Annotated in this window: 54 protein-coding genes (1 of these 54 cut by a window edge); 27 read left to right on the plus strand and 27 right to left on the minus strand. The window is 69.9% G+C overall.

Going from position 1 to position 56,386, the window contains the following annotated elements; translation table 11 throughout:
• Window positions 1–449, minus strand: a 449-nt coding sequence (locus tag ACFWX1_RS02500) for a PadR family transcriptional regulator (protein WP_378383039.1), incomplete at its 3' end; no start/stop codon positions are given.
• 86 nt (window positions 450–535) lie between these two features.
• Between ACFWX1_RS02500 and ACFWX1_RS02505 the strand changes: the two genes are divergently transcribed.
• The 6 genes from ACFWX1_RS02505 (at window position 536) to ACFWX1_RS02530 (ending at window position 5,605) form a co-directional block, all read left to right on the plus strand.
• A complete protein-coding gene (locus ACFWX1_RS02505) occupies window positions 536–1,102 on the plus strand; it encodes a hypothetical protein (RefSeq protein WP_378383040.1) in 567 nt (188 codons plus the stop codon).
• Between the two features lie 14 nt (window positions 1,103–1,116).
• A complete protein-coding gene (locus ACFWX1_RS02510; RefSeq protein WP_378383041.1) occupies window positions 1,117–2,421 on the plus strand; it encodes a carotenoid oxygenase family protein in 1,305 nt (434 codons plus the stop codon).
• Between the two features lie 73 nt (window positions 2,422–2,494).
• The gene (locus ACFWX1_RS02515; RefSeq protein WP_378383042.1) at window positions 2,495–2,617 is read left to right on the plus strand and encodes a hypothetical protein; all 123 of its coding nucleotides are present in this window, start codon (window positions 2,495–2,497) and stop codon (window positions 2,615–2,617) included.
• 299 nt (window positions 2,618–2,916) lie between these two features.
• Complete coding sequence (locus ACFWX1_RS02520; protein WP_378383043.1) at window positions 2,917–3,621, plus strand: MFS transporter; 705 nt, start codon at window positions 2,917–2,919, stop codon at window positions 3,619–3,621.
• Between the two features lie 279 nt (window positions 3,622–3,900).
• A complete protein-coding gene (locus ACFWX1_RS02525; RefSeq protein ID WP_378383044.1) occupies window positions 3,901–5,001 on the plus strand; it encodes a sensor histidine kinase in 1,101 nt (366 codons plus the stop codon).
• Between the two features lies 1 nt (window position 5,002).
• Window positions 5,003–5,605, plus strand: coding sequence for a response regulator (locus ACFWX1_RS02530; protein ID WP_378383045.1), 603 nt, complete (start codon window positions 5,003–5,005; stop codon window positions 5,603–5,605).
• Window positions 5,606–5,614: 9 nt separating this feature from the next.
• Here ACFWX1_RS02530 and ACFWX1_RS02535 read toward each other — a convergent pair whose 3' ends face one another.
• From ACFWX1_RS02535 to mpaB, 9 genes are read right to left on the minus strand one after another with little or no spacing between them, the layout of a single operon-like run.
• On the minus strand, window positions 5,615–6,238 hold the full coding sequence (locus tag ACFWX1_RS02535; RefSeq protein WP_378383046.1) for a hypothetical protein: 624 nt from the start codon (window positions 6,236–6,238) through the stop codon (window positions 5,615–5,617).
• Window positions 6,235–6,906 (minus strand): hypothetical protein, encoded by a 672-nt coding sequence (locus tag ACFWX1_RS02540; protein ID WP_378383047.1) that lies wholly within the window; start codon window positions 6,904–6,906, stop codon window positions 6,235–6,237. Before ACFWX1_RS02540 ends, ACFWX1_RS02535 begins: the two co-directional genes overlap by 4 nt.
• A complete protein-coding gene (locus ACFWX1_RS02545; protein WP_378383048.1) occupies window positions 6,899–7,600 on the minus strand; it encodes an ABC transporter ATP-binding protein in 702 nt (233 codons plus the stop codon). Before ACFWX1_RS02545 ends, ACFWX1_RS02540 begins: the two co-directional genes overlap by 8 nt.
• Window positions 7,597–9,210: a daptide biosynthesis intramembrane metalloprotease gene (gene mpaP / locus ACFWX1_RS02550; RefSeq protein WP_378383049.1), complete on the minus strand. Its 1,614-nt coding sequence runs from the start codon at window positions 9,208–9,210 to the stop codon at window positions 7,597–7,599. The genes ACFWX1_RS02545 and mpaP overlap by 4 nt, the downstream gene beginning before the upstream one ends.
• Before the next feature lies 1 nt (window position 9,211).
• Complete coding sequence (locus tag ACFWX1_RS02555) at window positions 9,212–10,411, minus strand: YcaO-like family protein (protein WP_378383050.1); 1,200 nt, start codon at window positions 10,409–10,411, stop codon at window positions 9,212–9,214.
• The gene (gene mpaC, locus ACFWX1_RS02560; RefSeq protein WP_378383051.1) at window positions 10,408–11,520 is read right to left on the minus strand and encodes a daptide-type RiPP biosynthesis dehydogenase; all 1,113 of its coding nucleotides are present in this window, start codon (window positions 11,518–11,520) and stop codon (window positions 10,408–10,410) included. The genes ACFWX1_RS02555 and mpaC overlap by 4 nt, the downstream gene beginning before the upstream one ends.
• The gene (mpaD, locus tag ACFWX1_RS02565) at window positions 11,517–12,737 is read right to left on the minus strand and encodes a daptide-type RiPP biosynthesis aminotransferase (protein ID WP_378383052.1); all 1,221 of its coding nucleotides are present in this window, start codon (window positions 12,735–12,737) and stop codon (window positions 11,517–11,519) included. The genes mpaC and mpaD overlap by 4 nt, the downstream gene beginning before the upstream one ends.
• Window positions 12,730–13,500 (minus strand): daptide-type RiPP biosynthesis methyltransferase, encoded by a 771-nt coding sequence (mpaM, locus tag ACFWX1_RS02570; RefSeq protein ID WP_378383053.1) that lies wholly within the window; start codon window positions 13,498–13,500, stop codon window positions 12,730–12,732. Before mpaM ends, mpaD begins: the two co-directional genes overlap by 8 nt.
• Window positions 13,497–14,480: a daptide biosynthesis RiPP recognition protein gene (gene mpaB / locus ACFWX1_RS02575; protein WP_378383054.1), complete on the minus strand. Its 984-nt coding sequence runs from the start codon at window positions 14,478–14,480 to the stop codon at window positions 13,497–13,499. Before mpaB ends, mpaM begins: the two co-directional genes overlap by 4 nt.
• A 185-nt stretch (window positions 14,481–14,665) precedes the next feature.
• On the opposite strand from mpaB, the gene ACFWX1_RS02580 reads away from it, so the two are divergent.
• From ACFWX1_RS02580 to ACFWX1_RS02605, 6 genes are all read left to right on the plus strand, one after another.
• Window positions 14,666–14,833, plus strand: coding sequence for a hypothetical protein (locus ACFWX1_RS02580; RefSeq protein WP_378383055.1), 168 nt, complete (start codon window positions 14,666–14,668; stop codon window positions 14,831–14,833).
• A 23-nt stretch (window positions 14,834–14,856) separates the two neighbouring features.
• Window positions 14,857–15,039, plus strand: coding sequence for a hypothetical protein (locus ACFWX1_RS02585; RefSeq protein ID WP_378383056.1), 183 nt, complete (start codon window positions 14,857–14,859; stop codon window positions 15,037–15,039).
• Window positions 15,040–15,115: 76 nt separating this feature from the next.
• Entirely contained in the window at window positions 15,116–15,319 is a 204-nt protein-coding gene (locus tag ACFWX1_RS02590) for a hypothetical protein (RefSeq protein ID WP_378383057.1), read from the plus strand.
• Between the two features lie 18 nt (window positions 15,320–15,337).
• Window positions 15,338–16,408, plus strand: coding sequence for a class V lanthionine synthetase subunit LxmK (gene lxmK / locus ACFWX1_RS02595; protein WP_378383058.1), 1,071 nt, complete (start codon window positions 15,338–15,340; stop codon window positions 16,406–16,408).
• Window positions 16,405–17,313, plus strand: a complete 909-nt coding sequence (locus ACFWX1_RS02600) for a T3SS effector HopA1 family protein (RefSeq protein ID WP_378383059.1) — start codon at window positions 16,405–16,407, stop codon at window positions 17,311–17,313. Before lxmK ends, ACFWX1_RS02600 begins: the two co-directional genes overlap by 4 nt.
• Before the next feature lie 24 nt (window positions 17,314–17,337).
• Window positions 17,338–18,285: an LLM class flavin-dependent oxidoreductase gene (locus tag ACFWX1_RS02605; RefSeq protein WP_378383060.1), complete on the plus strand. Its 948-nt coding sequence runs from the start codon at window positions 17,338–17,340 to the stop codon at window positions 18,283–18,285.
• A 58-nt stretch (window positions 18,286–18,343) separates the two neighbouring features.
• Here the strand turns inward: ACFWX1_RS02605 and ACFWX1_RS02610 are convergent, their stop codons facing one another.
• From ACFWX1_RS02610 to ACFWX1_RS02620, 3 genes are read right to left on the minus strand one after another with little or no spacing between them, the layout of a single operon-like run.
• Entirely contained in the window at window positions 18,344–19,402 is a 1,059-nt protein-coding gene (locus ACFWX1_RS02610; RefSeq protein ID WP_378383061.1) for a polyprenyl synthetase family protein, read from the minus strand.
• Complete coding sequence (locus tag ACFWX1_RS02615; protein WP_378383063.1) at window positions 19,399–20,229, minus strand: oxygenase MpaB family protein; 831 nt, start codon at window positions 20,227–20,229, stop codon at window positions 19,399–19,401. Before ACFWX1_RS02615 ends, ACFWX1_RS02610 begins: the two co-directional genes overlap by 4 nt.
• The gene (locus tag ACFWX1_RS02620) at window positions 20,226–21,584 is read right to left on the minus strand and encodes an NAD(P)/FAD-dependent oxidoreductase (protein WP_378383065.1); all 1,359 of its coding nucleotides are present in this window, start codon (window positions 21,582–21,584) and stop codon (window positions 20,226–20,228) included. Before ACFWX1_RS02620 ends, ACFWX1_RS02615 begins: the two co-directional genes overlap by 4 nt.
• Window positions 21,585–22,082: 498 nt before the next feature.
• Here ACFWX1_RS02620 and ACFWX1_RS02625 point away from each other — a divergent pair, with 498 nt between their 5' ends.
• The gene (locus tag ACFWX1_RS02625) at window positions 22,083–22,343 is read left to right on the plus strand and encodes an ATP F0F1 synthase subunit C (RefSeq protein ID WP_378383067.1); all 261 of its coding nucleotides are present in this window, start codon (window positions 22,083–22,085) and stop codon (window positions 22,341–22,343) included.
• Window positions 22,344–22,419: 76 nt separating this feature from the next.
• On the opposite strand, the gene ACFWX1_RS02630 is transcribed toward ACFWX1_RS02625, so the two are convergent.
• Window positions 22,420–23,040, minus strand: a complete 621-nt coding sequence (locus tag ACFWX1_RS02630; RefSeq protein ID WP_378383069.1) for a TetR/AcrR family transcriptional regulator — start codon at window positions 23,038–23,040, stop codon at window positions 22,420–22,422.
• 125 nt (window positions 23,041–23,165) lie between these two features.
• On the opposite strand from ACFWX1_RS02630, the gene ACFWX1_RS02635 reads away from it, so the two are divergent.
• From ACFWX1_RS02635 to ACFWX1_RS02650, 4 genes are read left to right on the plus strand one after another with little or no spacing between them, the layout of a single operon-like run.
• Window positions 23,166–24,206, plus strand: coding sequence for an agmatine/peptidylarginine deiminase (locus ACFWX1_RS02635; protein ID WP_378383071.1), 1,041 nt, complete (start codon window positions 23,166–23,168; stop codon window positions 24,204–24,206).
• Complete coding sequence (locus ACFWX1_RS02640; protein WP_378383073.1) at window positions 24,203–25,921, plus strand: amidase; 1,719 nt, start codon at window positions 24,203–24,205, stop codon at window positions 25,919–25,921. The genes ACFWX1_RS02635 and ACFWX1_RS02640 overlap by 4 nt, the downstream gene beginning before the upstream one ends.
• Before the next feature lie 37 nt (window positions 25,922–25,958).
• Window positions 25,959–27,422: a purine-cytosine permease family protein gene (locus ACFWX1_RS02645; RefSeq protein WP_378383075.1), complete on the plus strand. Its 1,464-nt coding sequence runs from the start codon at window positions 25,959–25,961 to the stop codon at window positions 27,420–27,422.
• The gene (locus ACFWX1_RS02650; RefSeq protein WP_378383077.1) at window positions 27,422–29,068 is read left to right on the plus strand and encodes an amidohydrolase; all 1,647 of its coding nucleotides are present in this window, start codon (window positions 27,422–27,424) and stop codon (window positions 29,066–29,068) included. Before ACFWX1_RS02645 ends, ACFWX1_RS02650 begins: the two co-directional genes overlap by 1 nt.
• A gap of 24 nt (window positions 29,069–29,092) precedes the next feature.
• Here ACFWX1_RS02650 and ACFWX1_RS02655 read toward each other — a convergent pair whose 3' ends face one another.
• A complete protein-coding gene (locus ACFWX1_RS02655; protein ID WP_378383079.1) occupies window positions 29,093–29,467 on the minus strand; it encodes a hypothetical protein in 375 nt (124 codons plus the stop codon).
• An 89-nt stretch (window positions 29,468–29,556) separates the two neighbouring features.
• Between ACFWX1_RS02655 and ACFWX1_RS02660 the strand changes: the two genes are divergently transcribed.
• Complete coding sequence (locus tag ACFWX1_RS02660) at window positions 29,557–29,844, plus strand: LacI family DNA-binding transcriptional regulator (protein ID WP_378383081.1); 288 nt, start codon at window positions 29,557–29,559, stop codon at window positions 29,842–29,844.
• 621 nt (window positions 29,845–30,465) lie between these two features.
• Here ACFWX1_RS02660 and ACFWX1_RS02665 read toward each other — a convergent pair.
• Window positions 30,466–30,933 (minus strand): DUF4383 domain-containing protein, encoded by a 468-nt coding sequence (locus tag ACFWX1_RS02665; protein WP_378383083.1) that lies wholly within the window; start codon window positions 30,931–30,933, stop codon window positions 30,466–30,468.
• 249 nt (window positions 30,934–31,182) lie between these two features.
• Here ACFWX1_RS02665 and ACFWX1_RS02670 point away from each other — a divergent pair, with 249 nt between their 5' ends.
• Together ACFWX1_RS02670 and katG are read left to right on the plus strand one after the other, a co-directional pair.
• Window positions 31,183–31,635, plus strand: coding sequence for a Fur family transcriptional regulator (locus ACFWX1_RS02670; protein WP_378383085.1), 453 nt, complete (start codon window positions 31,183–31,185; stop codon window positions 31,633–31,635).
• The gene (gene katG / locus ACFWX1_RS02675; protein WP_378383087.1) at window positions 31,632–33,908 is read left to right on the plus strand and encodes a catalase/peroxidase HPI; all 2,277 of its coding nucleotides are present in this window, start codon (window positions 31,632–31,634) and stop codon (window positions 33,906–33,908) included. The genes ACFWX1_RS02670 and katG overlap by 4 nt, the downstream gene beginning before the upstream one ends.
• A 7-nt stretch (window positions 33,909–33,915) precedes the next feature.
• On the opposite strand, the gene ACFWX1_RS02680 is transcribed toward katG, so the two are convergent.
• A complete protein-coding gene (locus ACFWX1_RS02680) occupies window positions 33,916–34,521 on the minus strand; it encodes an HSP18 transcriptional regulator (RefSeq protein WP_378383088.1) in 606 nt (201 codons plus the stop codon).
• A 107-nt stretch (window positions 34,522–34,628) separates the two neighbouring features.
• On the opposite strand from ACFWX1_RS02680, the gene ACFWX1_RS02685 reads away from it, so the two are divergent.
• Both ACFWX1_RS02685 and ACFWX1_RS02690 read left to right on the plus strand, forming a co-directional pair.
• On the plus strand, window positions 34,629–35,069 hold the full coding sequence (locus tag ACFWX1_RS02685; protein WP_378383090.1) for an Hsp20/alpha crystallin family protein: 441 nt from the start codon (window positions 34,629–34,631) through the stop codon (window positions 35,067–35,069).
• Window positions 35,070–35,258: 189 nt separating this feature from the next.
• The gene (locus ACFWX1_RS02690; RefSeq protein WP_378383092.1) at window positions 35,259–35,690 is read left to right on the plus strand and encodes a DUF6292 family protein; all 432 of its coding nucleotides are present in this window, start codon (window positions 35,259–35,261) and stop codon (window positions 35,688–35,690) included.
• 46 nt (window positions 35,691–35,736) lie between these two features.
• On the opposite strand, the gene ACFWX1_RS02695 is transcribed toward ACFWX1_RS02690, so the two are convergent.
• From ACFWX1_RS02695 to ACFWX1_RS02740, 10 genes are all read right to left on the minus strand, one after another.
• Window positions 35,737–36,945: a Gfo/Idh/MocA family protein gene (locus tag ACFWX1_RS02695; protein WP_378383094.1), complete on the minus strand. Its 1,209-nt coding sequence runs from the start codon at window positions 36,943–36,945 to the stop codon at window positions 35,737–35,739.
• Between the two features lie 25 nt (window positions 36,946–36,970).
• Window positions 36,971–38,281, minus strand: coding sequence for an alpha-glucosidase/alpha-galactosidase (locus ACFWX1_RS02700; protein WP_378383096.1), 1,311 nt, complete (start codon window positions 38,279–38,281; stop codon window positions 36,971–36,973).
• Window positions 38,278–39,228 (minus strand): carbohydrate kinase family protein, encoded by a 951-nt coding sequence (locus tag ACFWX1_RS02705; RefSeq protein ID WP_378383098.1) that lies wholly within the window; start codon window positions 39,226–39,228, stop codon window positions 38,278–38,280. Before ACFWX1_RS02705 ends, ACFWX1_RS02700 begins: the two co-directional genes overlap by 4 nt.
• A gap of 30 nt (window positions 39,229–39,258) precedes the next feature.
• Window positions 39,259–40,137, minus strand: coding sequence for a carbohydrate ABC transporter permease (locus ACFWX1_RS02710; protein ID WP_378383100.1), 879 nt, complete (start codon window positions 40,135–40,137; stop codon window positions 39,259–39,261).
• Entirely contained in the window at window positions 40,134–41,081 is a 948-nt protein-coding gene (locus tag ACFWX1_RS02715; RefSeq protein ID WP_378383102.1) for a carbohydrate ABC transporter permease, read from the minus strand. The genes ACFWX1_RS02710 and ACFWX1_RS02715 overlap by 4 nt, the downstream gene beginning before the upstream one ends.
• 10 nt (window positions 41,082–41,091) lie before the next feature.
• A complete protein-coding gene (locus tag ACFWX1_RS02720) occupies window positions 41,092–42,402 on the minus strand; it encodes a substrate-binding domain-containing protein (protein ID WP_378383104.1) in 1,311 nt (436 codons plus the stop codon).
• A 46-nt stretch (window positions 42,403–42,448) separates the two neighbouring features.
• Entirely contained in the window at window positions 42,449–43,279 is an 831-nt protein-coding gene (locus ACFWX1_RS02725) for an endo alpha-1,4 polygalactosaminidase (protein WP_378383106.1), read from the minus strand.
• Between the two features lie 260 nt (window positions 43,280–43,539).
• Window positions 43,540–44,697, minus strand: coding sequence for a 3-deoxy-7-phosphoheptulonate synthase (locus ACFWX1_RS02730; RefSeq protein ID WP_378383108.1), 1,158 nt, complete (start codon window positions 44,695–44,697; stop codon window positions 43,540–43,542).
• A 36-nt stretch (window positions 44,698–44,733) separates the two neighbouring features.
• Entirely contained in the window at window positions 44,734–46,059 is a 1,326-nt protein-coding gene (locus ACFWX1_RS02735; RefSeq protein WP_378383110.1) for a salicylate synthase, read from the minus strand.
• Window positions 46,056–47,672: a (2,3-dihydroxybenzoyl)adenylate synthase gene (locus ACFWX1_RS02740; protein ID WP_378383112.1), complete on the minus strand. Its 1,617-nt coding sequence runs from the start codon at window positions 47,670–47,672 to the stop codon at window positions 46,056–46,058. Before ACFWX1_RS02740 ends, ACFWX1_RS02735 begins: the two co-directional genes overlap by 4 nt.
• Before the next feature lie 363 nt (window positions 47,673–48,035).
• Here ACFWX1_RS02740 and ACFWX1_RS02745 point away from each other — a divergent pair, with 363 nt between their 5' ends.
• The 5 genes in view from ACFWX1_RS02745 to ACFWX1_RS02765 are tightly spaced (at most 45 nt apart) and all read left to right on the plus strand, a layout consistent with a single transcriptional unit that may run on beyond the window.
• Window positions 48,036–52,616 carry an amino acid adenylation domain-containing protein gene (locus ACFWX1_RS02745; protein WP_378383114.1) on the plus strand — a complete coding sequence of 1,527 codons (4,581 nt, stop codon included), beginning with the start codon at window positions 48,036–48,038 and terminating at the stop codon, window positions 52,614–52,616.
• Complete coding sequence (locus ACFWX1_RS02750) at window positions 52,613–53,398, plus strand: thioesterase II family protein (RefSeq protein ID WP_378383116.1); 786 nt, start codon at window positions 52,613–52,615, stop codon at window positions 53,396–53,398. The genes ACFWX1_RS02745 and ACFWX1_RS02750 overlap by 4 nt, the downstream gene beginning before the upstream one ends.
• Window positions 53,399–53,443: 45 nt before the next feature.
• Window positions 53,444–54,802, plus strand: coding sequence for an NDP-hexose 2,3-dehydratase family protein (locus ACFWX1_RS02755; protein ID WP_378383118.1), 1,359 nt, complete (start codon window positions 53,444–53,446; stop codon window positions 54,800–54,802).
• The gene (locus ACFWX1_RS02760; RefSeq protein WP_378383120.1) at window positions 54,799–55,797 is read left to right on the plus strand and encodes a Gfo/Idh/MocA family protein; all 999 of its coding nucleotides are present in this window, start codon (window positions 54,799–54,801) and stop codon (window positions 55,795–55,797) included. Before ACFWX1_RS02755 ends, ACFWX1_RS02760 begins: the two co-directional genes overlap by 4 nt.
• An 18-nt stretch (window positions 55,798–55,815) precedes the next feature.
• Window positions 55,816–56,386 carry the start of a class I SAM-dependent methyltransferase gene (locus ACFWX1_RS02765; RefSeq protein ID WP_378383121.1) on the plus strand. It continues 602 nt past the right edge of the window, so only the first 571 of its 1,173 coding nucleotides appear in the window; the start codon lies at window positions 55,816–55,818; its stop codon lies beyond the right edge, outside the window.

Below are 56,386 nucleotides of genomic sequence, written 5' to 3' on the forward strand. Positions count from 1 at the left end.
AACTCGAGCGAGATCCGGCCGTACTTCGCACCGGGGCCGGGTCCCCATTCGGTCACCCGCTCGATCTCACGCAGCGCTTCGAGCCGCTCCTCGAAGACGGCGAGGTTCTGCTGGAGATAGGTCCGCGCCTCTTCCGGGGACAGGACGCTGAGGAAGAACACCCGCAGCAGGCGGTCATCGCGCTTGGTGCCGTCCGGGACCACGTCGATGAGCCAGTGCCGGAGATCGGCGTGCCCCTCCGGGGTGATCTCGTACTCCTTGCGGCCGCGCGGCCCCTCCGCCGCGACTCGCACGAGGCCCGCCTTCTCCATCTTCCCCAGTTCGCCGTAGAGCTGACTCTGCGTGGCCGGCCACACGTAAACGAACCGCTCCTCGAAGCGTTTCAGCAGGTCATAACCACTTCCCGGCTGCTGCGCGAGCAATCCCAGCACGGCGTGACGAAGGCTCATATCGGACACCTTACCTTCCACTATTGACATGTGCGGAACCGACCTTCTAACTTCGACATGTCAAAATTGGAACGTCAAGGGGTGTCATGAACTACCTGCGCAGCTTTCTTCCCTGGATCGCCTTCGCGGTGGTCGCGACCCAGTTCGACTGGCGCCACTCCGCGCTCGTCGGCGTCGTGCTCTCCGTGGGCACCCTGCTGTGGGAGCGCCGGACCGGACGCGCCTGGGACAGCCTGGTCATCGAGCTGAGCGCGCTCGGGTTCTTCGTGCTGCTGGCCGGATTCGCCTTCGCCCTTCCCGATTCCGCGGTGCGCGACCAGGTGGACCCGCTCTCGTCGGCCTGGCTGGCGCTGACCGCGTGGCTCTCGATCGGGATCAAGAAGCCGTTCACGCTCGGCATCGCCCGCACGATGGTCTCCCGCGATCTCTGGGACAACCCGGTCTTCCGCCGCACCAACGTGATCATCACCGCCGTCTGGGCCGCGAGCTTCACCATCCAGGCGATCGCCGGCGCGTTCCTGCTGACCTACGCGCCGCACGCCTCTCTCGCGCTCATCACGATCAAGGTGCTCGGGTTCGCCGTGCCGATCGCGTTCACCATCCGCTACCCGAAGATCGTCCGTGCCAGGGCGACCGTCCACATCGCACAGTAAGGAACCCACCGGACATGGCCACCACCACGTTCCACCGCAAAGGCAACTACGCCCCAGTGCATGACGAGCTGACCGCGTACGATCTCGAGGTGACCGGTGCGATCCCGCCGGAACTCACCGGCTGGTACCTGCGCAATGGCCCGAACCCGCGCGACGAGAACAAGCACTGGTTCATCGGCGAGGGCATGCTGCATGGCGTCCGGCTGGAGAACGGCCGCGCCGCCTGGTACCGCAACCGCTGGGTCCGGACGGCGAGCTTCCTCGACTCCGGCCGCACCCTCTACCGCGCCGACGGCAGCCGGGACCTGCACGCCGCCAACGCGAACACGCACATCATCAACCACGCGGGCCGCACACTCGCGCTCGTCGAGTCGTCGCTGCCGTACGAGGTCACGAACGAACTGGAGACGGTCGGCGCCTACGACTTCGACGGCAGGCTGTGCACGCCGATGACCGCGCACCCGAAGATCTGCCCCACCACCGGGGAACTCCACTTCTTCGGCTACGACACGCGGCCGCCGTTCCTGACGTACCACCGGGCCGACGCCGACGGGAACCTCGTCGTGTCCCAGCCCATCGAGGTCGCCGCGCCGACGATGATGCACGACTTCACCCTCACGCCGAACCACGTGGTGTTCATGGACCTGCCGCTGGTGTTCGACCGCGCGCTGGCCGGCTCCGGCGAGATGCCCTACCGCTGGGACGACCACTACGGCGCGCGCCTCGGCGTGCTCCGCCGCGATGATCCGACCGGCGCGGTGCGCTGGTTCACGATCAGCCCGTGTTACGTGTTCCACGCGCTCAATGCCCACGAATCGGGCGACCGGATCGTGCTGTACGTGATCCGGCAGGAACGCACGTGGCACAAGGGTTACGCGGACACCGCTCCCTTACTCTGGCGCTGGACCATCGACCTCGCCACCGGTTCGGTGCGCGAGGAACAGCTCGACGACGGGCCGTGCGAGTTCCCGCGCGTCGACGACCGGCTCGCCGGGCTCGATTCGCGGTTCGGGCACGCGACCGGCACGAACGGGCCGGGCGCCGAGGCGCCGACCACGCTGCGCCGGTTCGATCTGCACCGCGGCACCGTCGAAACCTACGACTTCGGCAAGGGGCGCACCCCTGGCGAAGCCGTGTTCGTGCCGTCAGGCGACGGCGAAGAGGGCTGGCTGATGACCTACGTCTACGACGCGGCAAGGGACGGCAGTGACCTGGTGATCATCGACCCGACGGACCTGAGCGGCCCGCCGATCGCCATCGTCCACCTGCCACAGCGGGTGCCCGCGGGCTTCCACGGCAACTGGATCCCCGAGGCCTAGATGACTGATTCCGTGAAGATCAGGTGAAGGGGCTGCTGTGTGGGTATGAGAGGAGGGTGTTCAAGGTCAAACCGTGACGAAAGAACTGAACACCCTCCGGGTTGGTCGTGGGCGGCGGCCCGAGCTGACCGGCAGTGAGCTGATCACGATGGCCGTGGCGCAGATGCTGCTGCGCTACGACAGTGAGCGACCCTGACAACTGGCGACGTCGCGCTGATCGCGCCAGGCCGGTTGATCGCCATTCGTCGGCCATAGCGAAGCACGTGCCCGTCAAGGGGCACGGCCCCGGGCCGGGATCGCTTGCCGATCGTGGATCCGTCCGCCGCCGGACCACCTCGGCGGTTCCCGTCGAGAACGTCAGCGAACGCACGGTAAAGCCGCATACCGTCCACTCGGGAACACGGCTTTCACCTCACGTCGGCGTAATCGTGAATGTGCTCGGCCGAGTTCGGACAACCCCGTACGAGCCAGGCCCCGGCGCTCTACGGTAAGCGCATGTACACGCCTCCACCTGTCCCTTACCCGGTTGCCGCGCCCGCCTGGTGGCAGGTGCTCGGACCCGGGTTCGCCGCGTTGATCGGGCTGTTCATGCTGACCGTGATCTACCGGTTCGATGGCATGTCGGAGATCCAGCGCGATCTCGCCTTGTCCAACCAGAGCCTGCTCCTGGTCGGATTGGTCGCCTATCTGGCCGGTGCGGTGCTCACGGTGCCCATCGGGCTCCTGGCCGGAGCCCGCGTCCCGACGGTGGCAGGCATCTGCGCGACCTGCTTCCTGCTCCTCGGTGTCGTGCTGGCCGCCTTCGCCGGCACCGGTGTCCTCCTGATGCTCGGCCGCGCCTTCTCGGGCCTGGGCACAGGCGCGGCAGCCGGCGCGACGGTCGCGCTGATCCTGAAGCTTCGCCAACGGCGCGGCGTCGTCGCCGGGGTGACCGTCGTGCTCGCCGTGCTCGCCCTTGGCCTCGCGCCGGTCATCGGTCAGGTGATCTCCGAAGCGACGGGGTACCGGATGAACCAGTTCCTCGCGATCCCGTTCCTGCTCATCGCGCTCGTCGTCAACGGGGTCATCGGTCTCGTCCGGCTCACCGCGGCCAAGCGCCCAGCGCCGCCCGGCCCGAGCGGCGTGCCGTACCCGCCGGCGGGCACGGCCGGTCCCGGGTGGCGGCCCCATTCCGGAGGATCCGCACCCGGCCCGGGGTGACGAGTACGACCAGCCGTCGGGATGCCCGAACTCGGAGGAGCCGGCGGGCGGGTCTGTTTCGTGGAACTCTCAACAGGTCAACTCTGGTATTGCCGTCGCCCGAGATGCGAACGTGGGCAGGCGGGCTCGCTTGTGCATGCCGCATCCCGGCGGGGCTGTCGCGGTACAGCCTTCCTCGATGGGGGTGCTGTTCGCCGGCCCCATTGGCCGGGGTAATTCCGTCAGCGATGAGCGCAGCCGAGGTCCCCCGGCCGGAAAGGTTCTGGGGGAGGAGCGGTTTTGCGGGTTACCGAGCGGCGGTCCGCGCTGGTCGTCGTCGCCGTCGAGCTTGGCTTTCCGCTGAGCCTGCTGGCGTGGCGGTATTCGCTGCGGCATGCCTCGACCGTGCTGGCCGCGGAACTCACTCCCGTCGTCCACCTGCTGCCGCTGCTGGCGGTTCCGCTGCTGATCCTCATCGCGACATCGCTACGCCGCCTTCGCCACGGGCCGCCGCCATGGTGGTGGACGGTCTCCGCGCTGATCATCCAGCTCGCCCTCACCCTGGTCGCCGAACACGAGGCGGATACGACGGTATTGACGCTCGTTCTCGGATGTACGCTGCTTGTCACGGTGCCGGGGCCCTGGTCCTGGCTGATGTTCACCGCGACGATCGTCACGGGTGTCGCGATGCAGTGGACGGCTCCCGCGGCCGCGATGCTGGGTCTGCTGGCACACAACCTGTTCGCGGGCGCGGTAATCTACTCCGGCGTGCGCATGGGCGAGTTCGCCGTGGCACTGCGCCGAGCCCAGGACCAGCTTGCCGGGCTCGCTGTGGTGCGGGAACGCGCACGGGTGTCTCGCGATCTGCACGACAACCTCGGCCAGGAGCTCACCGCGATCGGACTGCGCGCGGAACTCGCCGCGCGCCTGGTACACGAAGCACCCGAACACGCCGCCACCGAAATCCAGAAGGTGCAGCACATCACCGAAAAGGTCATGGACGACGTCCGCCGGATCGCCCGGGGCCACTGGCAACCTGTGTTCGAGGACGAACTGGCCACCGGCACCGCGTTGCTGGAATCCTCCGGGGTGCGCTGCCGGACGCGCCTGGGTGCCGTCCCCGGCGCCCGGATCGCGCCGATCGCCGGATGGGCGCTGCGTGAAGGAATCACCAACGTCCTCAAGCACAGCAGCGCACACCACTGCCTGATCAGCACCGAAATCCACGATGAGCGGTTTCGCATGGTCATCGAGAACGACGGGGTCCGGCGGACCGGGCCGCCCGGCACCGGGATAGCCGGGATCACCGACCGGGCACGCGGGCTCGGCGGGCACGTGTGGTCGGGCCGGGTCGCGAGCAGACGATTCCGGCTTGTCCTCGAGATACCGGACGGAGAATAAGATGCCCGGCACGATCAGGATCCTGGTGGCCGAGGACATGGCCGTGCTCCGTGACGCGCTCACCGCGTTGCTGGCGCTCGAATCCGACATCGAGGTCGTCGGCGAGACCGATCGCGGTGACCGGGTCCCCGGGCTCGTCGCCACCTGCGAGCCGGATGTCCTGGTACTGGACATCGATCTGCCGGGCCTGAACGGTCTCACCCTCGCGCGACGCCTGCAAGGCCCCCGGATCCTTGTGCTCAGCGCGCTCGACCGGCCCGGCGTCGTCCGTGAGGCGCTCGACGCGGGAGTGCGAGGGTTCCTGCCGAAAGGGGTGTCCGTGGACATGTTGACCGCCGCGATCCGGCAAGTCGCCTCCGGCGAACTGGCGATCGCACCCGAGCTGCTGGCCGCTGCGATGCGGGACGGGAAGAACCCGCTGAGCGAGCGTGAGCAGGTGATCCTGCGCCGGATCGCCACCGGCGCCACGGCCGCGGACATCAGCCGGGAACTGCACATGGCGATCGGCACCACTCGCAATCACATGACCCGGGTGCTGCGCAAACTCGGAGCCCGCAACCAGATCGAGGCGATCAGGACGGCCGAGCGGTCCGGCTGGCTGTGAGCTCCGTGCCTAGCCGAGGTCCCGGGTGGTCATCGACCACCACGCGACGGTACCGGCCATGAGCACCCAGGCCAGCAGCACGATCACGGCGAGCGGCGGCGAAAGCAGGTTCGTGCCGCCGTCGGTGAGCAGGGACATGACCGCGCCGAAGGGCAGTGCCTGGCCGATGTCCGGCCACAGGTGCAGCACCAGCGCCGAACCGGCGAACGTCCCGAACGCCGTGACCGGCGCGAGGAAGTAGTTCCCGATCACCACACCGAAGCACAGGCCGATGACCGCGCTGACCGCGGCGGCCAGTATCGCGCCGAGCAGGATTTCGAAGTCCCAGGTCGTTCCTCTGGCGATCGCCGCGCAGGCACCGCCCACGATTCCGAGCAGACCACCGCACAAGGCGGTCGCGACGGCTTTGGCCACCAATGCCGAGGTTGTATGTCCAATGAGGACAGTTCTGGCGAGTGTGCCGTGACGCCGGTCGAGCACGTACCTGAGCACCCCGTAGAGCGTCGCGGCGAAGGCCGGCTGAGCAATCCCGCCGGACGGCACGGACAAGACCGCTGTCATCGCCAGGCAACCGAGCAGGACATAGTCGGTGGGCAACCGCAGGAATTCGGCGCGCAACAACCGGAGAGTCATCGGATTTCCCGCTTCCGGAAGAGCCGCCAGCCTGTGAACGCCGCGAAAGCCAGCCACCCTAACCCGATCGCGGAACTGGCCACTGGACCGAACAACCCCGGAAGCGGAGCCTGGACGATGCCCGCGAGCGCGCTGGCGGGGAGAAACCGCGTGACTTCGGGAGCCACCAGGCCCAGTGGCAGTTCCAGCGCGAAGGGCACCAGCAGGGAAACAGCCGTGGCGACGTAGTAGTTCGGCAGGATCCAGCCGATCGCCGCTCCGAGGGCGCCTGCCAGCGTGCACGCAGCCAGACAGCCCGCGAAGGCTTGCCAGGCGCCGGGATCGACTCCACGGACCGCCACGATGATCGCGCCCCACCCCACGGAACCCACCATTCCGGCCGCGAAGCCGCTTGCCGCTCCCGCGATCAGCTTGGCCGCGAACACGGGGGCCCGGCGATGCAGGAGCACGAGCCGTTCGATCGATTTGTAGTAGTAGTCGCGCGTTACCACGAACGAACCGAGGAAAGCCGCGGCGACCGGACAGGCCGAGAGGTAGACCACCATGTCCTGGCCCGCGCCGGTGATCTGCCAGGCAAACCAGGGCAGCAGCAGGGTGTAGGCCAGCACGAACAGCATCCAGAAGCCGCTGCGCGCCTTGAGCAACTCCGTGCGAACCGCCTCACGCATGGCTCACCAGCTCGAAATACCGATCCTCGAGCTGGTGGGCCCCGTGGCCGGTGAGCGCGTCGAGTGAACCCGCGAACACCGTGCGCCCGTTGATGATCACGACCTCGTCCACGGTCTGCGCGAGTTCGGCGAGCTGATGACTCGACAGCAGCACGGTCCCGCCTCGGTCGGCGAAGGACCGCAATAGCAAGCGCAGCCAGCGAATCCCTTCGGGATCGAGTCCGTTGGCCGGTTCGTCCAGCACCAGCAGTCCGGGGTCGCCGATCAGGGCGGTGGCCAGGCCCAGCCGTTGCCGCATCCCGGTGGAGTACCGGCCGAGGCGGCGCCGCGCCGCGTCGGCCAGTCCGACCTGCTCCAGCACGGCGTCCACCCGTGCTCGGGACACTCCGGCGGCCGTCGCACAGATCTGCAGGTGACGGCGGCCGGTGATACCGGTCTCGAAGCCGACGCCTTCCATGTGCACGCCGACCTGCCTCGCGGGTGCCTTGAGCTGCCCGTAGGACCGGCCGAACACGGTCGCGTGGCCCGCTGTGGGGCGCACCAACCCGAGAAGGCCGCGCAGCGAGGTGCTCTTGCCGGCCCCATTGGGCCCGATCAGCCCGACAACACGACCGGTTCCGACTTCGAAGTCGAGGTCCCACACGGCCGTCACGCTGCCGTACCGTTTGCCGAACCCGCTGAACTTGATCGTCATTCTTCTCCCTTGAACAGGTGTTTCCAGACGGTGAGCACGTGTTCGCGCAGCAGCCATCGCCCGAGCGGCCGGCTTCCTCCCGGCACGGTCGCGCCGCCTCGCGTGTCCAGCCGCGACACCGGCGCGTCGTCGAGCGGCACGATCACCGCGTCGATCGCCGAGCCGGATCGGAACGGCATGAGCGCCTCCGCGGGGACTTTCATTGCTCGCGGCTCTCCGGCTCCGGTACGCGCCGTGCCCAGGTCCGTGGTGAGAAAGATGCCTTTGCGTTGCAGCAGGACAGATTCGCCCGGACGCACGGTGGTGAGAGGTGGCAGTACCAAATGGACACCTGAAGGGTCCACGACGTAGCCGGCCCTGGTGTCGTCCCGGACTTCGATCAGGCCCAACGGCAACGCGACCATTCCGGACACGACCAGGGAGGCCATCGCGAGCCTGCACCGGCCGGCGCCGCCGCGTTTCGCGTCCCGCAGGGCGATGAACGCCTTGCGGCCGAGCCAATACAGCAGAAATCCGGTCAGCAGCAGCTTCGCGGCCGCGCCCACGACACCCAAACCGAGCAGCAGCGGGCTCCACCGGCCGATGACCAGCGTGAGCACCACCGCGGGGAACACGAGGCACAGCAGGCCGAACGGGACCGCCCACCGCCGGTCTGGCAAGGCCCGGTCGTAACGTACGCCGAACAGGACGCGAACGAGCCATCCGCGCGCGTCGGCCATCGCTTTCTCGCGCAGCCGGGGAATGTCGAGATATGCCATCAACGCCAGGTAGCCGTCGAGCTTGATCCACGGAGCCAGGTTCACGGCGCCGGCGAGGTAGGAGGCGATCGCGAAGCCGAGGACCGTGGCCCGGCCGTCACCGGTGGGAAGGGCCAGGGCGAGTAACGCGGCGAGACTGCCGATGACGGCCTGAGTGGCCACGCCCGCCATCGCGACCCAGACCCGCTGCCGGGGCCGCGCGAGCCGCCAGCCGTCGGTTACTTCGCAGAAGCAGACCGGTGTCAGGTAGAACAGCATGATTCCGAGCCAGCCGGGCCTGCCCCGGAAATGCGTGAGGGTGGCGCCGTGCGCGAGTTCGTGGACGAGCGTGGTCGCGCCGAGGCCGAGCCAGATCATCGCCCCGGAACTCATCGGCAACGGCCGGGAGAGCGCGTCGGCCAACGGGGCGCGCTGCACGACCAGCGCGGTCAGGCCGGCCAGGATCACCGCGCCGGTGGTGCCGAGGACAGCGCGGCCGGACAACCTGGTCAGCATGGGGCGCAAGGGATCCAGCAAGCGAGCAGCTTCGATCACACGCAGCCGCAGTACCGTCCATGACTGGGTCGTGAACCGGCGTTCCGGTGACGGCGGCCGGTTTCCCGGCTCCAGGAGCAGGCCGAGTCCGCTGAACATGCGCACCGCGTCGCTCACCTGATCCGGCGTCCAGCCCAGTGCGGCCGACAACGCCGCGGTGTCGCGCTCGCCGTCGAGGGCGGAAAGCAGTTCCCCCACGTCGTCGCTGACCCGCAACGGGTTGGTGCCGGGACGCTCGATGATCCATGGCGCGCCGTCGGTCAATGGGCTGTGCACGGTGATCCACGGAGCACGCCGTGGCCTCGTCGGGTTTTCCATGTCAGATCAGCGGATGGGGGAAGGAGCGGACGGGTTTCGTGATCGCCGCCGCGATCCGGGTGTGCTGCCAGGTGAACTCGTGCCGCTCGTCCATCCGCAACGGCTGGTAGCCGGAGACCACGACCTTCACCGCATGCCAGCCCATGGCCCGGTGCGCTTCGGGCAACCGGGCCGTCAGGTCGACCGCGACCGGCAGGCCGCCGTCGGCCACCACGGCCGACACCAGCTCGGTCAGCGAATACGACGGGCGGCTCACCGCTCCCGGCGCGGTCACGGCCAGTCCGCGCAACCGTCGCTCGAGTTCGGTGACCGCGGTTTCGGTCTGCCACAGCGCGGCGCGGTCCATGTCGTCACGCACGACTTCCGGTACGGGGCGCCGGCCGATCCGCCGCAGTGCTTCGCGGACCTGCAGGGACTCCTGGAGCGCGATCAGCAGCGCCCGGCCCAGATCTTCGTGTGCCTTGACGCCCACAGCGGCGCGGCCATCGTCGATCACCGCCCCCAGCACGCAGTGGAAGCCCGGCAGTACGGGAACGCGCAGCAGCCGGGGTCGCAGTCCCTGCCCGCACACCGAGCGGTACAGCCGGGCGAGATGGCGCCAGTCGGCCGTCGGGCAGGCAGCGGTGATCTCGGCCTCGACGTCGAACTCCTCGAGTTCCACCTCGGCGGTCCACGCGACGCCGACCGCGTCCCGTTCGATCAGCTCCAGTAAAGCGGCGCGCAGCGCGAACTCCCGGGTCGGACCGGCAGCGGCCCCCGAGGGCGTCGGGTCGAACCAGGGTTCCTCCGCCGGGTAGTCGACCAGCCCGGCCGGCACCCAGACGCTCCCGCCCGAGTCCAGGCGCCAGCCGCGGTACCAGCGCAGTAGCCGGTCTCGGGCGCGCGCGTCGCCGAGGCCGTCGAAGTCGAGGCCGGTGCCGCCGAGCGCGGCGCTCGTCGCGTCGATCGCGACGGGTCCACGGTCACCGGGGAACAGGGCGAACCGTTCCACCGCCTCACCGGCAGCGCGCGAGATCGTGTCCGTGCGGCTCACCCCGCAGGCGCCGACGATGTGGACCGGGTATTCGTCGATCGTCCGCCCCCGGACGGCGAGGCCGCCGATGTCGGCCGAAACGTTCCACAGTGGAGGGCCCGGCGGCCGCGGTGGCGCCACTCGCCAGCCTCGGGAGAGACCGTTGGCGGGATCCAGGGTTTTGATCATGTCGAGCACGACAGCGCACCCCCGTAGAGTTCTTCGATATCGGCGACGGTGAGCCCGGCGAGCATCGGCAACCGGCCACCCCACGAGCGGACCGCGCTCTCCGCGGCTGCCCTGATCACGTCCGCCGGAGCGGCGAGTTCATGCTCGATCCGCCAGCGCCGCACCAGGTTTCGCAAACCCGAGACCGGATCACCGTGGTCGAGTCCGCTCCAGGCCTCGGTGAGTGACGCGGCGTTGCCGTACCGGGTGTCACCTTCGAGGATCCGCGACCAGACCGCCGGGAGCAGGCACGCCGTCGCGACCATCTTGCGCACGCCCAGCGCGCAGGAAAGTTCGTTGGCCAGGTACCAATGTTTGGCCGAATACCGGCCGCGGCCGGCGAGTGCCCAGCCCGTGTGTGTGGTGGCGCTGAGCATCGCGACGGCGAGGCGGGCATCCCGCCCGCTGTCGCCCGCCGCGATGCGATCGCCGACGGCCACCAGCTGAGCGGCCAGCGTGGCCGCCTCGGCGTCCGGCAGCCCGCCCACCCGAGCACTTCCCGCCACCGGGCCGAGTATCCGCAGCAGTGCCTCCAGCGTGCCCTCGCGCAGCAGGTGTCCAGGAAGCGTGGCGGTGCGATCGGGGTCGAGCACGGCGAGGTCGGGGCGCAGCGCGCGGCCCGCGACGATCCGCCGGTCCTGGCCGATCCGCACGCACGCGACCGCGCTGACCTCCACCCCCGTGCCCACGGTCGTAGGCACGAAGACCCTGTGCACCAAGGGTTTCCGCGCTTCGGGCAAGGTGATGGCACCCGCTCTCCGGCCCCAGGCTTCCATCAGGTCCGCGAGCGCGGGGTCGGCGTGCACCACGCACGCGAGCTTGACGACGTCCAGCACGCTGCCGCCACCGATGGCCAGCACGGCGTCCGGGGCGTACTCGCCCAGACGCCGTGCCAGCCCTCGGACCGCTCCGAACCCGGTGTCCGACGCGTCGAGCCGTACCGCCTCCCCCTCGAAGGCGATCGTGGCGTCGACGATCGTGAGCGTTCGCTTGCCAAGCGACCGGCGTGCGGAGTGGAGCGCACCGGGCCCGGCGATCACCGGGGTCGGCGCGTCGCGACGAAGCATCATGCCGCCACTTCGTCCAAAGTAGACACAAGAAGCGCTTCCAGCTCATCGAAGTCCGCTTCGGTGTAGGTCAACGCCGGAACCAGCTGCACACAGCCGGGGCCGGACTGCACGAGGAGTCCCGATCGTCGTGCCACGGCCATGACTTCCGCGGACTGCCCGGTCAGTTCCAGGGCCCGGAAGCAGCCGCGTCCGCGATGCCCGGTCACCATCGCATGAGCGGTGAGCCGCTCGAGCAGCTTGTCCAGGCGTGCGCTGGTGCGCGCCGCGAGCTCACTCGCCCCGAGCCGTCGCATTTCCTCGACGGTGGCGAGTACCGCAGCGCAGCTGCTCGGTGCGCCCGCCTGGGTTTCGCCGTGGACCAGGACCGCGTCGGCGCGTTCGAAGTCCTCGCAGATTTCGTGCGAGACGACGACGGCCGACGCCGCGCAGGTCCCGTTCGTCAGTCCCTTCGAGGTGATCAGCACGTCGGGGCGCACCGGCCAGTCCTGCGAGGCGAAGTACGGCCCCGTCCGGCCGAAGCCGGTCGCCACCTCGTCGGCGACCACCAGGAACCCGTGCTCGGCGCGCAGCCTGCCGAGCGCGCTGACCAGCCGTTCGGACACCTCGTAGGCGCCGGAACCGAGTACGGGCTCCAGCACGACCGCGGCGACGCGATGCCCTTCCCTGGCGAGCAGGGTTTCGAGTTCGGTTTCGTCGTGGTGGCCGACATGGCGTACGGCCCGCTGGTCCACGCCGTAGCCCCGCTGGCCGAGTTCTTCGCCGGTGAGGGAGAACGCGCCGTAGGTCAGGCCGTGATAGCTGCCTTCGAGTCCGACCACGACCTGGCGCCGCTCCTCGCCGCGCAGTGCTTGACAGTGCCGGACAAGCTTCATCATGACGTCGTTCGCGGCTCCGCCGGAGGTGGAGAAGAGGACCCGGCCGTACTGTTCCGGACCGCATACCGCCAGCAACGCGTTCGCCGCGCGCACTGCCAGGTCGTGTCCGCCGCGGAACAGGCTCAGGTATGAGGCTGTGGTCAGCGATTCGGCCACCGCGTCGGCGATGGCCGTGTTGCCGTAGCCGAGGTTGACGTTCCACAAGCCGCTCGTCGCGCACAGTGCCCACGATCCGTCGGCGAACCGGACACGGGTCCCCTGAGCCGCGACCGCGTGCCGGTCCGGTCTGCCGTATTCGCTCGGCGGGATCAGCGACTCCCACACCGGATGGCGCTCAGGCATGACGGCAGACCAGCCGGTAGGGAACTTGTTCGCCGGCCGTGCCGTGACGCTGTTCGACGACTTCCAGGCCCGCCAGCGCGAGTTCGGTCGTCAGGTCGCCGGAAGCGAGTAAGTGGACCTCGCTGGTGAACAGCTCGCGGCCGACCGTCACGTGGTCGTCGACGGTCTCGGTGAACACACTGGTGGTACGCACGCCCCGGCGGCCGTCGAAGTGCTGGTGCAGGGTGAGCACGGTGCCACCGTCCGGGACAACGGCGATCCGCTCCGCGGCACGCGTCCTCGACGTGAGTGCCGGGGCGAAGTCCATTCCGCTGACATAGAACACGCCGTCCGGCGTGAGATGATCGGCCACCAGCCCGAACACGGTCGCCCGCTCGGCACGGTCGAGCAGGCACACCGACGAGGCGGCCAGCACGATGAGGGCGAAACCCTCGTCGAAGGCGAACCCGCTCATGTCGGCCTCGACCACCCGGATCCGTTCATCCCGGCTCCGCAGGATGTCCAGCAGCGCGGCGGAATTGTCGAGCGCGACGACGTCGTGGCCGCGCGCCGCGAGGGGGAGGGCCAGCCTCCCGGAGCCACAGGCGAGCTCCAGGATCGGCCCGCCGCTCTCTCGTGCCAGCCGGAGCACCTCGGGCAGTTCCGAAAGATCGCGGCGGCACATCGCGTCGTAGACCACGGCGCCCGCCGGGCCGTAGAGCGGCTGAGGACGCAGCCCGTACAAAGCCGCGAGCTGCCCCGCCGTACCGGGAGCCGCGGTCATGCCGGCACCTCGGCCCGCAGCGCGCCCGCCTCCACGAGCTTCGCGACCGTGGTCTCGACCGCGCTCGGCGCGGCGGCGCCGAGGCCGAGATGCTGGGCGGCGAGTTCGGCGGCCTGGCCGGCGGAGCCGGTGAGCAGGACGAGTTCGAGGATCTTCGCCGCGTCCCTGCCGAGCCGGAAAACCCGTTCCCGCACCGGATCGCACATCAGGAACTCGTCGTCATGCCACAGCAGCAGCGGTGCGTCGACAGGCTCTTGGAGATCGGGCAGCCCCTCGGTGAGCCGGGCGCCGAAGCCGGAGACCGCGTAGCCGGATCGCCCGTTCGCCCGCAGATCGCGCAGTGTGTCGACGGCGCGCAGGTAGCGGGACAGCCATGGACGGCTCGCTCGCGCCTCGTCCAGCACCGAAGTATCGATCACACCACCAAGGCAGGTCTTGTCTCCGGTGTAGGTGAAGGATTCGACGGTGCCCAGCGGCGGACCGCCCGGCGCCGTGCGCACCTCGCCGGCGGCGCTCACGTGCAGACGCCGCGCTCCGGCGCAGGGATGGGTGGTGCCGAGCGCACACTGGTCGGCGAGGAAGACACCGGGATGCAGCAACTGCTCGACGAAGACGCCCCGGGCCCTGGCCAGATCCGCGTCCTGCAGAAACCCCGCGTAATCGGCCTCGCCGCCGATCCTGACGACCGTCGGGCCCGCGACGGCGAGGAACGGCGTCGCCAGGTAGTCCTGGGTGTAGACGAACAGATCGTCCCCGACGAGAAGCTCGTCGCCCGGCTCGGACAGCCCGCCCTCGTAAGCAACGATGGGAGGATCGCCGGGTTCGGGACTGAACACGACTCCATTCGGGCCGGACAGTCGCACGGCGTGGTCGAGATGCACGGCGGACTCGAGAAAGACAATCCGCTCCGGGCCATCGGCGGACGGGACCATACCGCCTGCCAGTTGCACCACGGCCGCGAGCACAGGCTGCTCATCCATAGTTCTTCTCCCCATCCTGCTGAGCGCGCGGTCTATCGCGCCGGCAATGGCAGAGTAACGGAACAACCGGCAAAGAACGGGAAACCGGGAAATATTCCCGATCATTCGGGAAATGTTCCCGAATGCCGGAAAACGGCCGCGCAACGGATTAGTATTCCCGGTGACACCAAGAGGGGGTGAACACAATGGACATCAGTACCAAGTCGGAACTCGACCTTTCGGTCCGGGAACTGGACGTCATGGTCGGTCTCGGCGGCCACTGCGGAGGCAACGTCGACCCGAACGCTTGTGACGCGTCACTGGGCGGGGCCATCAGCCTGAGCATCGCGTTCAGTGTGGCCATCATCACCTGATCACAATTCGAAGGAGGACTACCGTGCGATCGGATATCTTGAATCTCTCGGTCACCGAGATCGCGCCGAACGAGCTTTCGTTCGGCGGGCTCAAGTCGATCGACCTGTCGATCACTGAGCTGGAAAGCGCGACCGCGCCGGATGTGGCGAGCTTCCTCGGCGGCGTCTCCGCGGCGACCGCGGTGAGCGCGCTCATCCTGACCTAGCGCAAAAAACTCGGAGGAGGCGCCCCGGAAAGGATGGGCTTGCCATCCGGCGCCTCCTCCGGGCTATAGTCCGACCATGATCAAACGCAAACAGGACAACAAAACCGCAACCCTCTCCGCCTACCTGGTCATCGGAATCGCACTGCTGACCATTTCCTTTTCCGTCAAGGAACCGCAGTGGCTGAAGGTCGGCATGCTGGTATTGGCGATCGTCTTCATGGGCGTCATTTCGGTGCAGCTGCTGCGTGCGGCACGCCGCGGCCGGAACGAGGAGAATTGAACGAAAGGGTGACACCACATGCCGGCTGTACGGGACAGGCGCCGGGTCGACGCGGTCCTGGACCGGTTCGGCCTCGGCGGGCTCGATTGGGCCACGGCCGCGGCGACGGGCGGCCGGAACGACAACTGGCTCGGGACCACCGGCACCGGCCGACGGGTCTTCGTCAAGACGATCGTGGGCTCGCGCGCGGTGGTGGCACACGGCCTGCGCCGCACCGAGGCGTTCTACCGGGCACACGCCGGCTCCGGTGCTCAGGACACGTTGCGCACCACAACGCTGATCGGGCAGGACGACCAGGCCGCCGTGCAGATCTTCGACCTGCTCGACGGCGCCCGTGACGGCCGGGAGACCGCCAAGGACGGTGCTTTCGACAGCACACTGGCCGCGCAGGCGGGCGAGGCGGTCGGCGCGCTGCACAACGTTTCCCCCGCCTCGCTGCACGCGGTCGAACAAGCGCTGCCCCCGCTGCCGGACGAGAACCCGCTCGCCGGTTTGACCATGGAGATGTTCTACGCCGCGAGCGCCGCTGAACTCCAGGTCTGGCGCCTCCTGCAGCAGGACGGTCTCATCCGGGACGCCCTCACGCAGCTGGATCGCGACGCCGCCGAGGTGCCGCCGGTGCCCGTGCACGGCGATCTGCGCCTGGACCAGTTTCTGATCGCGGGCGGCCGGCTCTACCTCGCGGACTGGGAGATGTTCCAGCTCGGCGACCCGGCGAGCGACCTCGGCGGCTTCGTCGGCGAATGGCTGCACCACGCCGTAACCCGGTTTCTTGGCGAACGGATGAAGCGCGGCACGGCTCCTGCCCCCACCATCGCGTTGAGTCCCACGTGGCGGCCATGGCGTCAGACACGTCCGCTGGCCGAAGCGTTCTGGCTGGCTTACCGCACAGCCCGGCCGGACCCGTCGTGCGGGCTGGCGTCCCGCGTCACCCGTTTCGCCGCCTGGCACCTGCTGCTGCGCGTGGTCACCGACGCCCGATTCCGGGCCAGGCTCGACGGCTCCGGGCACACGCTGATCCGGCTCGCCAAGATGATCATGCTGAACCCCGACCGCTTCGCCACCGTACTCGGGCTCGGTGACCGGTGACTTCACTCGCTCCCCGTCTCCTCGTTCTGCTGGCACAGACACGGATCACCCCCGGCCGGATCACCCTCCGCGGACGGGAGCTCACAGCCGATAGCCGTGGCGAACTGGAACAGGCGCTCGCGACGCACCTGTACACGACCTTTCACACCGGGCTGCAGGCCACAATGGCTGGCAAAGCACACTTCAAACAAAGCCGGTGGCTGGAACAAGAACTCACCGCGGTCATCCCGCACACCACGACGCCGGTCACCGCTTTCGCGCGAGAGAACCGCGGTGAACACATCTTCGTGGAATGGGACGGCGTGCTCGTCCGGGCGCCTCGCGACCTCGCCGTGGACACCCCGGATCCCGGCATGCCGGTCCGGCTGCTCGTGCCTCCCGCGCGTCCCGGTCTGTCACCGGGATTTCTGTTCGTCACCGGTTCGCGGGTGCCGGTGTTCACCGGCGCGCCGCTGCGCGTCTACGTACACCTCACCGATCCGGCGAAGGCGGCCGCCCCCTGGCAGGCAGTCCTGGGCTCACTCGAACGTGCGGGTATCGGTTACCAGGCGAAGGTCCTGACCCGCGCTGCCGAGTACCCGCGCCGTGACGCCATGGTCGTCTATCTTCCGGCGGAGGAAGCCGACGCCGCCCGGCTCGTCGCCGACGCGGTGCGCGGCCTGCCGGGGATAGGCGAGGCCACCTCGCTCTTCGCCGAAGAGATCGCACCCGGCGTGGCACAGGCATGGGAGCCCATCGACACCAGGTTCGGCCTGTCCGGGCTCAGTTTCGGCCTGCATCGTTCCCGGGTGCTGGCCAAGGCGCTGCTCGACGGCGGCGAGCACCCGGAAGCGGCGGTCTACCAAGCTTTCGTCGCCGCGGGCATCAACCCGCGGAATCCGGCGCTGAACACCGACGAGGGATGAAGCGTGGTCTCCTATTCCGTACACGTGCCCTTCCTGCCTGTCGATACCGATCACGTCGCTTCGCTCGCCTCGCTGGTGAACCGGGCCGGTTGCCGGCTCTGGCTCGGGCAGCCGGTGACCGTTGAGCCCCACCAGCTCTTCGCCTATCTCGCCGGACGCGGTATGCGCGTGCCGGTCGGCACCAGCGTCACCCTCATGCCACTGCGCAATCCGTTCGAGGCGGCACTGCAAGCCCGATCGCTGGCCCAGCTCACCGGCCACCCCGTGGTCGCGGGATACGGCCCAGGGCCCACCGGGTTCCAGCGTGCGCTGCTCGGGTCCGCCTACCGGAGTCCGCTCACCGCGACCAGGGAATACCTGACCTCGATGCGCGGGCTGCTCAACGGCGAAACGGTCACTCTCGACACCGGGTACACACGGCTCGACGCCGCCCTGCCGCCCCTGCCGCACCCACAGGTCGAACTCGGACTCGGCGTCCTGCGCGCCGGCATGGCCCGCCTCGCCGGCGAGATCGCCGACGTCGCCATCACCTGGCTGTGTCCACCGGCCTACCTGCGCGACGTGCTGATCCCCGAAATGGCCCTCGCCGCCGCGAAGGCGAACCGGCCGATGCCCCGGGTGGTCTCGGTCGTGCACGTCGCCGAGCGCAAACCGAGACGCGACCCGGTCCAGCTGGCGCTGAAGATCTGTGGACCACATCTTCGGGCCGCGCACTACGTCGACATGCTGGGTAAAGCCGGAATCCGCGTGGATCCGGCGGATCCGGAGTCGGGAGCCCGCGCGCTCATCGACGCCGGGGTATTCGTGACCGGCACCATATCCGAGCTGGTCAGCGGGCTTTCCGGCTACCAGAGGGCCGGGGCCGATGAAGTCGTGCTCAACCTCGGCGCCGTCGGCGCCCACCGCGGCGCGCGAGTTGCCCTGCGCGAACTGAAATTCCTCCTCACCTCGCTGGAAGTTCAAGGCGTCTGATGGTCGTCGCCGGCCAAGTGGAGATCGCCTTCAGCGGACGACACGCGACCGTGCGGGCTTATCGAGGGGACAGACCCACTGGTGTCTGATGTGGACCGACGTCCGAGGGCTGTTCGGGGGCGAGGTCGGCCAGGCGCCGGCGGGCGACCACGTAGTCGGCCAGGTCGAGGAGACTCCGCCGCGCCTGAGGAGCGACACAAGCCAGATTGAGGCGCTGAATCGCGATGGCGTGGGCCTGCTCGACGGCTTGCCGGCAGGTGTCGCGCGCCGTCGTCTGATCGAGGAGCGAGACGGCGAGCCGCACCTGCTCCGGGGTCAGCGCGGCGGGCTGCTGGTAGAGCTTTCGCAGGCGCTGGGCCTGCGGGCTCGCCTCGGCCAGCGCCACGGTGACGGGGAAGGTCTTCTTGCGGGATCGGATGTCGGAGGCCGCGGGCTTGCCGGTCTGCTCCTCGGTACCCCAGACGCCGAGATAGTCGTCGACCATCTGGAAAGCGATGCCCAGGTGACGTCCGAAGCCGCCCAGGGCCTCCACCCGGCCGGCGTCGGCCCCGGCCAGCAACGCTCCCAGCTCGCAGGCGGCCTGCATGAGCACCGCCGTCTTGCCGTTGGCCATGGCGATGTACTGGTCGGTGGCCACGACCTGCCGGATCTCGAACGCCACGTCCAGGACTTGGCCGACAACCAGGTCGTTCAGCGTGCGGGCCATACAGGCCAGCGCGAGGTCGGCGCGCCGGGGCGCGCGCGAGAGGACGCTCAGTGCGAGAGCGGTCAGCGCGTCGCCGGCCAGGAGCGCCGGGCCGACGCCGCAGGCCCGCCAAGCGGCGGCCCGGTGCCGGCGGACGGCGTCGCCATCGATGATGTCGTCGTGCAGCAGCGAGGCGTTGTGGATCAGCTCGACCGCCACGGCCGCGGGAAGTCCGGCGTCCAGCCGTCCGCAGCCGTCCGCGCACAGCAGGGCCAGCGCCGGGCGCAGTGATTTCCCGGACTTGCCCGCGTGGTCCAGGCCGAGTTGGTGGCGGGCCGCGCCGAGCACCGGCTCCGGCAGTGACTCCACCGCCTCGGCGAGTGAGGGGGCCACCCGCGCGGCGAGGCCGGCCAGGAGCGCGTCGGCGGTCATGACGGCTCCGGCAGGAGCTGGGCGATGGCGTCCCATGCCGCGGCGGGGATGCCCGCGGCCAGCGAACCGGCCAGCCCGAGGACGCGGTCCAGGACCTGATCGGTGGCCGGTGGCCCGGCGATGCCGTAGAGGGCACGCGCCCAGGCCGGCAGCATCGCGTACGCGGCGAGGGCGACCGGGGCCCAAATCGGGGTCAGCGGGTTCAGCGGCATGAGCACCCTCGGGGTGACCAGATAGGCCGCGACACTGACCGCCTCTTTGGTGACGTGCAGGTCGGCGCGAACGCGGTCGTAGTAGTCGGCCACCTTCTGGGCGGTGTCCGGGACCGTGGCCGGATCGAGGCTGACCAGCGCGGCGCGGGTGGTCTGCTCGGCGTAGTAGGCGTCGACTTGCTGCGGGCTCAGTCGCAGGCCCGTCCGCAGCGCGGCGTCCAAATAGGACTCGACCTCGACGACGTGTACCCAGCGCAGCAGGTCCGGGCTGTCTACGCGGTATTCCTCGCCGGTGACCGGATCATAGGCGGTCAGGGTCGCGTGGACGGCTCGGAGCCGGTCGCCTGCCGCGCGGGCTTCGGCGACAGTGCCGGCAGTGGTGGCCTGGAGGTAGCGCCGGACGGCGGCCAGGCGTTGCAGCGGTTGCCGGCGATAGGCGCTGTTCTGCTCCACGGCCGCCACCGTCCGGGGGTGCAGTGCCTGGAGGAACAGGGCGCGGAACCCGCCGAGCGCGCAGAAGGGTTCCTTGATCACCTGGCGGGTCACCGAGTCCGGGCCGAACATCGGCTCGTCGGCTGCCCGGCCCTCCTGCCGTCCGTCGTGAGCGGGCGTCATGGCTGCCTCCCTGTCGTGATCGCGCCATGACGGCGGCGATGGTCGAACAAGACGCGTAACGCCACGCTGGGGTGGGCCAGCGCGGCCGGGCCGGCGAGCATGGTCATCACCCGCGCGAAGCGGGTGAAGACAACGGGGGTACCGGGGATGAGGTGCTGCAGCCGTCGCAGGTACCAGCGGGCGGCGCGGGCCGCGAGCGGCGGACGCCCCGGCTGCCAGCATCGGTCGGAGGCGGTGGCCAGCAGCCATGGTCCCCGGGTGAGGCGCATCAGGTGGCGCTGGAATCGCCTCGAGAGCTTGTCCAGGCGGAACCGGCGGGCGAGGAGCTTCCCCAGCAGCTGGGCCTCCAAGGCGGCCACCGCCATGCCCTGTCCGTAGATGGGATTGAACGCGCAGGCCGCGTCGCCGATGGCGAGCAGTCCGGCAGGCAGGCGGCGCAGGCGCTGGTAGTGGACGCGGCGGTTGGCGGCGCGGGAGTACAGGGAGATCGACGGGTCAGGCCGGCGGGAGGCGATGGCCTCGCCGAGGCCGCAGCTCAGGGACGACACGAAGGCCGTGAACTCCTCGTCGGTGCGGGGAGGCCGCTCGTGGGCGGTTTGCAGGGCGACGAGGAACTGCCCGTTCTCGACGGTGGTGGCGAAGCAGCCGCGGCGGGCGTCCGGGTGCTGCAGGAGCTGCACCACGTTCTCGCCATCAGCAGCGGTGCCGGGCGTGGGGAGATAGATCCGGGTGGCGTAGCCGACGCCGGGGTCGACCGTGGTCTGGCGCGGGCGGGGCAGTCCGAGGTCGGCCAGCCAGTCGGGCAGCCGGGAGTAGCGGCCGCTGGCGTCGACCACGAGTTGCGCGGCGATCGTGGTGTCCTGGGACGGCCGGTGTTCGCGAGCCACCACACGTACACCGCTCACCCGGCGGCCGGCGTCGTCGGTGAGCAGCGCCGTCACCCGATACCCGGTGCGGATGGTGACGGGGTCCATCGCGCGCACCCGTCGGCGCAGGACGTCTTCCAGGAGCGGCCGGCTCACGGGCTGGGCGAGGATCCCCGAGCGCATCCGCGGGGGAGAGCCCACGGGAAAGCGGAACCGGACGTCCCGGCAGAAGTCGATCACCGGCGCTCCGGCGGCGCTCAACTCGTCGCGCAGTCCGGGGAACAAGCTCTCGAACACCTGCGCCCCGCGCGTCAGCAGGCCGTGCGGGTGGCGGTCCTGGGGTGTTCCCGGCCGGCTCCGCGGCCCATCGGGGAGCCGGTCCCGTTCGATGAGGGTGACCGCGGCGAAGTGATCGGCGAGCACGCGAGCCGTCAGCAGGCCCGCGATGCCCGCGCCGATCACGACGGCGTGCTCGTAGCTCTCGCCCATCAGCCCTCCTCGTCCGACGCCGCGTTCCCGCACCGCCGCCGCCCGGTGCGGCAGGCGTCGTCCTCCAGCGCGTCCAGGGCTTTCGGGAGCGTGAGGTAATGCGTGTTGTTCCCGGGTGATAACCATTCTTTCGTGTCGCGGCTATGTCACCTTCCCATGGAACCCGTCCCCAGAGAATGGGAAGTGCCCGAACAGAACCGGGTCCTGCCCGAATGTGCCCACGGATACCGGTGCGTACGGCCGGAGAAATGTGAAAGAAGTACGCGACGATGATTCGCCTGTGGCGCAACACCTGGGACGGGTTCACGCCGTTCCTCGGCTACGACATCGCAATCAGGACGGGTGTTGTGCAGGGCACGCCGTGGCGAGAACCCGGACGGCCACTCGCGGCGTCTGGCTGGGTGAGGGACGGAAACGACGGAGGCGGCGGGTCTCCCGCTGTGAGGTCATCGGGTCCCGAACCGCGCGAGCGCGTGGACCGAAGTGAAGGGAAATGCCATGAGCACCATTGTTCTGGCCCAGCAAGCCGCCGAGACCGTCAACCTCAACAAGGGGCTCGCCGCCATCGGTTACGGCCTCGGCGCGATCGGTCCCGGTATCGGTGTGGGGCTGATCTTCGCCGCCGTCATCAACGGCACCGCCCGTCAGCCGGAGGCGCAGGGCAAGCTGCAGAGCATCGGCTACTCGACCTTCGTGCTCACCGAGGTGCTCGCCCTGATCGGTATCGTCATCTATTTCATCGCCTCCGCCAAGAGCTGAGTTCACGCCACACGTGCCAGGGTGTCCACCAGTCGCTTGTGGACACCCGGATAAATCCTTTGTGGACGGTGTGGCGTCAGCGCAGGGTTCCGGCGCGCAGGCCGAGGGTGACCTCCATGGTGTGCACGATCAGGGAGCCGCGTTCGGCCGGCCGGCCCCAGCGGACCAGTGCCTGGGCGTTGACGCCGTCGATCATGCCGATCAGCTGCCAGGCGACGGCGGCGGGATCGCCGGTGGTGAACTCCCCGGCGGCCACGCCGTCCGCGATGATCTTCTCCACGGCCTGCTGCCAGGCGTCCATGGCGGCCCTGACCGCCTCGGCGAGCGTGGCGTTGCGGCGGCCCAGTGCCCACGACTCCACCCAGACCACGGTGACGTCCACGCGGCCCTCGTCGAACAGCGTCTCCACCAGCCGCGCCAGCCGGGCGCTGGCCGCGGTTTCCCCGGCCAGCAACTCGAGGACGTCGTCGAGTTCCGCCATGACGATGCCGGTGAACGTGTCCGCGACCAGCTTGTCCATGTTCGGCGCGTAGTGCGCGACCAGCGCGGGCGTCACGCCGGCGCGTGCCGCCACGGCCCGCAGTGTGACGGCGGCGAGGCCCTGGTCGAGTGCGATCTCGCGGGCGGTGCCGGCGATCTCCGCGGCCCGCTCCGCCGGAGCCTTCCGCGCTGCTCGTTTCCTGACGTTGCTTGACATCGCGTACCAGTCTAGTTAGCGTCACCGCCACTATTGATCGCCTGATCAATAGTGGCGCGGTTCCTGCCGTCGCCGCAGCCAGCGGGCACCGGTCCGGCCGTGCCCGCCGACACCTGGGAGCTCGGATGGCCTGGCGCATGCCTGCGGAAACCGCGCCACACGAACGGGTCTGGATGGCCTTCCCGCGTACCGGGCGAACGCTGGGGGAAGACGCCGCCTCGGCGGAGGAGGCGTACGCCGCGTGGGCCGCGGTCGCGAACGCCGTCGCGGAGTTCGAGCCTGTGGTCATGGTCGTCGACCCGAGCGAGCGCGAACGGGCGCGGCGCCTGCTGGGCGGCGAGGTCAAGCAGGTCGAGGCTCCGCTGGACGACTTCTGGATGCGCGACATCGGCCCGACCTTCGTCGTCGACGACGAACGGCCCGGAGTGCTGGGCGCGGTCGACTGGGTGTTCAACGGCTGGGGCGCGCCCGACTGGGCGTCGTGGGAGCGGGACCGGGAGATCGGCGGGTTCGTCGCCGACGAGGCGGGCGCGGAACCGGTCAGTTCGCTGCTGGTCAACGAAGGCGGTGCGATCCACGTCGACGGCGAGGGCACCGTTCTGGTCACCGAGACCGTCCAGCTCGATCCCGGCCGCAACCCCTACGCCGGTAAAGCCCGCGTCGAGGCCGAACTGCGGCGCACGATCGGCGCGACCACGGTGATCTGGCTGCCGTGCGGGCTGACCCGTGACTACGCGGAATTCGGGACGCGCGGGCACGTCGACATGGTGGCGACGATCCCGTCTCCCGGCCGGTTGCTCCTGCACGCCCAGCCCGATCCGGGCCACCCGGACCACGCGGTACTGCGGGAGATCCGCGCGGCGCTCGCCGGGCGGGCCGACGCCGCGGGCCGGACGTTCGAGATCGTCGAAATCCCGGCTCCGGGGACCCTGCGCGACGCGGGCGGCTTCGTCGACTGGAACTACGTCAATCACCTCGTGGTGAACGGTGGCGTGATCGCGTGCGGCTACGGCGACGCGCGCGCCGACGCGGTGGCGGCGGCGATCCTCGCCGAGGCCTACCCCGGCCGGCAGGTCGTGACCATCGACGCGCGCCCGATCCTGGCGCGCGGCGGCGGGATCCACTGCATCACCCAGCAGCAGCCGGTCGCCGGGGGCGGGCGATGAGCGCGTTCGACGTCGTCGAGGCCACGATCGCACACCTGCGCGCGGCGCTGGCCGACGGCACGACGACGAGCGAGCAGCTGGTCGCGGCCTACCTGGCGCGCATCGAGGCGTACGACCGCAACGGGCCGAAGCTGAACGCCGTCGTGGTGCCCAACCCCGCCGCCATCACCGACGCGCGGGCATCGGACGAGCGCCGTGTCCGGGGTGAGCTGCTCGGTCCGCTCGACGGGATTCCTTACACCGCAAAGGACAGCTACCTCGCGCGCGGGCTCACCGCCGCCGCGGGCTCGCCCGCGTTCGCGGAACTCGTCGCGCGCCGCGACGCCTTCGCGATCGAGCGGCTCCGGAACGGCGGCGCCGTCCTCATCGGACTGACGAACATGCCGCCGATGGCCAACGGTGGAATGCAGCGCGGGCTCTACGGCCGCGCGGAAAGCCCGTACCACGGCGACTACCTGACCGCCGCGTTCGCGTCCGGATCCTCCAACGGTTCCGGCACCGCCACGGCAGCCAGCTTCGCGGCCTTCGGCCTGGCGGAGGAGACCTGGTCGAGTGGTCGCGCGCCGGCGTCGAACAACGGCCTGTGCGCCTACACGCCTTCCCGTGGCGTGATCTCGGTCCGGGGCAACTGGCCGCTCGTGCCGACCATGGACGTCGTCGTCCCGCACACCCGCACCATGGCCGATCTGCTGGAGGTGCTGGAGGTGATCGTCGCCGACGACCCCGACCCGCGCGGCGACTTCTGGCGCGCCCAGCCGTGGGTGCCGATCCCGCCCGCTTCGGCGGTGCGCCCGGCGTCGTACCCCGCGCTGGCGGTGGCGGACGCGCGGACGGCACGCGATGTCTTGGTGGGCAAGCGGTTCGGCGTGCCGAGGATGTACGTCAACGCCGACCCGGACGCCGGAACGGCGGCGCGACCGGGCATCGGCGGCCCGACGGGCAGGCGGATCGTGACCCGGGATTCGGTGCTGGAACTCTGGGAGGCGGCGAGGCGGGATCTGGAAGCAGCCGGCGCCGAAGTCGTGCTGGTGGACTTCCCGGTCGTGTCCCGTTACGAAGGCGACCGCCCCGGCGCCCCGACCATCGGCACCCGCGGGCTGGTGCGTCCCGAGTTCCTGAAGCGGGAGATCACCGACCTCGCGGCGTGGGCGTGGGACGATTTCCTGCGCGCCAACGACGATCCGGCGCTGAACCGGCTCGCCAAGGTGGACGGTGACCGCATCTTCCCGCACCCCGAGGGAGCGCTGCCGGATCGCTATAACGGTTTCGACGACGACATCGCCGCTTACCCCGGCCGAGTCCCGGCCGGGCACTTCACCGACATCCCCGGCCTCGCCGAGGGCGTACGAGGCCTCGAGGAGACCCGCCGCGCCGATTTCGATCGGTGGCTGGACAACCTCCGGCTCGACGCCGTCTGTTTCCCCGCTGTGGCCGACGTCGGCCGCGCCGACATGGACACCAATCCGGCGTCGGCCGACGAGGGCTGGCGCAACGGGGTCTGGGTGGCCAACGGCAACCTCGTCCCGCGGCACCTCGGTATCCCGACGGTCACCGTGCCGATGGGCGTCATGGCCGACACCGGGATGCCCGCCGGGCTCACCATCGCGGGCCGCGCCTACGACGACACCGGACTGCTGCGGCTGGCCGCCGCGTTCGAAGCGACCGGCACGCGCCGCGTGGCACCCCCGCGCACCCCACCACTGACTCGTTCCTGATCCCGTCCCGGCGAACAACGTTGTTCCGGAGGTTCCGATGAGTTCGACACCCCTGTCCCCAGCCGCCGACGTACCCGTGAGCGGGCCCGGCCGCGGTGTCCGGATCGAGGCCCACGGCATCGACGTGATCGGCGACGAGGAGCGGCACGGCCGTGCCCGGCAGCTGTTCGGGGTGTGGGCCGCCCCGAACGTCAGCTACCTCAGCCTGGTGGTCGGGGGAGCGCTGGTGCTCATGGGGCTGAACCTGTGGCAGGCGCTGGTGGTGATCGTCGCCGGGAACCTGTGCTGGGTCCTGGTCGGCGTGGTCGCGGTCAGCGGGCCCGCCGCCGGGGCGCCGAGCGAGGTGATCATGCGGGCGATGTTCGGTGTCCGCGGCAACCGGGTGGTCATCGGGATCAACGGCTGGTTCGTCTCGGTCTGCTACGTCGCGCTCAGCTGGGCGGCCGCGTCGGTGACGGCGTTCAGCCTGTTCGCCCGGTGCGGGATCGAGCTGAACGTCGTGGGCAAGATACTGGTGATCGTCGGCATCGCGGCCGTGACACTGGTGATCAGCGTCTACGGCCACGGCGTGATCGTGAAGCTGTACCTGCCCCTGACCCTGGTTCTCGCGGTGGTTTTCGTGGTGCTGGCCGGGTACGTCCTCGGCCACACCGACTGGGCCTACCGGCCGCAGGCGCCGCTGCACGGCGCCGGGTTGTGGGCGGCGCTCACCGGCGGCCTCGCGCTGGTCGCGTCCGCCTCGTTGTCCTACAACAACAGCGCCGACTTCGCGCGGTATCTGCCGCGGTCGACGCGCCCCGCCGCGATCGCGGGGTGGACCGCGCTGGGCGCGTTCGTCCCGAGCGTGCTGTTCACCATGCTCGGTGCGCTCGCGGCGACCACTTTGGACATGCGGGATCCGCAGACGGCACTGGCCGGGGTGCTGCCCGGCTGGCTCACCCCGGTGTTCCTGGTGGCGGTGATCCTGGGCGCGATCGCCAACAACGCCATGACCGTCTACAGCTCCGGGCTCGCCCTCCAGGTGATGGGCGTGCGGCTGCGCCGGTCCCGCAGCGTCCTGCTCGACGGCACCCTCGGCGTCCTGCTCACCCTGTACGCGCTGCTGGTGTCGAACTTCCTCGACGCCGTCAACCACCTGCTGCAGCTCATGGTCGTGCTGCTCGGCCCGATGATGGCGATCTACGTCGCGGACATCGTCCTGCGCCGCAACCGCTACGACGGCCACAAGCTCAGCGATCAGACGAAGACCAGCCCGTTCTGGTACGTCGGCGGCGTCAACTGGATCGGCATCGCCGCACTGGCCGCCGGGGCCGTCGTCGCGGGTTCGTTCCTCTTGATCCCCGGGCTCTACACCGGCTTTCTGGCCGACGCCATCGGCGGAATCGATCTCTCGCTCCCGGCGGGCATCGTGCTCGCGGCGGTGCTCTACACGGTCGCGATGCGCCCGCGCCTCACGGCCGCGCGGAACACCAGGACTGACACAGGAAAGGCGGTGGCGTGATGCGCGAACCGGAACTGGTGCACTACCGCGGCGGGCGGATTTTCACCGCCACCGAACCGGCTTGGGCGGAATCCCTGCTCGTGCAAGGGGATACGGTCACCTTCGCCGGTGACACCGCAGCCGCGGGCACCCTGGCTGAGGGCGCCAGGGTCGTCGACCTCGACGGCGCGTTCGTGCTGCCGGGTTTCGTCGACGCCCACACCCATCTGCTGTCGCTGGGTGAATCGCTGAGGCAGGTGGACCTCTTCGACGCCGCCGACCTCGCGGAGATCCAGGCCAGGATCGGCGCGGCGGCGGCGGCCGACCCCGCGGCACCGCGGGTGCTCGGCCGCAGCTGGCTGTTCGGCGCCCTCGGCGGTCGTACCCCGGACCGGCACCTGATCGACGCGGTCGTGGCCGACCGGCCGGTCTACCTCACCGCCAACGACCACCACTCGGCGTGGGTCAACAGCGCCGCCCTGCGCGAGCTGGGGATCGAGGCGGACACTCCCGACCCGGTCGGCGGACGCATCGGCCGTGACTCGGCGAACGAACCGGACGGCATGCTCTACGAGGCAGCCGCGCTGGGGCTGATGCGGCGTTTCCTCGACAGCACGGTGAACGACGCCGAACGGGACACCGCACTGGCTTCCGCGTTCGAGCGCTACCTCGCCGACGGGGTCACGACCGTGGTGGACATGGCCCTCACCGCCGAGGACCTCGGCGCGCTCGAACGGGCCGCCGAGCGAGGCGGGGGCAGGCTGCCGCTGCGGGTGGCCGCGCACTGGCTGGTCGAACGGACGGGGCGCCCCGAAGAGGAACTGGCGCAGGTCGCGATGGCCGCCGAGCTGAGCCGCAGGCTGGCCGGGCCGTGGCTGCGGGTGACCGGCATCAAGCTGATGGTCGACGGCGTGATCGACAGTTGCACCGCGGCGATGAAGGAGCCGTTCGCCGACGGCAGTCATCCCGGCCCCATCTGGGATCTCGACGCGCTCGCCCCGGTCGTCGCGGCGGCCGACGCCGCCGGGCTCCAGGTGGCGATGCACGCCATCGGCGACGAGGCGTCGGACATCGCGCTTTCCGCGCTGGAGCACGCGATCGCGGTCAACGGCCCCCGTGACCGCAGGCACCGCATCGAGCATCTCGAGACCGTGACCGAGGACAACGTGCGGCGCCTGGCGCGGCTGGGCGTGGTCGCGTCCATGCAGCCGGTGCACGCCGACCCGGCCATCCAGGACAACTGGCGCGCGATGCTCGGCGACGACCGGGCGCTGCGCGGCTACCCGTGGCCCGAGTTCAGCGCCGCCGGCGCTGTGGTGGCGTTCGGCTCCGACGCGCCGACCGCGCCCCACCCCCCGCTGCCCAATATGTTCATCGCCACGACTCGCCGGTCGGCGGTGGATCCGCGGCTCGCGCCGAACGTCCCGGAATACGCCCTTCCCCTCGCCGAGGCGCTCGCGCACGGCACCCGCCACGCCGCGTACTCGTGCCGGGCCGAGAACCACACGGGCCGTCTCGCCGCGGGGCTCGCCGCGGATTTCATCGTGCTGGACAACGATCCCTTCGCCGAAGGACCCGACTCGCTGCTGCGCGCCCGCGTCCGTTCGACCGTCGTGGCAGGCGAACCGGTGACCCGGCGGCGTCCGGGGACTGGTGCTTCCGGCTAAGGAGATACACGCTCCGGAGGACGGCTACCAGATGAGAATCCCGCCACCGACGCCCAGCGCACGTCCGGCCGCGATCTGGATGTTCGCCAGGCGCCAGGAAATTGTCTCCACGTACCACGCATGGCTGTGGCCGGGGTCCGCCTCCGGCGCGATCGTGTCCAGGTTGGCCCGGATCATCTTGGACTCCACGAGGAAGTCCGGGACCTGGTCCGGCATGACCGTGAGGTCCCCGCCGGCCAGGGCCGGGAAGAACCGGGCGCCCAGCGCGCGAACGGCCTCCGCGCCCCACACCGTTTCGCGCCAGCGCTCGAATCCCGCGAGTTCCTCGCAGCACGCCGGGGTGTCCAGCAGCCGCATCTCGCCCTCGTCGAGGAGGAACACGTGCACGGTCAGGCTCACGCGCCCACGAGATCACATCGGCCCGGCCCCGGTCCACATGTTTTGCGAACGCCCGTCGCAGGTGGGCCCGGGAACAGGAGGGTGCGAGCGTGGGAACCGAGCGCAGGCCCACTCTCCTGGACGTCGGGCGGCTGACGGGGGCGTCGACCGCCGTCGTGAGTTACGTGCTGAACGGTGGCCCTCGCGCGGTTTCGGAGAAGACGCGGATCAAGGTCGAAGAGGCCATCCGGCTGCTCGGCTACCGGCGCAACCCGCTCGCCGGCGCGTTGAGCGGCGGCCGGTCCAATCTCGTCGGGCTGCTGGTGCCGGACACCGCAAACGCTTTCTTCGGCGAGCCGAATTGCCGAATGTGTCCTTTGTGGACATTTGTGCTATGAAGGGGCCCTTCAGTGCGTTGGATGCTGTGAAGGGCCCCTTCGGGGCCTTCGAGGTGCCCCGCGCCGTGTGACCTGTGAGGGGCGAGTTACCTGCTGTGGCTGCTGATGCAGGAGAGCCATGCGTGCGACGACCTGCCGTGGAGTGAGGGGGACTTCGCTCGCCCCACGTATGAGCGAATTCCTCGGGGCATATGCGACCGGTGGAATCCAGGACCGCCGTGGATCCACCGGCCTATGGCGATGTCCTGAACGCGACGTTGGCGACGTTGATCGTCGCGTACGGGTCGTTCGCGACGAAGAGGCGTGGCGCCCGGCCGCACCGCACCACCATCCGACCCTTGCGGTAGGCCGTGACGACGCGTGGGTCCGCATAGGACGAACGGCTGACGGCGGGGGTGTTTCCCAGTGCCCGCGCGGCATCCCGCATGACGGCCGCCGCCGTGCGTTTGCGCTCGCGGTCCGAGGAGGGCGGGCAACGCTTTCACCGCCTGTGGCGAGCACAGTGTCCTGAATGGACACGGCGCGCTCCTGGCCGCCCTTCGCCGGATACCGGAACAGGCACTCGTCGCCGCGGGCCGGGGTGTGCTCGCGCGGCAGCGTGGCCACCCCGTCCGGGGAAGATCATCCCGTGGTACCACGGCCGAAAGCGAGACCCAGCGCGATCATGAGCACGGCGAGTCCCAGATGGAGCCAGTCGTCCGCGGTGTTGACCGGCACGAAGTTGGCGGCCGAATGGTGATCGATCACCAGGCCGTACAGCCACAGGAGGAGATAGACGATCCCGCCGCCGATGAGAAAACCGCGCGCGCCCGGCGCGCTGCGTGCCAGGGAGAGCCCGGCGGCGCCGAAGACGAGGTGCACGATGTTGTGGAGCACGGACACGGCGAAGACGCCGAGGAGCATGGCGTGCGAATGATGTCCCGCGAAGCTCATCGTGTCGTAGTCCGTGGTCACGCCAGGGACGAACCCGAGCACACCCACCACCAGGAAGATCGCGGCGACGACCCCGGCGAGCAGGCAGACCGGGTCGCGGTGCGAGCGGACCGCCGTGAGGTGGGCCGGGACCTCGGGTTGCTGCCGCGCGGGCATACGTACTCCTTCCGGACGGGTGACACGTCGTCGTGTGGCGGTGGTGCACCGCGTCCGTCAGGTGTTCCCCGTGCCGCCCGGTTCACACCCCGTGCCGACGAGTGGTTCGCCGGACGACGGCTTCGTTCGTAGATCCACAGAGGACTCTTCCGGGTGGCGCGGGCGGTACCGTCCGGGTTCCACTGTGTGGGTGGCAGCGCGCCGGACACAATTTGACCCGTTCCAGACAAGCGGCCTACCGTGGTGGCGATGTCCGACTTCGAGTCGCAGCTGCGGGCGGCCTCGTTGCGCGTGACTCAGCCGCGTCTGGCCGTGCTCGCCGCGCTGCGTGACCATCCGCACGTCGATACCGAGACCGTGATCGCGTTGGTGCGGGCCGAACTGCCGACGGTGTCCCACCAGGCGGTCTACGACGTGCTGCGCGCGCTCACCGGTGCCGGCCTGGTGCGGCGCATCCAGCCGGCGGGCGCGAACGCCCGCTACGAATCCCGGGTGGGGGACAACCACCACCACGTCGTGTGCCGTTCCTGCGGGGCGATCGCGGACGTCGACTGCGCGGTCGGCCACACCCCCTGTCTCACCGCTTCGGACGACCACGGCTATGTGATCGACGAGGCGGAGGTCGTCTTTTGGGGTATTTGCCCCGACTGCGCGGCCGAACCCCACCGCAATGATCCGCGAGCCCGGAAGGCAAGCAGATGAGCGACAACAACGACAACGTTCCCGCGAGCGCGCAAGGCGTCGACCGGAAGGCGGCGGAGGGATGCCCGGTCGCGCACGACTCCGCGACCGCGCACGGCAGCGAAAGCGAGAACCCGGCGATCGATTCGCCGCCCCCGAAGACGGGCGGCCGTCCCCGGACGAACCGGGACTGGTGGCCCAACCAGCTCGACCTCTCGGTGCTGCGCGCGCACTCGCCGAAGAGCAACCCGCTGGGGGAGGACTTCAGCTACGCCAAGGAGTTCGCCAAGCTCGACGTCGAGGAGCTCAAACGCGACGTCGTCGAGGTGCTCACCACCTCGCAGGACTGGTGGCCCGCCGACTTCGGCCACTACGGCGGCCTGATGATCCGGATGAGCTGGCATTCCGCGGGCACCTACCGCATCGCCGACGGCCGCGGCGGCGCGGGCGACGGCGCGCAGCGTTTCGCCCCGCTCAACAGCTGGCCCGACAACGTCAACCTCGACAAGGCACGCCGCCTGCTGTGGCCGGTCAAGGAGAAGTACGGCCAGCAGATCTCGTGGGCCGATCTGCTCGTGTTCGCCGGGAATGTGGCGCTGGAATCGATGGGCTTCGAGACGTTCGGCTTCGGCTTCGGACGTGAGGACACCTGGGAGCCCGAGGAGATCTTCTGGGGCCCGGAGGACGACTGGCTGGGCGACGAGCGTTACGTCACCGATTCGGAGATGGTGCCCGAACTCGGCGCGACCGAGATGGGCCTCATCTACGTCAACCCCGAGGGGCCCCGCGGCAGCGCGGACTTCCGCGCGGCCGCGCACTTCATCCGCGAGACCTTCGCCCGGATGGCGATGAACGACGAGGAGACCGTCGCGCTGATCGCCGGTGGCCACACCTTCGGCAAGACCCACGGCGCCGGCATCGCCGACGACCACGTGGGCCCGGAACCCGAGGCCGCCCCGCTGGAGGCACAGGGCCTCGGCTGGCAGAACACCCTCGGCAGCGGCAAGGGCGCCGACACGATCACCAGCGGCCTCGAGGTGACGTGGACCGACCGGCCGACCGAGTGGAGCAACCGCTTCTTCGAAATCCTCTTCGGCTACGAGTGGGAACTCACCACGAGTCCCGGCGGCGCCAAGCAGTACGTCGCCAAGGACGCGCCGGAGATCATCCCGGACCCGTACGATCCGGACAAGAAACACAAGCCGACCATGCTCACCACCGACCTGGCGCTGCGCTTCGACCCGACGTACGAGCCGATTTCCCGCCGCTTCATGGAGAACCCCGGCGAGTTCGCGCAGGCGTTCGCCAAGGCGTGGTACAAGCTGCTGCACCGCGACATGGGGCCGGTGAGTCGCTTCCTCGGCCCGTGGGTCCCGGAGCCGCAGCTGTGGCAGGACCCGGTGCCGGACGTCGACCACGACCTGGTGGGCGAGCCCGAGATCGCCGCGCTCAAGGCCAGGATCCTCGAATCCGGCCTCACGACCGCCGAACTGGTCACCACCGCGTGGGCGTCCGCCGCGAGCTTCCGCTCCACCGACAAACGCGGCGGTGCCAACGGCGCCCGGATCCGCCTCGAACCGCAGCGCGGCTGGGAGGTCAACCAGCCGGAGCGGCTCGCGCCGGTCCTGGCGAAGCTGGAGGACATCCGGCGGGAGTTCACCGAAGCGGGCGGCGCGAAGATCTCGCTGGCCGACCTGATCGTGCTGGCGGGTTCGGCCGCCGTGGAGAAGGCAGCGCGCGACGGCGGGGTCGAGGTGACCGTGCCGTTCCACCCCGGGCGCACCGACGCCACCCAGGAGCAGACCGACGTCGAATCCTTCGCGGTCCTCGAACCGCGTGCCGACGGGTTCCGCAACTACCTGCGCGCCGGGGAAAAGCTCCAGCCGGAGGTCCTGCTCGTCGACCGTGCGTACATGCTCAACCTGACCGCACCCGAGATGACCGTGCTCGTCGGCGGTCTTCGCGTTCTCGGGGCCACGTACGGCGGCAGCCGGCACGGCGTGCTCACCGACCGGCCCGGCGTGCTCTCCGGCGACTTCTTCACCCAGCTGCTTTCGCCGGGGACCCGGTGGAAGGCGTCGGAGTCCGAGGAGAACGTGTACGAGATCCGTGACGTGGCCACCGACGAGGTGAAGTGGACCGCCACCGCGGTCGACCTGGTCTTCGGGTCCAACTCGCAGCTGCGGGCGCTCGCCGAGGTCTACGCGAGCCGGGACGCCCGCGAGCGGTTCGTGCACGACTTCGTCGCGGCCTGGACCAAGGTGATGGAACTCGACCGGTTCGACCTCGCCTGACCCGGCTTCATCCGCGGCCGCGGCGGTGGTCGATGGCGGCGCGGCGGACCTGGTCGGTGTGTTCGGCCACCGTCCGGAGCCGATCGGCGAGGTCGCCGTGTTCGGCTCCCAGATGGGACCCGGCCTCGGCCAGGGGCGGCAGGAGCGCGGCGGCGTCGTCTTCGCCGAGGGCGTCGCCGAGTTGCTCCATCGCCAGCCTGCCGTGCTTGTCGAGACCGTCGACCGCGCTGACCTGGCCGGCGAGCCGGCGCAGTAAGGCGGAATTGCGCCGGGCCCACTCCGACACCGCGCGGTCGGCGGCGCGCCGGTCGCGCTGGGCGTCCACCCGCGCTTCGCCGGTGCCCTCGCCACCGGCCGAGGGCCGCAGGCGCAGATAACGCCGTTCGGCGGCCTGGCGGCTCGCCACGCCGAGCGCGGGGGCGAGGGCGGCCCAGCTGGTTCCGCCGTCGCGGGCGGCGGTGATCAGTTCGGGTTCCCAGGCGGCGATCTGGCCGCGCAGCAGCCGTAACGCGGTCAGCGCGGCCAGCAGCTGGTCCGGGGTGGCCGAGCCCTGCCGCACCGCCGAGACGACGTCGTGGATCGTGCTGATGGTGGCGATGGGGTCTTCCTCCACGGCTGTCATCCTTTCGACGACGCGGTACTTGTCATCGTTTCGATGACATGTTAAAACGAAGGTGCGTGTTGACACCAGCCCAGTTGCCGACCAGGAGGTGGATCCCGATGTTGATGCGCACCGATCCGTTCCGCGAGTTCGACCGGCTGACCCAGCAGGTGTTCGGTGGCGGGGCGCCGGGGACGTGGTCCAAGCCCGCGGCGATGCCGATGGACGCCTATCGGGCGGGGGAAGAGTTCGTCGTCTGCTTCGACCTGCCGGGGATCGATCCCGAGGCGATCGAGCTGAACATCGAACGGAACGTATTGACCGTCAAGGCCGAACGCCGGCCGCTGCCGACCGGTGACGACGTCCAGATGCAGGTCGCCGAACGTCCGCTGGGCGTCTTCTCCCGGCAGCTCTTCCTCGGGGACACGCTGGACACCGAGCACATCCACGCCCATTACGAGGCCGGGGTGCTGACGCTGCGCATCCCGATCGCGGACAAGGCCAAGCCACGCCGCATCGAAATCTCCGGAGCCTCCGCGCCCAAGGAGATCAAGGCATGACCGGCGTGCGCGGTTGACCGCGTGACCGGGCCGGGCCGGGGCCGGAAGGCACCGGCCCGGCGAAACCCGCGGTTTCGGTCCCCGGCCGCCGGTTCCCGGTGTGCCGCCAGGTGTTCCCCCGGTGCGGGCGGCGGGTCGTGCCGTCGCGGCACGCCGTTCCCCGCGCCGCACAGAAAGGGTGTCGCAGCAGTGACCGCAGCGATCAGCTTCCCCGCCGCCCAGCAGCATCACGCGACCCGTTCCCTGCGTGGTTACCTCGCCGAGGTGGCCTGCCTGCTGGGCATCGGGCTCGAGTCCTGTGTCATCGACCACGACCGTCCCGTCTCGGCCTATCTCGCCCTCGACATCCGCCTGCCCCAGTACCCGGATCGCGACGTCGCCCTGCTGTGGGACGAATGCCGCGGGTGGTCGATCGCCATCGAGACGCATTCCGGTGAAGACCTCATCGTGCTCCGGTATCTGGGCGGAAGCACCCCTGTGCCGGGCCCCCGCCGGGTCGCGCGGTTCGTCGAGGCGATGCGGGCAGGCGATCACCGTCCCGGCCGCCCCGACCCGGTCTCGCTGCGCGAGGCCGGGGATCTCGACGACCTCGCCGCACTGCTGGCCCGGCCGCGATCGTGACGGCGCCGCGCGCACTGGTATCCACAAAGGACGGACGCGGCCGGGGTCACCGTGGCCGCGCGGTCCGGGCGGTGGCCTGGTGGCCGCCGAAGTACCGGACGAGCGCGGGATCCGGCGGTGGCACGTCGACCGGGGTGCCACCGGAGCGCAGGGAGGACGTGGCGGCGAACCCCGCCGCGACAGCCTCGCGAGCCGCCAGGGGCGACGTCTCCGTCGGGCCGCCCTCGGCGACGAACCGCAGGAACTCCGCGACCAGTGCCGCGTCCGCCCCGCCGTGGGACCCGTCCGGTTCCGGCGCGATCGTGACGGTCAGGTCGCTCTCGGGCCGGTAGCCCGATCTTCCCCGGTTCCACACCCTGATCAGTGCCTCGTCGCCGCCGACGCCGTCCCCGAAGTTCTCCATCCTGCCCTCGTCCCCGATCACCGTGTAGTTGCGCCAGTAGTCGGGGGTGTAGTGACACTGCTGATAGCTGGCGAAGACCCCATTGTCCATTTCGGACAGCATCATGCTGAGATCCTCCACGTCGATCACCGGGTTGAGGTCGCGCAACGCTGCCGGCGGCCAGACGTCCGCGTCGAACCAGTCCGGCATCCGGTGTCCGGCCCGGTCTTCGCGGCGGCGCGGGTTCGCGCCGTAGACCGTGAGCCCGCCCAGCGCCACGACCCGGCGGGTGAAACCGCCTGCCAGCCAGTGCAGCACGTCGAGGTCGTGCGCGCCCTTCTGCAGCAGCAGACCGGTCGTGTTCGCCCGTTCCGCGTGCCAGTCCTTGAAGTAGTAGTCCCCGCCGTGCCCGACGAAATGGCGGCACCACACGGACTTGACCGTGCCGATCACCCCTTCGCCGATCAGCGCGCGCATCCGCCGCAGCACCGGCAGATGCCGCAGGTTGTGCCCGACGAACAGGCGCGTCCCGCTGCTCGACGCGGCCGTCAGCATCGCGTCGCAGTCCTCGATACCGATCGCCAGTGGTTTCTCGGCGAACACGGCGACTCCGGCCGCGAGGAAAGCCAGTACGGGTCGCGTGTGGACATGGTCGGGCGTCAGCACGAACACCGCGTCCAGACCGTCCGCGAGCATCGCCTCATACGTCTCGTGCAGCGCGACGTCGGCGCCGAAGAGGTCCCGCGCGTCCGCGCGGCCACGCGGATCCGGGTCAGCGCACGCCACCACCCTGGCCGTTCCCGGCCGGTTCGCGAAGGTGGCTATGCCCGCGCGCTGGCCGACGCCGACGACTCCGATCCGTAGTTCCCGCATGGGTTCTCCCTGGCAATGGTGGTGGTCAGCTGCCGAGGGTGACGCGCAGAGCGGGCTGCAGCCGGTCGGCGTGCGCGCGGACCAGGTCGTCGCACAGCTGCCAGATCCGCTCGACCGGCAGTGTCGCGGCGGTGGCGGGGTCGACCATCGCGGCGTGCCGGATGTGCCGCGGCTCGTTCTCCACGGCGGCACGCACGACGAGGTCGTTCATGCCGAGATAGGTGCGGTTGAGCGCGGCCAGCTGCGGGGGCAGCGCGCCGATCCGGGTCGGCTGCACCCCGGAAGCGTCCACCAGGCAAGGAACTTCGACGACACCGGAGGACGGGAGATTGTCGATCAGGCCGTGGTTCGGGACGTTCCCGTACACGGTGCGCGGCGTCCCGGTGACGATGCTGTGGATGATCTGCGGCGCGTACTCGTTCGTGCCCTCGACGGTCAGCGGTGCGTCGTCGGCGAGCGCGCGGCGGGTCTGTTCGTAGGCCGCGACGTTTTCCTCGACGATGCCGAGATAGTCGCCGATGGGCAGGCGAAGGCGTTCGACCTCACTGTCGTGGTGGAGATACCACGGCACGTACTCGGCGGAATGCTCGCTGGTCTCGGTGGGGTAGTAGCCCAGCCGCCGGAACATGTCGAACCGGACGCGCCGGCGCAGCTGTTCGTCCTTTTCGGACAGTTCGGCCAGCCGGGGGTACAGATCGGCACCTTCGTGTTCGAACCGCAGCACCCAGGCCTGGTGGTTGACGCCGGCCGCGCGGTAGACGACCTCGGAGAAGGGAACGCCGACGAGGTCCGCGAGCCCGCGCACCGTCCAGTACACCGAATGGCACAGGCCCACCACGCGGGTCAGCCCGGTGGCCTCGGCGAGGTACTGGACGTTCATCGCCATCGGGTTGGTGTAGTTGAGCAGCCACGCGTCCGGGCAGACCTCGGCGATATCCTCGCCGAGTGCCTTGAGGAACGGGAACGTCCGCAGGGCACGGAAGATCCCGCCGATCCCGAGCGTGTCCCCGATAGTCTGCCGCACGCCGTAACGCGCGGGGATCTCGAAATCGGTGCGGGTGGCCTCACCCATGCCGATCTGCACCATGTTGACGACGAAATCGGTGCCCGCCAGCGCCTCGCGCCGGTCGGTGTAGCCGGTGATACCGGGCTTCACGCCGCGTTCGGCCGCGATGTAGCGGGCCGCGCCGAGTGCGGTCGCCAGCCGTTCGGGATCGATGTCGTGCAGGGCGATCTCCGCGTCGCCCAGTTCGGGGTGGGCGAACAGATCGGCGAGCAGTCCCTGGGTGAACACGACGCTTCCGGCGCCGACGAAGGTGATCTTGGGGGTGGTCATGCGGGATCCGTTCCGGTACGAGCGAGGTGGACGAGGACGTCGTCCCACGTGGGCTGGCCGGCGGTGCCGCCCGCGGCACGGACGGAAAGCCCGCCGCACGCGACACCGAATTCGAGGGACTTGCCGAGCGACATGCCCGCCAGCATCGCGGCGATGAAGCCCGCGTTGAAGCTGTCCCCGGCGCCGACGGTGTCCACGGCGTCGGCCGGGATTCCCTTGGCGGAGAAGACTTCGCCGTCAGCGCAGGCGAACGCGCCCTGATCGCCGTCCTTGACGACCACCGCCGGTCCCCGCGACGCCAGTGCCGCGGCCGCCTCCCTGGCCGAGGGTTTCCCGGCCAGGTGCCGGACCTCGGCGGCGTTGGGCAGCAGGAAACCGGTCTCGGGCAGCAGTGCCGCGACACCGGCCGGATCCCAGGTTCCGGCCGGGTCGTCATTGGTGTCGGCCGACGTCGTCGCGCCGTGCTCGCGGGCGAGACGCAACAGGCGCGGCAGCTCGGCCGCGAGCTTCGGCATGAGGAAGTAGGAGGACGCGTGTACGTGCTTGCTGGCGGTGAGCAGTTCCGCCGGGACGTCGGTGGCCGTGGTCGCCGCGAGGGTGCCGGGGGTGGTGAGGATCGCGCGGTCGCCGTCCTGGGTCAGGATGACGGTGAGCGGCGTCGGGAGGTCAGGATCGACGGCCAGCGCGCTCGTGTCGACGCCGCGTTCGGCGAGCGCTTCGCGGACGAACCGCCCGGCGGAGTCGTCACCGACGCGGCCCGCGATGGCGACCCTGAGCCCGAGGCGCGCGGCACCCGCCGCGGTGATGGCCGCCGACCCGCCCAGGGTGAGACTTCCCGAGTCGACGAGATGTTCACGCTGGCCGAAGGCGATCGGTGTCCGAAGTGGACCGACGATGACATCGGGATTGGCGTCCCCGATCACGAGCAGGTCGAAGCTGTGTGCCATGAAGTGGTTTTCCCGTGTGGTAACGCGGAGTCAGCCTTTGAGCCCGCTGGAGGTGATGGACTGGATGAACGTCTTCTGCGCGCCGAGGAAGGCCAGCAGGACCGGCAGGACGGTGATCACGTTGCCCGCCATCACCGCGGCCCATTCGGTGTGATGCTGCCCCTGGAACGTGGTGAGCCCCAGCTGCAGGGTGTACTGCGTGTCGTGGTTGATGGCGATCAGCGGCCAGGTCAGGTCGTTCCACGTACTCAGGAACGTCAGCACCGCGACGGTGCTCAGCGCGGGCCGCGACAGCGGCAGCACGATCCGGAACAGCACGCGCAGCCGCGAGCAGCCGTCGATCCACGCCGCTTCCTCCAGTTCCCTCGGCAGGGAAAGGAAGAACTGACGCAGCAGGAACACCGCGAACGGGGTGACCAGCGACGGCACGATCAACGCGCCGAGCGTGTCGATCAAGCCGAGCTTCTTCATCACGAGGAAGGTCGGGATCATCGTCAGCTGGAACGGGATCGCCATCGTGGCGAGCATCAGCACCAGCATCACCCGGGATCCGGCGAACCGCATCCGCGCGAACGCGTACCCACCCAGCGCGCCGAACAGCAGATTGGACACGACGGCCACTGTGGACACGATCAGCGAGTTCAGGAACCAGCGCGGGAAAAGCGCGTTCGCCAGGACGTAGCGATAGCCGCCGAAGTCCAGTTTGGACGGCCATAACGCGGGTGGGAAACGATTGATCTCCGCGTTGCTCATGAACGAGCTGAGCAGCAGCCAGATCAGCGGGGCCGCGAAGAGCAGCGCCAGCGGGACGAGCAGCAGATGCCACAGGCTGAACGGAAGCCGTAAGCGGATCCGGGACCGGCGGGCTTCGAACGTGCCGACAGCGGGCAGGGCGGCTTTGACGGTCATCGGGAAACCTCCGCGGCACGACGGCGTCCGGGCCTCCGCAGCACTCGCACGCCCACCGCGATCACGAGCAACGCGATGGCGAGTACGTACGCGGCGGCCGCGCCGTAGCCCGCCGTGAAGTTCTTGAACGCCTGTTCCCAGATGAAGTAGACGATCACCGTGGTGGAGCCGAGCGGCCCGCCCTTGGTCGTCACGTACACGAGGTCGAACACCTGCAGGGAATTGATGACCTGCCACAGCAGCAGGAACACCGTCATCGGGGTGATGGCGGGCAGCGTCACGTGCCGCAGCACCTGCCACCGGCCCGCGCCGTCCAGCCTCGCGGCCTCCACAAGGGACGGTGGCACGTCCTGGAGCGCGGCCAGGTACACCACGACGCAGAATCCGGTCCCGCTCCACAGGGTGATGCCGACGAGGACGAGCAGTGCCTGCCCGGGGTCGGAGAGAAACCCTTGGGGTGAAAGGCCGAGGTGGTGCAGCAGCGAGTTGGCGACGCCGAACTGCGGGTCGAGGATGAAGGAGAACAGCACGCCCTGCGCTGTCGCGGAGATGATGAACGGGACGAAGAACAGCGTGCGGTACAGGCCGATGAACCTGATGCGCCGGTTCAGCGCCAGTGCCAGCAGCAGCCCGAAGACGATGCTGAGCGGGACGTACAAAACCGTGTACAGCAAGGTGTTTACGACGGCCTGCGCGAAATGCGGGTCCTTGGCGAGCGCGTGGTAGTTGTCCAGGCCCACCAGTCTGCTCGGCGTCACCAGGTCGTCGGCCTGGAACGACAGCAGCAGCGACCAGACGACCGGGACGACACCGAGGCCGAGGATGATGAGCACCGACGGCGAGATGTACGCCCACGCCGACGCTGTCTCGCGTCGCCGCCGGCGGTTTCCCCGCCTGACACCGGGGGACCGGGATACGGTGATCGGGGCCGGTAATCCGGGCATGTGCGAACTCCTAGCGCGGAATGATCAGGGCGGCGTTGGCTTCCTCGGCGCAGGCACGCATGGCCTCGGCCGGCGTGCTCCTGCCGAGCAGCACCGCGACGACGGCGGTGGCGACAGCCTGGGACACCTGGGGATAGGCGGGATGCACGGGCTTCACACGCGCGTTTTCCAGCGCGTGCGCGAAAACCGGCAGCCCTGCGGTTTCCGCGGCCTTCTGCTGCCAGGCGGGCATCGACTGGGCACGACGGCTCAGCGGCAGGCTTCCCGCGCCGACGTCCCAGCGGACGTCCTGGTCCGGCTGGATCAGCCAGCTCACGAAGGTCCGTGCCGCCCGCACGCGTTCCTCGCCGTTGTCGAACAGCGTCCAGGTGTCCGGTCCGGAAATCGTCACGGGCCTGCGGCTGAAGGTCGGGAGCGGGACCACGTGGTAGTCGATTCCGGCGTCGGTGATGTCGGGCAGCTGCCAGGGGCCGGTGGCGACCATGCCGATCCGTCCCGCGGCGAACGCCTTGTACATCTGTTCGCTCCCCGGTTTGGGGTCGATGTAGACGCTCTTGTCGGCGGCGAGGTCTCGCAACACTTCGAGCGCGCGGACACCGGATTCGGCGAACCCGATGCTCCGGCCGTCCTTGCCGATCACCTCGCCACCGAGGTCCCACACCAGCGGCCACAGCCGCCACACGGTGTCCTCGTCGCCCGCGCCCGGCCAGGCCGTGCCGAACGTGCCGGACTGCGGATCGGTCAGTTTCCGCGCGGTGGCAACGAATTCCGGCCAGGTCCAGTTCTCGTCCGGAAGCGGGATCCCCCGCTGCGCGAACAGCGTCTTGTTGCACACCACGGCGAGGACGTCCAGCATCGCCGGGACGGCGCGGACGCGCCCGTTGAGCGTGACCGCCTCCCGCGCGGACGGCCAGTAGTCCGGCCACGGCGTGGGACCGGAGTTCACCAGGCCGGTCACGTCGACCACCTGCGGGCTGCGGGCGACGCTGGCGAGGTCCGCCCCGAAGACGTAGGCGATATCGGGGTAGGACCCGGACGCCAGCGCCGCCGTCACCTTCTGGAGCATGGCGTCGGCCAGGACACCGCCGCCCATGTCGACGCGGATGCCGGGATGGGCGCGCTGGAAATCGGCGACGAGGCCTTCGATGACCTTGCGGCCGACGTCGTTCTGCCCGTGCCACAGTTCGATCGTGACGGGCCCGCCGGAACCGGCTTGCGCGTTCGAGGCGCAGCCCGCCAGCGTGGCGCCGACTGCCAGACCGCCGGCACCCTTGAGGAATCCACGCCGGGAAATGGGCGCGGATGGTCCACGAACGTCCATCGTTTCCTCCGGAAATGCGGCAGGGACAGGTAAAGTCGCGAGCCGCTCAGCAGGTCTCGCGGACGTACTTGGCGCTGCCCCGCGGGGAGACATCCCGGTCACGCCGGACGACGCTCAAGCTGTCGCCCCAGTGCTCGCAGGCGTTGGCCAGACCCTTGCCGGTGTACTCGATCGCGATCACGTGATTGCCGAAGGCCGAAGTGAACTCGCCGCAATTGTTCTGCTCGCCGCATTCTTCCGCGACCGCGAAGTCCAGGCCGTTCCGCTGATGCTGATCGGAAAGCTCCGAGGTGTTCTTCTGCGCGATCGCGAGTCCCTGCCGGTGGGCGTGCGCGGAAAGCAACCGGATGTAGGCCTGCGCGTCCTCGGCGCTCAGCAGGTTCTGCGAACGGGTGAAGCTGTCGTAGTTGTCGGGCTCCACGGCCTGATACCCCTTGGCCGCGCACTGGTCGATCCAGCCGGTCACCTTCGCGGCGATCCGCTCCCGCTTGGCGTCCGTCCGGAGGTCCAGCAACGCTTCTTTCCAGTCCTTGTCCACGACGACGGTGCCGTTCGCGTCGCGCAGGAGCAGGTCGGAATCCCAGCTACCCTCAGCTCCGGGCTGGGCCTGGAAAGCGTTTACATAGCAGATGTTGTAGAGCCCGGGGGTGGCCGCGGCCGTATGGTCCCGGGTCACCACCTTGACGCCCCCGGGCGGCTGGTAGGCGCCGCCGATCTGGTAGTCGAAACCGGCTCCGGCGGGTGGCGGGGCGACGGCGTGTGCCTCGGCGGGGGAAGCGGCGGCAGGGGGCGAGGTTGCGGTGGAGGACGGGGAGCAACCGAGCGCGGCCGAGAGGGCCGCGGCACAGCTCAGCACCTGAACGCGGGTGAAGTGCATCAGTGAACTCCGGGATGCTGGTGGGCACGACCCCGCCTCGGACGAGCACTCGTCCTGGCGACTCAGGCCGGACTCGTGGCTACCGCCACCTACCGGCTGGGCGTACCTCTCACGCCGGGCGTTCGTTCCGACGTGCCTAGGAGTAAAGCCGAGCAAATCCAGTCATGTCAAGCGTTCGGTGTTGCTCGATTCAATGCCAGATCGAGCAGTAATGAGCAGAACTGGCTGACGATGCCGACGCCTTGCGCCGGCCAGGGGGCTCAGAGGAGACCGGCGAAGTGGGAGATCAGTTCGGCGGCCTGAGCCGGGGCCAGCCGGGGGTCGCAGGGAGACCGGTAGCGCGGCAGCCTCGTGTGTGCTGCTTCCGCGGTGCTCGCGACGCATTCGGTGACCTCGTCGGGCGTCAGTTCCAGATGGAGCCCGCCGATGGGGAGCCCGGCCGCGCGCATGATCCGGGCGAAGGAGGTGACCTCGGCACGAATCTGGTCCATGGCACGGGTTTTCCGCCCGTACCGGGTGGTGATCGTGTTGCCGTGCATGGGATCGGTCAGCCAGGCGACCGGGGCACCGTGCAGCTTCACGGCCTTGACGAGCGGCGGGAGCAGCCGGTCGATCTCGGTGGCGCCGAGCCGCACGATGAACACCGGGGGCGGGTGCCGGATCGTGCTCAGCCGCACCGCTTCCTCGGGCGAGGTCGACGGGCCGATCTTGATTCCGACCGGATTGCGGATCTCGCGCGCGAGAGCGATGTGCGCGCCGGTGAGGGCTCTCGTCCGGTCGCCGATCCAGCCGAAATGCGTCGACGAGGCGTAGCGGCCGTGTCGCCCGTTCCGGACGAGTGGCGTTTCGTAGTCGAGCAACAGCAGTTCGTGCGAACCGAACACGTGATGCCCGGACGGCCTGCGTGCGTTCCACGCACGGATGACGTCGAAGGTGGCGGCCGCGCGGTGGTAGGCCGTCAGCAGCCGCCGGGGATCCGGCACCCGCAGTTCCGGGATCGCGGCCGCGTCGTTGACCGCGTCGCCCCGGTAGCTCGGGGCGTATTCGCCGTTCGGCAGCAGCTGTGTCGGTCTGGACCGCGGCTTGCCGTACTGCCCGGCCAGCCTGCCGATGGTGGTGACCGGTGCGCCGAGGCCCGCGCGGAGCTGGTCCGCGAGCGTGTGCAACTGGTTCAGCTTGGCCTCGACCCGGTCCGGCTTCGCCTCCCGGAACAGTTCGGCGCAGTCGCCGCCCTGCAGGATGAGTTCTTCTCCGCGGGGAAACCGGTCGATCGCCGCGGCCAGCGCCGAGATCTCCGGCTCGGCGACCAGGGGAGGGAGGAGCCGGAGGGTCCGGCGTATTTCTTCGAGGGAAGCCGCGTCGGGCCAGTCGGGCTGCTGAGCGGCCACAAGACCCGGCAAGGCACTGAGTTCAGTCATGCGGAAAGACTCCGTAGACGTCGCGGGCCGTCGGGTTCACCCACCGCGCGGCACCAGATGACCGGCCACACTGGACAACTTCTCACAGGTTTCTTCGAACTCGCGCTCGGGCCGGGACTGCCGGACGATGCCGGCACCGGCGCGGAGCCAGGTCCGGCCGTCGCGCTGGTACAGCGACCGGAGCACCAGCGCCGCGTCCATCGATCCGTCCTCGGCGACCGTGAGGACGGCACCGCTGTAGAGCCCGCGCGCGCTCCGCTCATGCCTTCGGATCGTCCGGTAGGCCGCCTTCTTCGGGATTCCGGACGCGGTCACCCCGGGGAAGACCGCGGCGAACGCGTCCCACGGTCCCTGTCCGGCGCGCAGGCGGCCGGTGACCTGGGAGCCGAGGTGCTGGACCGTGCCGCGTTCCTTGACCGCCATGAAGTTCTCCACCAGCGTGCTTCCCGGCTCGCACAAGGGAAGGAGTTCGTCGTAGACGGCCTTGACCGAGATGGCGTGCTCGTGGATCTCCTTGGGGTCGGTCAGCAGTTCCTGCCGCAGGCGGCTGTTGCGGACAGCGTCGGCCGTCATCGCGCGAGTCCCGGCCAGCGGCTGGCTGCGCACCTCGCCGTCCGCCGAGACCTCCACGACCGTCTCCGGGCTGAACCCCGCCGCGCGCAGATTTCCCATCCGCAGCAGGAAGGACCGCGCGGGCTGGTTGTTCCGCCGCCCGAGGACGTAGCTGGCCACGAGGTCCACGTCGTACCCGACTTCGACCTCGCGGGAGAGGATCACCTTCTGCAGTCTGTTCTGCTCGATCTCGGAGACCGCGGCCGCCACCGCGGTCCGGTAGTGCTCGCCATCGGACGCGGCCGGGTCCAGTGGCTTCGGTTCGTGCCGGGGCGCCGGCTCGTCTCGCGCGAGAGCCTCGCGGATCGTGTCGGCCCCTTCGCCACGGATCACCGCGTCGTTCCCGGAGATGATCATCTCCGTGCGGGGCACGATCAGGTGCAGCAACGGCCAGGTACCGTCGAGGAGCTCGGGCATCCCGGCCTTGGCGTAGGCCAGTTCGAAGCCCGCCCAGCCGTAGGCGCGCCAGCCAGGGATGCCGAGTTCGCGCAGTGCTTCGGCGACCAGGGGCAGCGGATCCCCGTGCCAGGGCCGGATCTCGCACTCGGTGCCGTGCACGCGGCGGACGTGGCGGGCGTCCACCTGGATCTCCGCGAGAACGCCTTGCGCGTAGTACCAGGAGTCCGTGCCTTCGTAGACGACGACGTCTTCGGTATCGGGTACCGCGTGGAGAATCCTTTCCATGGTGCTCAACGGATCGAGGCGGGTGTGCAGGTGCAGCTCGCGCGGTCGGTGCGTCGAAGTCGTCATGAAGGATCAACGGCCTCCTGTTCGGTGTCCGGGTGCTGGGCGGCTCGTCGGGTAAGGGCTTTCTTGTCGACCTTTCCGGCGCTCGTGAGCGGGAGGCCGGGAACGAGGCACAGCCGGTCGGGGAACTTGTACGGGGCCAGGCCGCGATCGCGGAGGAACGCGATCACCCCGGCCAGGGACGGTTCGGCCGGACCGGGCACCACGTAGGCGCAGATCGCCTCGCCCAGCACGGCGTCCGGCGCGGGCACCACCGCCGCGGCCCGCACGTCCGGGCAGGTGAGCAGGTTTTCCTCCACCTCGACGGCGGACACCTTGTCACCGGCCCGGTTGACCACGTCCTTGGTCCGGCCGTGGACGGTGAGATGACCGGTGGGATGCCCGCGGACCAGATCTCCGGTGCGGAAGAAACCGTCGGCGGTGAAGACGCGGCGGTTGTGTTCGGGCGCGCCCGCATAGCCGGTGATGGTGTACGGCCCTCTGGTCAGCAACTCGCCGACGGCGCCCGCCGGGACGTCCCGGTCGTGCTCGTCGACGATCCGGATCTCGTCCTCGGGGGACAGCGGCCGGCCCTGGGTGGTGTGGACGAGTTCGTCCGGGTCGTCGAGCCGGGTGAAGTTCAGCAGTCCTTCGGCCATGCCGAAGACCTGTTGCAGGCGACCGCCCAGCGCGGCGGGCAGCCGTCTCGCGGCCGTGGGATCGAGCTTCGCGCCACCCACCTGGGTCAGCCGCAGGCTGGACAGGTCCGGCCGGGCCCACTCGGCGGCTTCGGCCCACTGGAGTGCCACGGCCGGGACCAGCGCGGTGACCGTCACCCGTTCCGCGGCGATCAGCCGGAAAGCGTCCTCGGGAGCGGCGCTGGTGGACAGGACAGCCGTTCCGCCCGCGTACAACGTGCCGAGCACTCCCGGACAGGCCAGCGCGAAATTGTGGGCGACCGGGAGCACCGCGAGATAAGTGTCCGATTCGGTCAGCGCGCACACCTCGGCGCTGGCGCGGAAATTGTAACCGTAGTCGTCGTGGGTGCGAGGGATCAGTTTGGGGCGGCCGGTCGTGCCTCCGGAAAGCAGGAGCAATGCCGTGCCCGACGGATCGGGATCGGCGAATTCTCGGGGTTCGGTGGCGCACTCCGCGAAAGGGGTGAACTCCGCGGCGTCACCGACAAGGATGACGTGCCGTACGGTTCTCGATTTCTTCGCGATGTTCCTGGCAATTTCACGGTGGTCCGAACCGAAATGTGTGTCCACTGTCACGTAGGCGACAGCCCCGGAAGCCTCGCAGAGGTGCTCGATCTCCTGTACGCGGTGCGCCGGCAGTGCGAGGACGGGAATAGCGCCGATCCTGAACAGTGCGAAGGTCAGTACGAAGAATTCGGGAATATTGGGGAGGTGGACCACGACCCGGTCCCCCGCGGCGATCCCGAGCGTGGCAAGGCCGGCGGCCAGGCGGTCGGCCCGTTCGCCGAGATCGGCGTGGCTGAGCCGGATGTCCTCGCTGATCAGCGCGGTCCGGGCCGCGCGGCCGGGTGCCGGCGAGCGTAACGCGGCAGTGATGGTTTCGCCGCGCCACAGCCCGGAGCGGCGATATCTCCGCGTCCGCTCCGCGTGTGAAGGCATGGATAGTCCGTGCATTCGGTTTCCCCCCTTGGAACCGGCGGTGATGTCCGGACAACCGACAGTGCTTCGGTTCGAGTTCGTCGAATCTCGAAGAGAACGCCCCAGTAGTTGTTCCGGACAGTAGGCGGGGTCGCGCACGGTGCGCCCCACCCATATGCAGAACATATGGATCGGGAGAAGATTTGCCCGGCGGGATATCGATTCGGTGTTCCGTGCGGCCGGTGCATCGTAGATCACCCGGAAAGACCATTGCAGCCCGTCTCGGAATGCGGTCAGACTCGGCGCATGCCAGCTGATTTCTCGCTCGATTCGGGCGCATCGGAAGGCGGCAATATCTCCGCACTGGGGGACGGTACCGAAAACATGACTGACTTCTCCGGCCCGGAATCGGTCCGCGCCGCGGTCGAACGGCTGCTCGGCAGGCGGTTGCGCGCGTCGGACACCGAGGAGAACCTGATCGGGCTGGGACTCGACTCGATGCGGATCATGCGCCTGGCCGGGGACTGGCGGCGGAGCGGCATCGACGTCGGTTTCGCCGAATTGGCCAGGGAACCGACACTCGCCCGCTGGTCGGCGCTGCTGGCCGAACGCGGGGGCGGCGCGGCGGGCGCGGTGCGGCAGGCGGCGGACCGGAAGCGGGGTGCGTTCCCCCTGACGCCCGTGCAGCGGGCCTACTGGGTGGGCCGGAATCCGGCGATGGTGCTGGGCGGGGTCGGTTGCCACGCGTACTACGAGTTCGACGGCCACGGAGTCGAAGCGGACCGGTTGCGCCGGGCCGTGTGCCTGCTGACCCGGCGTCATCCGATGCTGAGGGCGCGGTTCCTCGACTCCGGCGAACAGGAAATCCTCGCCGAGAGCCCGTGGACGGGCCCCGTGGTGCGGGATCTGCGGGAACTCGACGATCGGGCGGCGGCCGAACGCCTGGCGGCGATCCGGGACGAGCTCTCCCACCGGGTACTGCGGGTGGGCGAGGGCGAGGTCTTCGACGTCGGGCTCTCCTTGTTGCCGGGGAACCGCACCCGGCTCCATTTCGACATCGACCTTCTCGTCGCGGACGTGCGCAGTATCGGCATCCTGCTGAAGGATCTCGCGCGCTGCTATGCCGAGCCCGGTAGCGCCGAGGCGGCGGAACCGGGTTACACGTTCGCGGAGTACCTGGCGGACGCGCGGGAGCGGGAGAGCGACGCGAGGCGTCAGGCAGCGGAGTACTGGCGCGGCAGGCTGGAGCTCTTGCCGCGCGGTGGCCCGGAACTGCCGCTCGCGACCGCGCCCGAACGGGTCGAGCGGCCCCGGTTCAGCCGGCGGGCGACGCGGCTCGAGCCTGCGGTGTGGGCGCGGATCCGGGATCGGGCCGCGGCGCACGCGCTGACCCCGGCTGTGGTGCTGGCGACCGCCTACAGCGCGGTACTCGCCGAATGGAGCGGGCAGAAACCGTTCCTGCTGAACCTCCCGCTGTTCGACCGGGATCCCGCCCGGCCCGCCGTGGACGGGATGGTCGCCGACTTCACCAGCCTGATCCTGCTCGCGGTGGAGCCGCGTCCCGGGCAGTCCTTCGCGGACCGGGCCCGGGGCCTGCAGGAGCGCTTGCACGAAGACATTTCGGCGGGCGCCTTCTCCGCGGTCGGGCTGCTTGCGGAGATGAACAGGCGTTTCCCCGGCGAGCGGGTGGGCGCGCCGGTGGTGTTCGCCTGCAACCTCGGCGAGGAGTTCGTCGATGCGCGGTTCCGCGATCAGCTCGGCGAGCAGACCTGGATGCTTTCGCAGACCCCGCAGGTCTGGCTGGATCACCAGGTCTACGACTCGGCCGGCGGACTGGTGCTGGCCTGGGACGCGGTGGACGAGCTGTTCCCGGACGGGATGCTGGACGCGATGTTCGGGGCCTACGAGCAGCTGCTGGACCGGTTGGCCGACGCCGACTGGGCCGCGGCGCTGCCACCGCTCGCGCCACCCACGCAGCTCGCCGTCCGGGCGCTGGCCAACGCCACCGAGGGGCCGCTGCCCGATTCCTTGCTGCACGAGGAGGTCGTGTGCCGGGCGGAGGCCGATCCGGAGCGGATCGCGGTGATCTCACCACGACGTGACCTGAGTTACCGGGAGCTGCTGGGCAGGGCACGGGCCGTCGCCGCCGGGCTCGCCGAGTGTGGTTGCGGCCGGTCCGAGCTCGTCGCGATCGTGATGGACAAGGGCTGGGAACAGGTGGTGGCCGTCCTCGGCGTGCTGCTCGCGGGCGGCGCCTATCTGCCGATCGACACGAACCAGCCGCCCGCCCGGCGGGAACGGCTGCTGCGCGACGCCTCGGTGCGGCTGGTGCTCACGCAGTCCTGGGTGGCGGAGAGCCCTGGCACGCGGTCCCTCGCGGTGGATCTCCTCGGCGAAACCGGGCAGCCGTCCTGGACACCCGCGGCTCCCGGCGATCTCGCCTACGTCATCTACACCTCCGGGTCGACCGGCGCGCCGAAGGGCGTGATGATCAGCCATCGCAGCGCGCGGAACACCATCGACGACGTCACGCGCCGGTTCGGCGTCACCGGGCGGGATCGGGTGCTGGGGCTCAGCAATCTCGGCTTCGACCTGTCCGTCTACGACCTGTTCGGCCCGCTGGCCGTCGGCGGGACGCTCGTGCTCCCGGATCCCGCGCGGCGCACCGATCCTTCACACTGGGCCGAACTGATCGCCCGGCACGGGGTGACGCTGTGGAACTCGGTCCCCGCGCAACTGCAGATGCTCCGGCACTTCCTGGGGTCGGCCCCGGAAACGGCGTTGCCCTCGCTGCGGCTGGCCCTGCTGTCCGGCGACTGGATCCCGGTTCGCCTGCCCGACGAGATCCGGGCACTGCTGCCCGGCCTGGAGCTGGTCAGCCTCGGAGGTGCGACGGAGGCGGCGATCTGGTCGATCCACCACCCCATCGGCGAGACGCCCCCCGACTGGGTGTCGATCCCGTACGGGAAGCCGTTGACCAACCAGACCTTCCATGTACTGGACCCGGCCGGGCGTCCCGCGCCGGATCACGTCCCCGGCGAGCTGTACATCGGCGGCGCGGGAGTGGCGCTGGGCTATCTCGGCGACGAGGAGAAGACGGCGGAGCGGTTCGGCACCGGCCCGGGGACCACGGAACGGCGGTATCGCACCGGCGACTTCGGGCGCTATCTGCCGGACGGCACGATCGAGTTCCTCGGCAGGAAGGACGCCCAGGTCAAGATTCTCGGCCATCGCGTGGAACTGGCCGAGATCGAGGCCGCGCTGGAAGGACATCCCTCGGTCGGCGCCGCCGCGGTGATCACCGACGGCGAGCGCCCGCTCGATCGGCGGTTGGCCGGGTTCGTCGAAACGGCCCGAGGGCGCCGCCCCGACGAGGCCGCGACCGGTCTGCTGACGGCGGACGCGGACGCCGTCGCCGCCACCGCACTCGCCGGAGTCGACCGGGACGCCGCCGCCGGGTTCAGGAGCCTGCTCGATCGCGCCGAGCTGACCACGATGGCGTGGGCGCTGCGCCGCGAGGGGCTGTTCGCCACCGCCGAGGCGGCGCACACCACCGAGGAGATCCTCACCGCGCTCGGGGTCGTGCCGAGACACCATCGGCTCCTGCGCCGGTGGCTGCGCGCGCTGAGCGCGGAGGGCCTGCTGCGCCATGGCCCGGATGACGACCGTTATCGCGGCTTGCGCCCGGTGGGCGGGGACGAGGTCGAGAAGGCATGGGACGCGGCCGAAGAGTCCTGTGTGGACGCGATCTGCCCGGCCGAGCGGATGCGCTATCTCCGCCTGACCGCGTCGGAGGTTCCGCAACTGTTGCGCGGGGATATCGACCACGTACGGAGCTTCTTCCCGCAAGGCGGCCTGGACACGGCCAAGGCCACCTTCACCGGCAACGTCGTCGCGAAGTACCTCAACACCGTGGTGCACACGCTCGTGCGGCGGCTGGCCGGGCAGAGCGACCGTGGGCTGAGCGTGCTGGAGATCGGCGCCGGCATCGGCGGCACCAGCGCGGACCTGATCCCCGCGCTGGCGGAGCTCGACGTCAGCTACCTGTTCACCGACGTGTCACAGTTCTTCCTGAACGAGGCCCGCGAACGGTTCGCCGAGCAGCGCTGGGTGCGCTACGGCCTGTTCGACATGAACCTCGGCTACCGGGAACAGGGCCTGCGGCCGAACTCCTTCGACGTCGTGCTCTGCGCCCACGTGCTGCACAACGCGCGGGACGTCGGCCAGGTGCTCGGCCGGGTGCGTGAGCTGCTGCGGCCGGGCGGATGGCTGATCTTTACCGAGGCGACCCGGGACCACTACGAGCTCATGGGATCCATGGAGTTCCTGGTCCGGGTGGACTCGCCGACCGGGGAGTTCGCCGATCTGCGGGCCGAGAGCGGCCAGCTGTTCCTCACCGAACGCCAGTGGACGGACCAGCTCCGCCGGGCCGGTGGCAGGGCATGGCTGTGCCTGCCCGCCGAGCCGGAGCTGTCCGAACTGTGCGGCCAGCACGTCTTCGCCGCGCAGTTCAAGGCCGACCGGCAGCCCGTCGATCCGGACGAGCTGACCGCCCATCTCACCGAACAGCTGCCCGCGCACATGATCCCGGCGCGGGTGCAGGTGGTCGACGCGCTGCCCAAGACCGTGAACGGCAAGATCGATCGCGCGGAGCTCACGCGATGGCTGGGCCAGTCCCGGCCCTCGGCGCCCGGTGCCGAAGGGACCGAACCCCGCGACGACCGCGAGCGGCGCGTCGCCGCCGTCTGGGCCGAGGTGCTCGGCCTGGCCCGGATCGGCCGGGAGCAGAGCTTCTTCGAGCTGGGTGGCGACTCGTTGCTGATCGCGCAGTTGGTCGGCCGGTTGCGGCAGAACCTGGCCGAGGCCGGGGACTTCGCGTTCGAAGACCTGCTCGGCAGGCTGTTGCGGGCGCCGACGGTGGCGGAGACGGCCGAGTACCTCGCCCGCGGACGGGAGACGTCGTGACGCGCCTGATACATCACGAGGACACCTACCGCAGGCTCGCGGCACGACCGGGCGCCACCGTCCGCTGGGTCTGCTTTTCCCACGCCGGTGGCACGGCGAACGCGTTCCGGGGCTGGGAAAGCCATCTTCCGCCCACCATGGAGCTGATCGCGGCGTGCTATCCGGGCCGGGAGCACCGGAGCGGGACGGCGGTGCCGGCCGACCTCGGCACGCTGTGCGATCAGCTCGCCGCGGAACTCCGGCCCTGGCAAGACATCCCGTTGGTCCTTTTCGGACACAGCATGGGCGCGCTCGTCGGCTACGAGGTGGCGCGGCGGCTCGAGCGGAGCTGGGCCGGGGGACCGGCGCACCTTTTCGTGGCGGGCCAGCCGGCGCCCTCGGCGCACCGGAGGGGGGACGTGCGCAGCGAGGGGCCCGAGGACCGGCTGCTCGCCGAACTCCGTGGGCTCGGCGGGATCGACGAGCCGGTGCTGGAACAGCGAGAGCTGCGCGCGCGGGCGCTGGCCGTGATCCGCGCGGATCTGCGTCTCGTCGAAGCCTACCGGCCCGGCCCCGCCCCGCCACTCGGCTGCCCGGTGACGGCGGTGCGGGGCAGTACCGATCCCGAGGTCACCGCCGAGGAACTCGGGTACTGGGCCCGGCACACCCGGGCGCGGTTCCGCGAGCACGTCGTCGCCGGCGGTCACTTCGCGCCGGTTCGCGCTCCCCGCACACTCCTCGGCCTGTTGCTCACCGACCTCACCGACGACCAGTTCGGCGTGAGCCGCCTGCCACTGCCGTGACGGCCGCCGACCGCTGTCGCACCGCTCGCCCGAGAGAGGGACCGCATGCGAAACACCGGGACACTCAATTCCACCGGGGCCGTCTCGTCGATACCGGAGACGGCGCTGGAAGGCACCGGCGAGACGCTCGCCTGGCTTGCCGAACACCGCCTCCGCGGGCACTACGACTCGGCGGTGATCCCGCTCGGCGAGGTCGCGAACTGGCAACTGGCCGGGGACACGGGCGACCTGGAACACGAGAGCGGCCGGTTCTTCCGGGTCGAAGGCCTCGACGTGCGCACGAACCAGGGCCCGGTCGACCACTGGCGGCAGCCGGTGATCCAGCAGCCGGAGGTGGGGATTCTCGGGTTGCTGGTCCGCCGCGTCGGCGGAGAGTACTACGCCCTGGTGCAGGCCAAAATGGAGCCGGGAAACATCAACGTGGTCCAGGTGGCGCCGACGGTGCAGGCGACGAAGAGCAACTACACGAGGGTGCACGGCGGGGCGGCGACCAAGTACCTGGAGTACTTCCAGGACACGGCATACGGCCGCGTCCTCGTCGACGTCCTGCAGTCCGAGCAGGGCGCCAGGTTCTACCGCAAGCGCAACCGGAACGTCGTCGTCGAGGTGTTCGAGGACGTCCCGGTCGCCGACGGGCACCGATGGCTGCGCCTGGACGTCCTGCGTCTGCTGCACCGCTTCGACAACGTGGTGAACATGTGCCTGCGCTCGGTACTGTCCTGTCTGCCCCTTCGTCCGTCCATGGTGGATACGGCACCGGTGCACACCACCGCCGAGGTGCTGAGCTGGTTCGTCCGTGCCAAGACCAGGCACCGGCTGGACACCCGGCGCGTGCCCCTGCGCGAAGTGACCGGGTGGCGTTACGACGGGCACGACATCGCGCACGAGTCCGGCAAGTACTTCACCGTCGTCGGGGTGCGGACGACGGCGGGCGACCGCGAGGTGCACCGCTGGTCCCAGCCGATGGTCGCGCCCCGGCACCCCGGGATCGCGGCGTTCCTCACCAAACGCGTCGCCGGCGTCGAGCACGTGCTGGTCCAGGCGAAGACCGAGGCGGGGTACCGGGACATCGCGGAGCTCGCGCCCACGGTCCAGTGCATCACGGAGAACTACCGGATGCTGCCCGCCGGGCAGCGGCCGCGCCATCTGGAGTACGTGACCGGCGAGGCGGGTGGGGAAGTCCGTTTCCGCGGCTACCAGTCGGAGGAGGGCGGCCGGTTCTACCGGCAGCAGAACCTGTACCTGATCACCGAGGTCGATCCGGGATTCCCGGACGACGAGGCGGGGGACTACCTCTGGGTGGGTGTCGATCAGCTCCACGACCTGGTGCTGCACAGCAACTATCTGAACATCGAGGCCAGGAGTCTCCTGAGCTGCCTGCAAGCCGCGGTCCCGGTGCGATGAAGGGGCACGACAGGACGGCCACGCGGCGGGTGCGCATCGGGATCATGGGGTGCGCGGAGTTCGCGCGGCGCCGCATGGCACCGGCGATCACGGAACATCCGGACATCGAGCTGACCGCGGTCGCCAGCCGTGCGCCGGAGACCGCGGCCGCCACCGCGACGCGGTTCGCGTGCGAGCCGGTCACCGGCTACGCGGAACTGCTCGAGCGCGACGACGTCGACGCGGTCTACGTGCCGCTGCCGGTCGCGCTGATCGGGGACTGGGCCCTGCGTGCGCTGCGAGCCGGAAAGCACGTGCTGGCGGAAAAAAGCGTGGCGTGCGCGGTGTCACGGGCGAGGGAACTGACCACCTGCGCCGCGGAACGCGGATTGGTGCTGCTGCCGAACTTCCTGTTCCTGCGGCACGTCCAGCAGCGGGCGGTCGCCAAGCTCGTGGCGGCAGGGGAACTCGGCGAACTGCGCCTGATCAGCGCCGCGTTCGGCTTTCCGCCCCGGCCGTCCGGCGACATCCGTTACCGGCGGGACCTGGGCGGCGGATCGCTCGCCGAGACCGGCATCTACCCGGTGCGGCTGGCCCAGTCGCTGCTCGGCGACGGGCTGCGGGTCGGGCACGCGGTACTGCGCGAAGCCGCCGGGCCCACCGGTGCGTTCGACGTGGCGGGGGCCGCGCAGCTGTACGACGAGGCGGGCGTGGTGGCGCAGCTCGCCTTCGGGTTCGACCATTCCTACCGGTGCGACTACGAGATCTGGGGCAGCAAGGGCAGGGTGCGCGTCGAGCGGGCGTTCACCCCGCCCGCCGACTGGGAACCGGTGGTCTGGTGGGAACGGGACGGTGGACGGGAACGGCTTCCCCTGGCACCGGACGATCACGTGCGGAACCTGCTCACCGAGTTCTGCGCCAGGGTCCGGGGCGAGCGCGCGGCGGGGGCCGAACCCGCCGCAGTCGTGGAGACGGCCCGGCTGCTGGAGGAGATCAGTGCCAAGGCGACGGGTTGAGAGCCGAAAGGATCGACGATGAAGGAGCTGTCCGGACCGGAAGCGGTGGACCGGCTGATCAGCGCGGCGGGGGAGACCGGCCCGGTGATCGACGCCGCGGTCCGCGAAGTGGGCCTGGCGCGCACCGCGCGGATACTGGCCGACGAGGTGATAGACCGGAGTGCCTCGCCGCTCAACGACCATCCCGCGAAGATCGGCCTGTACGTGACCCACGGCGACGAACGCTGCGAGCTGGTCCTGGACGTGGCGCCCCGGACCCGGCCGGTGCTGGCCGAAAACCGGCCGGAGCACGTCGGGATGCTCATCGAGTACGCGGCCGCCGATCTCCTGCGCGACGTCTTCGGCCCGGTGACCGGCCAGCGTTCCGGGCGGCGCCGGACCGATCTGCTGCCCGCTCCGCAGCCGGGCGACCGGACGTCGTCCCGATCGCTGCCCCGCGAGGAGATCCGCTCGATCGTGCGGGCGGGCAGCGCGGTACTGGCGGGTTGTTCCCACGCGGCCCCGGATCTCGACCAGCTGGCACTGGAGTACATCTCCAACAAATGGGGCGGGATCCACTGGTTCACCCCGCATTACGCGCGGCACTTCG

The sequence above is a fragment of the Amycolatopsis sp. NPDC059021 genome (genome assembly GCF_042739895.1).
GTDB lineage: Bacteria > Actinomycetota > Actinomycetes > Mycobacteriales > Pseudonocardiaceae > Amycolatopsis.

Coding starts and splice junctions, on each gene's coding strand:
- ACFWX1_RS02505 (WP_378383040.1), top strand. CDS start 536: ATGAACTACCTGCGCAGCTTTCTTCCCTGGATCGCCTTCGCGGTGGTC.
- ACFWX1_RS02510 (WP_378383041.1), top strand. CDS start 1,117: ATGGCCACCACCACGTTCCACCGCAAAGGCAACTACGCCCCAGTGCAT.
- ACFWX1_RS02520 (WP_378383043.1), top strand. CDS start 2,917: ATGTACACGCCTCCACCTGTCCCTTACCCGGTTGCCGCGCCCGCCTGG.
- ACFWX1_RS02530 (WP_378383045.1), top strand. CDS start 5,003: ATGCCCGGCACGATCAGGATCCTGGTGGCCGAGGACATGGCCGTGCTC.
- ACFWX1_RS02535 (WP_378383046.1), bottom strand. CDS start 6,238: ATGACTCTCCGGTTGTTGCGCGCCGAATTCCTGCGGTTGCCCACCGAC.
- ACFWX1_RS02540 (WP_378383047.1), bottom strand. CDS start 6,906: ATGCGTGAGGCGGTTCGCACGGAGTTGCTCAAGGCGCGCAGCGGCTTC.
- ACFWX1_RS02545 (WP_378383048.1), bottom strand. CDS start 7,600: ATGACGATCAAGTTCAGCGGGTTCGGCAAACGGTACGGCAGCGTGACG.
- mpaP (WP_378383049.1), bottom strand. CDS start 9,210: ATGGAAAACCCGACGAGGCCACGGCGTGCTCCGTGGATCACCGTGCAC.
- ACFWX1_RS02555 (WP_378383050.1), bottom strand. CDS start 10,411: ATGATCAAAACCCTGGATCCCGCCAACGGTCTCTCCCGAGGCTGGCGA.
- mpaC (WP_378383051.1), bottom strand. CDS start 11,520: ATGATGCTTCGTCGCGACGCGCCGACCCCGGTGATCGCCGGGCCCGGT.
- mpaD (WP_378383052.1), bottom strand. CDS start 12,737: ATGCCTGAGCGCCATCCGGTGTGGGAGTCGCTGATCCCGCCGAGCGAA.
- mpaM (WP_378383053.1), bottom strand. CDS start 13,500: ATGACCGCGGCTCCCGGTACGGCGGGGCAGCTCGCGGCTTTGTACGGG.
- mpaB (WP_378383054.1), bottom strand. CDS start 14,480: ATGGATGAGCAGCCTGTGCTCGCGGCCGTGGTGCAACTGGCAGGCGGT.
- ACFWX1_RS02580 (WP_378383055.1), top strand. CDS start 14,666: ATGGACATCAGTACCAAGTCGGAACTCGACCTTTCGGTCCGGGAACTG.
- ACFWX1_RS02590 (WP_378383057.1), top strand. CDS start 15,116: ATGATCAAACGCAAACAGGACAACAAAACCGCAACCCTCTCCGCCTAC.
- lxmK (WP_378383058.1), top strand. CDS start 15,338: ATGCCGGCTGTACGGGACAGGCGCCGGGTCGACGCGGTCCTGGACCGG.
- ACFWX1_RS02610 (WP_378383061.1), bottom strand. CDS start 19,402: ATGACCGCCGACGCGCTCCTGGCCGGCCTCGCCGCGCGGGTGGCCCCC.
- ACFWX1_RS02615 (WP_378383063.1), bottom strand. CDS start 20,229: ATGACGCCCGCTCACGACGGACGGCAGGAGGGCCGGGCAGCCGACGAG.
- ACFWX1_RS02620 (WP_378383065.1), bottom strand. CDS start 21,584: ATGGGCGAGAGCTACGAGCACGCCGTCGTGATCGGCGCGGGCATCGCG.
- ACFWX1_RS02625 (WP_378383067.1), top strand. CDS start 22,083: ATGAGCACCATTGTTCTGGCCCAGCAAGCCGCCGAGACCGTCAACCTC.
- ACFWX1_RS02630 (WP_378383069.1), bottom strand. CDS start 23,040: ATGTCAAGCAACGTCAGGAAACGAGCAGCGCGGAAGGCTCCGGCGGAG.
- ACFWX1_RS02635 (WP_378383071.1), top strand. CDS start 23,166: ATGGCCTGGCGCATGCCTGCGGAAACCGCGCCACACGAACGGGTCTGG.
- ACFWX1_RS02640 (WP_378383073.1), top strand. CDS start 24,203: ATGAGCGCGTTCGACGTCGTCGAGGCCACGATCGCACACCTGCGCGCG.
- ACFWX1_RS02645 (WP_378383075.1), top strand. CDS start 25,959: ATGAGTTCGACACCCCTGTCCCCAGCCGCCGACGTACCCGTGAGCGGG.
- ACFWX1_RS02650 (WP_378383077.1), top strand. CDS start 27,422: ATGCGCGAACCGGAACTGGTGCACTACCGCGGCGGGCGGATTTTCACC.
- ACFWX1_RS02665 (WP_378383083.1), bottom strand. CDS start 30,933: ATGCCCGCGCGGCAGCAACCCGAGGTCCCGGCCCACCTCACGGCGGTC.
- ACFWX1_RS02670 (WP_378383085.1), top strand. CDS start 31,183: ATGTCCGACTTCGAGTCGCAGCTGCGGGCGGCCTCGTTGCGCGTGACT.
- katG (WP_378383087.1), top strand. CDS start 31,632: ATGAGCGACAACAACGACAACGTTCCCGCGAGCGCGCAAGGCGTCGAC.
- ACFWX1_RS02685 (WP_378383090.1), top strand. CDS start 34,629: ATGTTGATGCGCACCGATCCGTTCCGCGAGTTCGACCGGCTGACCCAG.
- ACFWX1_RS02695 (WP_378383094.1), bottom strand. CDS start 36,945: ATGCGGGAACTACGGATCGGAGTCGTCGGCGTCGGCCAGCGCGCGGGC.
- ACFWX1_RS02700 (WP_378383096.1), bottom strand. CDS start 38,281: ATGACCACCCCCAAGATCACCTTCGTCGGCGCCGGAAGCGTCGTGTTC.
- ACFWX1_RS02705 (WP_378383098.1), bottom strand. CDS start 39,228: ATGGCACACAGCTTCGACCTGCTCGTGATCGGGGACGCCAATCCCGAT.
- ACFWX1_RS02710 (WP_378383100.1), bottom strand. CDS start 40,137: ATGACCGTCAAAGCCGCCCTGCCCGCTGTCGGCACGTTCGAAGCCCGC.
- ACFWX1_RS02715 (WP_378383102.1), bottom strand. CDS start 41,081: ATGCCCGGATTACCGGCCCCGATCACCGTATCCCGGTCCCCCGGTGTC.
- ACFWX1_RS02720 (WP_378383104.1), bottom strand. CDS start 42,402: ATGGACGTTCGTGGACCATCCGCGCCCATTTCCCGGCGTGGATTCCTC.
- ACFWX1_RS02725 (WP_378383106.1), bottom strand. CDS start 43,279: ATGCACTTCACCCGCGTTCAGGTGCTGAGCTGTGCCGCGGCCCTCTCG.
- ACFWX1_RS02730 (WP_378383108.1), bottom strand. CDS start 44,697: ATGACTGAACTCAGTGCCTTGCCGGGTCTTGTGGCCGCTCAGCAGCCC.
- ACFWX1_RS02735 (WP_378383110.1), bottom strand. CDS start 46,059: ATGACGACTTCGACGCACCGACCGCGCGAGCTGCACCTGCACACCCGC.
- ACFWX1_RS02740 (WP_378383112.1), bottom strand. CDS start 47,672: ATGCCTTCACACGCGGAGCGGACGCGGAGATATCGCCGCTCCGGGCTG.
- ACFWX1_RS02745 (WP_378383114.1), top strand. CDS start 48,036: ATGACTGACTTCTCCGGCCCGGAATCGGTCCGCGCCGCGGTCGAACGG.
- ACFWX1_RS02755 (WP_378383118.1), top strand. CDS start 53,444: ATGCGAAACACCGGGACACTCAATTCCACCGGGGCCGTCTCGTCGATA.
- ACFWX1_RS02760 (WP_378383120.1), top strand. CDS start 54,799: ATGAAGGGGCACGACAGGACGGCCACGCGGCGGGTGCGCATCGGGATC.